This window comes from Streptomyces sp. NPDC048291 (genome assembly GCF_043201715.1).
GTDB lineage: Bacteria > Actinomycetota > Actinomycetes > Streptomycetales > Streptomycetaceae > Streptomyces.
Window position 1 is genome coordinate 1 of record NZ_JBICZC010000002.1, and the last position, 57073, is coordinate 57073.

47 protein-coding genes, 3 tRNA genes and 2 pseudogenes (1 of these 52 cut by a window edge) are annotated in these 57073 nt (G+C 72.3%); 29 read left to right on the plus strand and 23 right to left on the minus strand.

Features of this window, described 5'->3' with window-relative positions; translation table 11 throughout:
* Positions 1 to 417 (plus strand): annotated as a pseudogene (locus tag ACGF5O_RS04320) (transcriptional regulator); the annotation flags it as partial.
* Between the two features lie 153 nt (positions 418 to 570).
* Here the strand turns inward: ACGF5O_RS04320 and ACGF5O_RS04325 are convergent.
* Positions 571 to 1044 carry a hypothetical protein gene (locus tag ACGF5O_RS04325; RefSeq protein ID WP_393808414.1) on the minus strand — a complete coding sequence of 158 codons (474 nt, stop codon included), beginning with the start codon at positions 1042 to 1044 and terminating at the stop codon, positions 571 to 573.
* A 20-nt stretch (positions 1045 to 1064) separates the two neighbouring features.
* Between ACGF5O_RS04325 and ACGF5O_RS04330 the strand changes: the two genes are divergently transcribed.
* From ACGF5O_RS04330 to ACGF5O_RS04340, 3 genes and pseudogenes are all read left to right on the plus strand, one after another.
* The gene (locus ACGF5O_RS04330; protein WP_393808415.1) at positions 1065 to 1472 is read left to right on the plus strand and encodes a glycine-rich domain-containing protein; all 408 of its coding nucleotides are present in this window, start codon (positions 1065 to 1067) and stop codon (positions 1470 to 1472) included.
* Positions 1473 to 1610: 138 nt separating this feature from the next.
* A pseudogene (locus ACGF5O_RS04335) lies at positions 1611 to 1778 on the plus strand (SAM-dependent methyltransferase); the annotation flags it as partial.
* 41 nt (positions 1779 to 1819) lie between these two features.
* Positions 1820 to 2218, plus strand: a complete 399-nt coding sequence (locus ACGF5O_RS04340; protein ID WP_393808994.1) for a methyltransferase domain-containing protein — start codon at positions 1820 to 1822, stop codon at positions 2216 to 2218.
* 188 nt (positions 2219 to 2406) lie between these two features.
* On the opposite strand, the gene ACGF5O_RS04345 is transcribed toward ACGF5O_RS04340, so the two are convergent.
* From ACGF5O_RS04345 to ACGF5O_RS04355, 3 genes are all read right to left on the minus strand, one after another.
* A tRNA-Ile gene (locus tag ACGF5O_RS04345) sits at positions 2407 to 2480 on the minus strand.
* A 178-nt stretch (positions 2481 to 2658) separates the two neighbouring features.
* Positions 2659 to 2731: transfer RNA gene (locus tag ACGF5O_RS04350), tRNA-Asn, on the minus strand.
* A gap of 5 nt (positions 2732 to 2736) precedes the next feature.
* Positions 2737 to 2809, minus strand: a tRNA-Asn gene (locus ACGF5O_RS04355).
* Between the two features lie 134 nt (positions 2810 to 2943).
* Between ACGF5O_RS04355 and ACGF5O_RS04360 the strand changes: the two genes are divergently transcribed.
* The 4 genes from ACGF5O_RS04360 to ACGF5O_RS04375 all read left to right on the plus strand — a co-directional run bounded on the left by ACGF5O_RS04360 (position 2944) and on the right by ACGF5O_RS04375 (position 8678).
* Positions 2944 to 3249 (plus strand): YtxH domain-containing protein, encoded by a 306-nt coding sequence (locus ACGF5O_RS04360; RefSeq protein WP_393808416.1) that lies wholly within the window; start codon positions 2944 to 2946, stop codon positions 3247 to 3249.
* 158 nt (positions 3250 to 3407) lie between these two features.
* Entirely contained in the window at positions 3408 to 4862 is a 1455-nt protein-coding gene (locus tag ACGF5O_RS04365) for an FGGY family carbohydrate kinase (RefSeq protein ID WP_393808417.1), read from the plus strand.
* A gap of 154 nt (positions 4863 to 5016) precedes the next feature.
* A complete protein-coding gene (locus tag ACGF5O_RS04370; protein WP_393808418.1) occupies positions 5017 to 6750 on the plus strand; it encodes an ABC transporter ATP-binding protein in 1734 nt (577 codons plus the stop codon).
* On the plus strand, positions 6750 to 8678 hold the full coding sequence (locus tag ACGF5O_RS04375) for an ABC transporter ATP-binding protein (RefSeq protein ID WP_393808419.1): 1929 nt from the start codon (positions 6750 to 6752) through the stop codon (positions 8676 to 8678). The genes ACGF5O_RS04370 and ACGF5O_RS04375 overlap by 1 nt, the downstream gene beginning before the upstream one ends.
* A gap of 164 nt (positions 8679 to 8842) precedes the next feature.
* On the opposite strand, the gene ACGF5O_RS04380 is transcribed toward ACGF5O_RS04375, so the two are convergent.
* From ACGF5O_RS04380 to ACGF5O_RS04400, 5 genes are all read right to left on the minus strand, one after another.
* Positions 8843 to 10150, minus strand: coding sequence for an RNA polymerase sigma factor (locus tag ACGF5O_RS04380; RefSeq protein ID WP_393808420.1), 1308 nt, complete (start codon positions 10148 to 10150; stop codon positions 8843 to 8845).
* A gap of 103 nt (positions 10151 to 10253) precedes the next feature.
* Complete coding sequence (gene dnaG, locus ACGF5O_RS04385) at positions 10254 to 12167, minus strand: DNA primase (RefSeq protein ID WP_393808421.1); 1914 nt, start codon at positions 12165 to 12167, stop codon at positions 10254 to 10256.
* A gap of 125 nt (positions 12168 to 12292) precedes the next feature.
* Positions 12293 to 13555 carry an NAD(P)/FAD-dependent oxidoreductase gene (locus ACGF5O_RS04390; RefSeq protein WP_393808422.1) on the minus strand — a complete coding sequence of 421 codons (1263 nt, stop codon included), beginning with the start codon at positions 13553 to 13555 and terminating at the stop codon, positions 12293 to 12295.
* 158 nt (positions 13556 to 13713) lie between these two features.
* Complete coding sequence (locus ACGF5O_RS04395) at positions 13714 to 14988, minus strand: deoxyguanosinetriphosphate triphosphohydrolase (protein ID WP_393808423.1); 1275 nt, start codon at positions 14986 to 14988, stop codon at positions 13714 to 13716.
* A gap of 210 nt (positions 14989 to 15198) precedes the next feature.
* Entirely contained in the window at positions 15199 to 15933 is a 735-nt protein-coding gene (locus ACGF5O_RS04400) for a sirohydrochlorin chelatase (protein WP_393808424.1), read from the minus strand.
* Positions 15934 to 16134: 201 nt separating this feature from the next.
* Here ACGF5O_RS04400 and ACGF5O_RS04405 point away from each other — a divergent pair, with 201 nt between their 5' ends.
* Entirely contained in the window at positions 16135 to 16815 is a 681-nt protein-coding gene (locus tag ACGF5O_RS04405) for a vancomycin high temperature exclusion protein (protein ID WP_393808425.1), read from the plus strand.
* A 31-nt stretch (positions 16816 to 16846) separates the two neighbouring features.
* Here the strand turns inward: ACGF5O_RS04405 and ACGF5O_RS04410 are convergent, their stop codons facing one another.
* Together ACGF5O_RS04410 and ACGF5O_RS04415 are read right to left on the minus strand one after the other, a co-directional pair.
* Positions 16847 to 18163, minus strand: coding sequence for an AMP-binding protein (locus tag ACGF5O_RS04410; protein WP_393808426.1), 1317 nt, complete (start codon positions 18161 to 18163; stop codon positions 16847 to 16849).
* Positions 18164 to 18622: 459 nt separating this feature from the next.
* On the minus strand, positions 18623 to 19057 hold the full coding sequence (locus ACGF5O_RS04415; protein ID WP_393808427.1) for a gamma-glutamylcyclotransferase family protein: 435 nt from the start codon (positions 19055 to 19057) through the stop codon (positions 18623 to 18625).
* A 138-nt stretch (positions 19058 to 19195) separates the two neighbouring features.
* Between ACGF5O_RS04415 and ACGF5O_RS04420 the strand changes: the two genes are divergently transcribed.
* The 8 genes from ACGF5O_RS04420 (at position 19196) to ACGF5O_RS04455 (ending at position 28033) form a co-directional block, all read left to right on the plus strand.
* Positions 19196 to 20839, plus strand: coding sequence for a M4 family metallopeptidase (locus ACGF5O_RS04420; RefSeq protein WP_393808428.1), 1644 nt, complete (start codon positions 19196 to 19198; stop codon positions 20837 to 20839).
* A gap of 253 nt (positions 20840 to 21092) precedes the next feature.
* Positions 21093 to 21782, plus strand: a complete 690-nt coding sequence (locus ACGF5O_RS04425) for a YceI family protein (RefSeq protein WP_393808429.1) — start codon at positions 21093 to 21095, stop codon at positions 21780 to 21782.
* A 348-nt stretch (positions 21783 to 22130) separates the two neighbouring features.
* Entirely contained in the window at positions 22131 to 22655 is a 525-nt protein-coding gene (locus tag ACGF5O_RS04430; protein ID WP_393808430.1) for a hypothetical protein, read from the plus strand.
* Positions 22656 to 22773: 118 nt separating this feature from the next.
* Positions 22774 to 23397: a class F sortase gene (locus ACGF5O_RS04435; protein WP_393808431.1), complete on the plus strand. Its 624-nt coding sequence runs from the start codon at positions 22774 to 22776 to the stop codon at positions 23395 to 23397.
* Between the two features lie 403 nt (positions 23398 to 23800).
* Entirely contained in the window at positions 23801 to 24067 is a 267-nt protein-coding gene (locus ACGF5O_RS04440; protein WP_393808432.1) for a hypothetical protein, read from the plus strand.
* Positions 24067 to 26694: a nitrite reductase large subunit NirB gene (gene nirB, locus ACGF5O_RS04445; protein WP_393808433.1), complete on the plus strand. Its 2628-nt coding sequence runs from the start codon at positions 24067 to 24069 to the stop codon at positions 26692 to 26694. The genes ACGF5O_RS04440 and nirB overlap by 1 nt, the downstream gene beginning before the upstream one ends.
* Positions 26691 to 27041 carry a nitrite reductase small subunit NirD gene (gene nirD, locus ACGF5O_RS04450; RefSeq protein WP_393808434.1) on the plus strand — a complete coding sequence of 117 codons (351 nt, stop codon included), beginning with the start codon at positions 26691 to 26693 and terminating at the stop codon, positions 27039 to 27041. Before nirB ends, nirD begins: the two co-directional genes overlap by 4 nt.
* 59 nt (positions 27042 to 27100) lie before the next feature.
* A complete protein-coding gene (locus tag ACGF5O_RS04455; protein ID WP_393808435.1) occupies positions 27101 to 28033 on the plus strand; it encodes an aminoglycoside phosphotransferase family protein in 933 nt (310 codons plus the stop codon).
* Between the two features lie 33 nt (positions 28034 to 28066).
* Here the strand turns inward: ACGF5O_RS04455 and ACGF5O_RS04460 are convergent, their stop codons facing one another.
* Both ACGF5O_RS04460 and ACGF5O_RS04465 read right to left on the minus strand, forming a co-directional pair.
* Positions 28067 to 28621, minus strand: coding sequence for a YciI family protein (locus tag ACGF5O_RS04460; RefSeq protein ID WP_393808436.1), 555 nt, complete (start codon positions 28619 to 28621; stop codon positions 28067 to 28069).
* 72 nt (positions 28622 to 28693) lie between these two features.
* Positions 28694 to 29278, minus strand: a complete 585-nt coding sequence (locus ACGF5O_RS04465) for a TetR/AcrR family transcriptional regulator (RefSeq protein WP_393808437.1) — start codon at positions 29276 to 29278, stop codon at positions 28694 to 28696.
* A gap of 165 nt (positions 29279 to 29443) precedes the next feature.
* Here ACGF5O_RS04465 and ACGF5O_RS04470 point away from each other — a divergent pair, with 165 nt between their 5' ends.
* Positions 29444 to 30400 (plus strand): SDR family NAD(P)-dependent oxidoreductase, encoded by a 957-nt coding sequence (locus ACGF5O_RS04470; protein WP_393808438.1) that lies wholly within the window; start codon positions 29444 to 29446, stop codon positions 30398 to 30400.
* Between the two features lie 50 nt (positions 30401 to 30450).
* Here the strand turns inward: ACGF5O_RS04470 and ACGF5O_RS04475 are convergent, their stop codons facing one another.
* Both ACGF5O_RS04475 and ACGF5O_RS04480 read right to left on the minus strand, forming a co-directional pair.
* Positions 30451 to 31017, minus strand: coding sequence for a TetR/AcrR family transcriptional regulator (locus tag ACGF5O_RS04475; RefSeq protein WP_393808439.1), 567 nt, complete (start codon positions 31015 to 31017; stop codon positions 30451 to 30453).
* An 81-nt stretch (positions 31018 to 31098) separates the two neighbouring features.
* Complete coding sequence (locus tag ACGF5O_RS04480) at positions 31099 to 32262, minus strand: lactate 2-monooxygenase (protein WP_393808440.1); 1164 nt, start codon at positions 32260 to 32262, stop codon at positions 31099 to 31101.
* A gap of 62 nt (positions 32263 to 32324) precedes the next feature.
* Here ACGF5O_RS04480 and ACGF5O_RS04485 point away from each other — a divergent pair, with 62 nt between their 5' ends.
* The 3 genes from ACGF5O_RS04485 to ACGF5O_RS04495 all read left to right on the plus strand — a co-directional run bounded on the left by ACGF5O_RS04485 (position 32325) and on the right by ACGF5O_RS04495 (position 34771).
* Positions 32325 to 33458: an Lrp/AsnC family transcriptional regulator gene (locus ACGF5O_RS04485; RefSeq protein ID WP_393808441.1), complete on the plus strand. Its 1134-nt coding sequence runs from the start codon at positions 32325 to 32327 to the stop codon at positions 33456 to 33458.
* Between the two features lie 79 nt (positions 33459 to 33537).
* Positions 33538 to 34299 carry a rhomboid family intramembrane serine protease gene (locus ACGF5O_RS04490; RefSeq protein ID WP_393808442.1) on the plus strand — a complete coding sequence of 254 codons (762 nt, stop codon included), beginning with the start codon at positions 33538 to 33540 and terminating at the stop codon, positions 34297 to 34299.
* Between the two features lie 28 nt (positions 34300 to 34327).
* Positions 34328 to 34771, plus strand: coding sequence for a nuclear transport factor 2 family protein (locus ACGF5O_RS04495; protein ID WP_393808443.1), 444 nt, complete (start codon positions 34328 to 34330; stop codon positions 34769 to 34771).
* 178 nt (positions 34772 to 34949) lie between these two features.
* Here ACGF5O_RS04495 and ppdK read toward each other — a convergent pair whose 3' ends face one another.
* Positions 34950 to 37670, minus strand: coding sequence for a pyruvate, phosphate dikinase (gene ppdK / locus ACGF5O_RS04500; protein WP_393808444.1), 2721 nt, complete (start codon positions 37668 to 37670; stop codon positions 34950 to 34952).
* Positions 37671 to 38090: 420 nt separating this feature from the next.
* On the minus strand, positions 38091 to 39311 hold the full coding sequence (locus tag ACGF5O_RS04505) for an ROK family protein (protein WP_393808445.1): 1221 nt from the start codon (positions 39309 to 39311) through the stop codon (positions 38091 to 38093).
* Positions 39312 to 39431: 120 nt separating this feature from the next.
* Here ACGF5O_RS04505 and ACGF5O_RS04510 point away from each other — a divergent pair, with 120 nt between their 5' ends.
* From ACGF5O_RS04510 to ACGF5O_RS04520, 3 genes are all read left to right on the plus strand, one after another.
* Positions 39432 to 40898 (plus strand): hypothetical protein, encoded by a 1467-nt coding sequence (locus ACGF5O_RS04510; RefSeq protein ID WP_393808446.1) that lies wholly within the window; start codon positions 39432 to 39434, stop codon positions 40896 to 40898.
* Between the two features lie 64 nt (positions 40899 to 40962).
* Positions 40963 to 42900, plus strand: coding sequence for a glycogen debranching N-terminal domain-containing protein (locus ACGF5O_RS04515; RefSeq protein WP_393808447.1), 1938 nt, complete (start codon positions 40963 to 40965; stop codon positions 42898 to 42900).
* A gap of 1047 nt (positions 42901 to 43947) precedes the next feature.
* On the plus strand, positions 43948 to 45519 hold the full coding sequence (locus ACGF5O_RS04520; RefSeq protein ID WP_393808959.1) for a sulfatase-like hydrolase/transferase: 1572 nt from the start codon (positions 43948 to 43950) through the stop codon (positions 45517 to 45519).
* 198 nt (positions 45520 to 45717) lie between these two features.
* Here ACGF5O_RS04520 and dusB read toward each other — a convergent pair whose 3' ends face one another.
* Positions 45718 to 46860, minus strand: coding sequence for a tRNA dihydrouridine synthase DusB (gene dusB / locus ACGF5O_RS04525; protein WP_393808448.1), 1143 nt, complete (start codon positions 46858 to 46860; stop codon positions 45718 to 45720).
* A gap of 98 nt (positions 46861 to 46958) precedes the next feature.
* Between dusB and ACGF5O_RS04530 the strand changes: the two genes are divergently transcribed.
* Complete coding sequence (locus ACGF5O_RS04530; RefSeq protein ID WP_393808449.1) at positions 46959 to 48410, plus strand: MFS transporter; 1452 nt, start codon at positions 46959 to 46961, stop codon at positions 48408 to 48410.
* A 45-nt stretch (positions 48411 to 48455) separates the two neighbouring features.
* Here the strand turns inward: ACGF5O_RS04530 and ACGF5O_RS04535 are convergent, their stop codons facing one another.
* Both ACGF5O_RS04535 and ACGF5O_RS04540 read right to left on the minus strand, forming a co-directional pair.
* Positions 48456 to 48860 (minus strand): SCO4225 family membrane protein, encoded by a 405-nt coding sequence (locus ACGF5O_RS04535; protein WP_393808450.1) that lies wholly within the window; start codon positions 48858 to 48860, stop codon positions 48456 to 48458.
* A 71-nt stretch (positions 48861 to 48931) separates the two neighbouring features.
* The gene (locus ACGF5O_RS04540; RefSeq protein ID WP_393808451.1) at positions 48932 to 49846 is read right to left on the minus strand and encodes a helix-turn-helix transcriptional regulator; all 915 of its coding nucleotides are present in this window, start codon (positions 49844 to 49846) and stop codon (positions 48932 to 48934) included.
* Between the two features lie 100 nt (positions 49847 to 49946).
* On the opposite strand from ACGF5O_RS04540, the gene ACGF5O_RS04545 reads away from it, so the two are divergent.
* On the plus strand, positions 49947 to 51374 hold the full coding sequence (locus ACGF5O_RS04545) for an MFS transporter (RefSeq protein ID WP_393808452.1): 1428 nt from the start codon (positions 49947 to 49949) through the stop codon (positions 51372 to 51374).
* A gap of 93 nt (positions 51375 to 51467) precedes the next feature.
* On the opposite strand, the gene ACGF5O_RS04550 is transcribed toward ACGF5O_RS04545, so the two are convergent.
* Positions 51468 to 53723, minus strand: a complete 2256-nt coding sequence (locus ACGF5O_RS04550) for a SpoIIE family protein phosphatase (RefSeq protein WP_393808453.1) — start codon at positions 53721 to 53723, stop codon at positions 51468 to 51470.
* Positions 53724 to 54054: 331 nt separating this feature from the next.
* On the opposite strand from ACGF5O_RS04550, the gene ACGF5O_RS04555 reads away from it, so the two are divergent.
* The 3 genes from ACGF5O_RS04555 (at position 54055) to ACGF5O_RS04565 (ending at position 56197) form a co-directional block, all read left to right on the plus strand.
* On the plus strand, positions 54055 to 54273 hold the full coding sequence (locus ACGF5O_RS04555; RefSeq protein ID WP_393808454.1) for a hypothetical protein: 219 nt from the start codon (positions 54055 to 54057) through the stop codon (positions 54271 to 54273).
* Positions 54274 to 54402: 129 nt separating this feature from the next.
* Positions 54403 to 55551, plus strand: coding sequence for a serine hydrolase domain-containing protein (locus ACGF5O_RS04560; RefSeq protein WP_393808455.1), 1149 nt, complete (start codon positions 54403 to 54405; stop codon positions 55549 to 55551).
* A 187-nt stretch (positions 55552 to 55738) separates the two neighbouring features.
* The gene (locus tag ACGF5O_RS04565; RefSeq protein WP_393808456.1) at positions 55739 to 56197 is read left to right on the plus strand and encodes a hypothetical protein; all 459 of its coding nucleotides are present in this window, start codon (positions 55739 to 55741) and stop codon (positions 56195 to 56197) included.
* Here ACGF5O_RS04565 and ACGF5O_RS04570 read toward each other — a convergent pair.
* Together ACGF5O_RS04570 and ACGF5O_RS04575 are read right to left on the minus strand one after the other, a co-directional pair.
* Positions 56184 to 56816: a TetR family transcriptional regulator gene (locus ACGF5O_RS04570; protein WP_393808457.1), complete on the minus strand. Its 633-nt coding sequence runs from the start codon at positions 56814 to 56816 to the stop codon at positions 56184 to 56186. The two genes, ACGF5O_RS04565 and ACGF5O_RS04570, sit on opposite strands and share 14 nt — an antisense overlap.
* Positions 56817 to 56842: 26 nt before the next feature.
* Positions 56843 to 57073, minus strand: partial view of an aldo/keto reductase gene (locus ACGF5O_RS04575; protein WP_393808458.1) — the 3' end only. The gene runs 780 nt beyond the window's last position; 231 of the gene's 1011 nt are visible here — the last part of the coding sequence; its start codon lies beyond the right edge, outside the window — the gene reads right to left on this strand; its stop codon occupies positions 56843 to 56845.

Sequence of the window (57073 nt, forward strand, 5' to 3'; positions counted from 1 at the left end):
GAGAAGAAGCGCAACTTCGTACGGCTGGTCTTCTGCGAACCGGCCGTCAGAGCGCTGTACCCGGACTGGGAGTGGGTGGCGCAGATGACCCTGGCACAGCTGCGCATGGAAGCCGCCCGCGATCCGAAGGATCCGCGGCTGGCCGAACTGGTGGGCGAGCTGTCGCTCCAGGACCCCGACTTCCGGCGCTGGTGGGGCGCCCACCGCGTCGCCGTCCAGGGATCGGGCACGAAGACGCTGAACCATCCGGTTGTCGGCCCGCTCACCCTCGACTGGTCCTTCCTCACCTCCACCGACGACCCCGACCAGCAGCTCATCACCCTGACCGCCGAGCCCGGCACCCCCAGCCACGACCGCCTGCGCATCCTCGCCTCGTGGGCCGCACAAGCCGCCGACCACCCGATCGCGGACCGTTAGAGGGCGGTTCGTGGGCTGATGCCTTTTTCCGGCCGAGGCCGGAGGCAGGCATGAGGACGGATTCGAGGGCCTGACAGATGCCTCGCGCCCTCGGCGGACCGGGGGTGGACGGCGGATCGGATTCCGGGACCAGCCGCACCGGGTCCGGTGCACCTACTTCGCGTCTGGGGCCAGCAGCCGCCGGATGCGCTCGTACTCGGCCGCCATCTCCGGTGTGGCGAGGAAGTCGTCGAGATCCGCGGACACCTCGTGGTCGATGTCCTCGATGGAACGGATGGCGAGTTCGTAGAGCTCGCCGCGCCGGTTCTGCTCCAGGTAGCTCTTCCAGTGCGCCAACGCGCTGATGGCGGTCAGGACTCCGGGGTCCAGATCGTCTTCGACCAGGATGCCGTCGTAGATCCTCGCAAGCGCATCGTGCAGCTCGGCGGCGCTGATCGTCAGGACGTTCGCGCAGGCGGTGGTCAGTGCGGCCCGGGCGTCCTCCGTGAGTTCGTCCTCGGCCGCACCGCGCAGCAGCTCCGGCCGCACCAGACGGCTGACCGTCTCCTCGCCGAAGGCACGAACGCCGGCCTCGGTGGCCCCGACGACCAGCCGGAGAACTTCCGCCTCAAGCTCGCTGTAATCCACGCCCGCAGCTTATGCGGGGTGTGATCGAGACCTGGACCGAGGGCCGACGGGATGAGCCCGAGATCAGCTCGGAGACCGCCCGCCGCATCGTCGGCCGGGCCGCGGCGTTCGTCGCCGCGTCCGGCCGGCAGCCCGGCCAGTCCCTGGCCCCCAGCAAGCCGGTCGACTACGGCTGGCACGCCTTCATCCTTCACACCGTCGACTACGCCGAGTTCTGCGATCAGGTCGCCGGCCGGTTCGTCCACCACGTCCCGACCGCCGACGACTACCAGGCGCCCGGAGAAGCACAGTCCGCCCGGGAGCGGACGGTCGCCGCCATCACCGCGGCCGGGTACACCGTCGACCCGGACCTGTGGCCGGACATGGCGGACTGCACACAGTGCCACGACGGTTGCACCGACAGCCCCAACAGCGGCGGGAAGCGCTGACCCAGCACCACCGATCGTGCAAGACTCCAGCCGCCCGGTGTCACAGCCGGGCGGCTGGCCCTGTGAGCGGAGCATCACGTGACAGAGACGGCGATCGCTTGGGACACCTACTCGCGGCAGCGGCCCGGGCGGCGGCCGGTGAACGCGCGCGGCGAGACCACCTGGTTCAACTGGACCCAGTATCAGGACCACGGCCCGGGCGCCGAGTTGCTGGAGGTTCCGGACGGCGGCCGCGTACTGGATCTCGGCTGCGGCAAGGGCGGCAACGCGGCGTACCTGGCCGGCCTCGGCGCGCGGGCCGTGGGGGTGGATGTCTCGCCCCGCCAGCTGGCCGCCGCACGGGAACGGTGGGGGCGACGCCCGGGCTGGAGCTGCACCAGGCGGAGGCCGTCGCCTTCCTGGGCCAGGACCGGGAGGGCTTCGACTCGGTGTACTCGGTGTACGGCGCCGCTTGGTTCACGGACCCCGCCCGGCTGCTGCCCGCCGTCCGTGAGCGGCTGCGGCCCGGCGGCCGGCTCGTGTTCTCGCAGCGGCCCGCGGTCGAGGGCTGCTACGGCTGCCAGGCGTCGTACATCCCGCGCGGCGACGACGAGGACCCGCTCGTCGTGAAGCGCTGGGACTACGAGGCGGACGGCTGGGAGCGCCTGCTCCGCGGGTACGGCTTCACGGGCGTCGACGCGCGCGTACTCGCCGCTCCACCGGGGAACCGGACCATCGGGACCCTCATCGTCCAGGCCCGCGCCTGAGGCGTCCCTGCGACCTTGCGCCCCGGCCGGAAGCCGACCCGGCCGGGGCTTCTTCCTGTCTTGATCGTTCTGCTTTCGGGCCGGCAGCGGGCCAGCTAGCGATCTTCAGGGGCGACGAAACCCCCTCCACCGGAAGGGGGCTGACGCCCTGCCGCAGGTGAAATCGTTTCTTCCCTGCGGAGGTGGAGTGGGGCGGGTGGGACTCGAACCCACGGCCGACGGATTATGAGTCCGCTGCTCTAACCGGCTGAGCTACCGCCCCATAGCGGCGTGTCGCGTACAAGTGTGCGCGCCGTCTGCCGCAGCATAGCCGCTCATACGATCTCCTGCCTCGGCTGGTCGGCTTCTGCGGACAGTCACGACCTTCAGGACATCGGTGCAGGCCCAGCGGTTCCCGCGGGCATGAAAAAGGACCCCGCAAGGGGCCCTCGTTCAGCATGCTCCCCCGACTGGACTCGAACCAGTAACCTGCCGGTTAACAGCCGGCTGCTCTGCCAATTGAGCTACGGAGGACCGAGCTCCCCCGACTGGACTCGAACCAGTAACCTGCCGGTTAACAGCCGGCTGCTCTGCCAATTGAGCTACGGAGGAATGCCTCGTTGCATCGAACGTACCTACCTGGGTATTCGCCAGGGGGCGCTCGCTCGCTGCGACACATACATTAGCGCAAGCAGGGGGGTGCTCCGCCAATCGGTACTCCCCCACGTCGGAAGGGTGGCACCGCCATGCGCTACAAGCTCACGTTCGTCGTCGGGCTCGCTCTCGGTTACGTGCTCGGCACGCGGGCCGGACGAGAGCGCTACGAGCAGCTGAAGAAGTCCGCCCGCCAGGTCGCCCAGAACCCGGCCGTCCGCAACACCGCGGAGACCGCCGCCCAGCAGGGCCGCGTCTACGCCGGCAAGGCGTTCCACTCGGTGAGCGAGAAGGTCGGCGACCGCATGCCCGACTCGGTGGCAGCCCGGGTCCGCTCCCTCCGTGAACGCAACACCAACGGAGCAGCCTCGGACGACTGGGGCACCGGCAACAACTGACAGCCCCTTCCGGCGCCGGGCAGCCCGTCCCACCTGGGGGCGCGGGGAACTGCGCGAGCGGCCCCCACCCGCCCGCACCCGCCGTACGACACAGGGCACCCACCCCAGAAGGCGCCCGTCGGCCGAACCACAGCGGAGCGTGCGGCAGAATTTCGGTCATGGGGATAGTCGCCGGGTTGGACAGCTCACCGGATTTCACTCGCATCGTGGTCTGCGACACGGACACGGGTGCGGTGCTCCGCCAGGGATACGCACCGCACCCGGTCGACACGCCGGACGGCGGGGCACGCCCCAGCGACGTCGACCCGCAGGCCTGGCTGCTCTCCCTCGGCGAGGCCGCCGGCGGCGGGCTCCTGGAGGGCGTGCAGGCCATCGGCGTGTCGGCGCAGCAGAACGCGCTGATCCCGCTGGACGCCCAGGGCAACACCGTCCGTCCCGCGATGGTCGGCGGCGACAAGCGGTCCCAGGTCGCGGCCGCCGACCTCATCGACGCGCTGGGCGGGCGGGAGGCCTGGGCGCAGGCGGTGGGGTGCGTGCCGCAGGCCGCGCAGCCCGTCACCAAGCTGCGCTGGCTGGCCAAGAGCGAACCGGAGAACGCCCGCCGGACCGCCGTACTGCTGCAGGCCCACGACTGGCTGGTGTGGCAGCTGCTCGGCCGGCCGGTGCGGCGGACCACCGACCGCGGTGGGGCCTCCGGGACCGGTTACTGGTCGGCGGCCACCGGCGGCTACCGGCCCGACCTCGTCGAACTCGCCCTGGGCCATCAGGCGATGCTGCCCGACGTGATCGGGCCCTCCGACGCGGCCGGCACCACCCCGGAGGGGCTGCTGATCTCCGCGGGGACCGGCGAGACCATGGCCGCCGCGTTCGGGCTGGGGCTCGGGTTCGGGGACGCCGTGGTGTCGCTCGGCGCCTCGGGGTCGGTGATGGCGGTGCACACCGAGGCGCTCGCCGACACCTCCGGGATGATCACCTCGCTCGCCGACGCCACCGGCATGCACCTGCCGGTCGTCACCACGCTCAACGCCGTACGGGCCCTGCGCGGCACCGCCGAGCTGCTCGGGCTCGCCGATCTGGAGGCCCTCTCCGACCTGGCGATGAAGTCCACGCCCGGGTCGCACGGGCTGGTCATGCTGCCGTACCTGGAGGGCGAGCGGACACCGAACCTGCCGCACACCGCCGGCACGCTGGCCGGGCTGCGCCGGGAGTCGATGAGGGCCGAGCATCTCGCGCGCGCCGCCTTCGAGGGCATGCTGTGCGGGCTCGCCGACGCGCTGGACGTGCTGCGCAACCGGGGTGTCGAGGTGCGGCGGATCTTCCTGCTCGGCGGGGCCGCCGAGCTGCCGGCCGTCCAGGCGGCGGCGCCGATGCTGTTCGGCGCGCAGGTCGTCGTACCGCAGCCGGCGGACTACGCGGCGATCGGGGCGGCCCGGCAGGCGGCCTGGGCGCTCGGGGTCTCGCAGGGGACGCTGGACCCGCGCACGCCGCCCGTGTGGCAGGGCGCGGCGGCACAGGTGCTGGAGCCCGGGGACGAGCTGGCCGTCGGGCAGGCGGTGCGGCAGCAGTTCGTGTCGGTGCGGGAGCAGACCCATCCCGGGGCGTTCCGGTCGTAAACCCCGCGAAGCGCACGGCCGCGCGCGTCCGCTGTCGGGTTAATCGGTTGAGGTAACGCGGGTGGAGTGTCGGACGATAGGGGCCTAGGGCAAACACCCCGCCCTTCGGGCAGACGACCCCGCCCACCCCACCGCCGACTCCGAGAGACGTAGCGTGCTCATACGACTTCTGCGGACCTATCTCAGGCCCTACAGGAAACCCATCTCGATCCTGGTGCTGCTGCAGTTCCTGCAGACCTGCGCCACTCTCTACCTGCCCACGCTCAACGCGCACATCATCGACAACGGCGTCGTGAAGGGTGACACGGATTACATCCTGTCCTTCGGCGCCCTGATGATCGGCATCTCGCTCGCTCAGGTGGTGTGCAACGTCGGTGCCGTCTACTACGGCGCCAGGACCGCGTCCGCGCTCGGCCGGGACGTGCGGGCCGCCGTCTTCGACCGGGTGCAGTCCTTCTCCGCACGTGAGGTGGGTCACTTCGGGGCGCCCTCGCTCATCACCCGTACGACCAACGACGTACAGCAGGTCCAGATGCTGGTCCTGATGGCGTTCACCCTGATGGCGTCGGCGCCCATCATGTGTGTCGGCGGCATCGTGCTCGCCCTCGGCCTGGACGTTCCGCTGTCCGGGGTGCTGGTCGCCGTCGTACCCGTGCTGGGGATCAGCGTGACGCTGATCGTGCGGCGGCTGCGGCCGCTGTTCCGGGCCATGCAGGTGCGGCTCGACACGGTGAACCGGGTGCTGCGCGAGCAGATCACCGGCAACCGGGTGATCCGCGCGTTCGTCCGCGACGAGTACGAGCAGGGCCGGTTCGGGAAGTCCAACGCCGACCTGACCGAGATGCAGCTGGCCACCGGCAACATGCTGGCGCTGATGTTCCCGATCGTCATGACGACGGTGAACGTCTCGTCCATCGCGGTGGTGTGGTTCGGTGCCCACCGGATCGACAGCGGGCAGATGGCGATCGGTGACCTGACCGCGTTCCTCGCCTATCTCATGCAGATCGTGATGTCCGTGATGATGGCCACCTTCATGTTCATGATGGTGCCGCGCGCGGAGGTCTGCGCCGAGCGCATCGAGGAGGTCCTGGACACCGAGTCCAGCGTCGTCCCGCCACTCGCCCCGGTCACCGAGCTGCGCCGGCACGGCCATCTGGAGATCAGGGCCGCCGGGTTCCGCTATCCGGGTGCCGAGGAGCCGGTGCTGAAGGCCGTCGACCTGGTGGCCAGGCCCGGCGAGGTGACCGCCGTGATCGGCTCCACCGGCAGCGGCAAGTCCACTCTGCTCGGGCTGGTGGCGCGCCTCTTCGACGCCACCGACGGCCAGGTCCTCGTGGACGGCGAGGACGTCTCGGGCCTCGACCCGAAGCTGCTCGCGCAGACGGTCGGCATGGTCCCGCAGAAGCCGTACCTGTTCGCCGGCACCGTCGCGACCAACCTGCGCTACGGCAACCCGGCCGCCACCGACGAGGACCTGTGGCACGCGCTGGAGGTGGCGCAGGCCAAGGGCTTCGTCGAGAAGCTGGAGGGCGGGCTGAACGCGCCCATCGCCCAGGGCGGTACGAACGTCTCCGGCGGCCAGCGCCAGCGCCTCGCCATCGCCCGTACGCTCGTGCAGCGCCCGGAGATCTACCTCTTCGACGACTCCTTCTCCGCCCTCGACTACGCGACCGACGCCGCCCTGCGCGCCGCGCTCGCCCAGGAGACGGCCGAGGCGACCGTCGTCATCGTCGCCCAGCGGGTGGCGACCATCCGCGACGCCGACCGGATCGTCGTCCTCGACGAGGGACGCGTCGTCGGCACCGGCCGCCACCACGAACTCATGGCCGGCAACGAGACCTACCGGGAGATCGTGCTCTCCCAGCTGACGGAAGCGGAGGCTGCCTGATGGCCGGGCCCATGGGACGCATGATGGCCGGGGGCGGTCCCGACCAGCGGTCGATGGACTTCAAGAACTCGGGCAAACGGCTCCTCGCCCGGTTCAAACCCGAACAGCTCACGATCTACCTGCTGCTGTTCTGCGTGGTCGCGAGCGTCACCCTCAACGTGATCGGCCCCAAGATCCTCGGTAAGGCCACCGACCTGGTCTTCGCCGGCGTCATCGGCAAGCGGATGCCCGCCGGGACCACCAAGGAGCAGGTCCTGCAGGGCATGCACGACCGCGGCCAGGACACGGTCGCCGACATGCTCAGGTCCACCGACTTCACCCCGGGCAAGGGCATCGACTTCGGCCAGGTCGGCGACGTCCTGCTCTTCGCGCTCTGCACCTACGTCGTCGCCGGCCTGCTGATGGCGGTGGCGACCCGGCTCGTCAACCGGTCCGTGAACCGCACGATGTACCGGCTGCGCGAGGACGTCCAGACGAAGCTCTCCCGGCTGCCGCTCTCCTACTTCGACAAGCGACAGCGCGGCGAGGTGCTCTCCCGCGCCACCAACGACATCGACAACATCGGCCAGACGCTCCAGCAGTCGATGGGCCAGCTCATCAACTCGCTGCTCACCATCATCGGCGTGCTCGCGGTGATGTTCTGGGTGTCCTGGATCCTGGCGCTGGTGGCCCTGGTCACCGTGCCGCTGTCCTTCCTGGTCGCGACCCGCATCGGCAAGCGCTCGCAGCCGCACTTCGTGCAGCAGTGGCGCTCGACGGGCAAGCTGAACGCCCACGTCGAGGAGATGTACACCGGGCACACCCTGGTGAAGGTGTTCGGCCGCCAGGAGGAGTCGGCGCAGCAGTTCGCCGAGCAGAACGAGGCGCTGTACGAGGCCGGGTTCAAGGCGCAGTTCAACAGCGGTGTGATGCAGCCGCTGATGATGTTCGTGTCGAACCTGAACTACGTGCTGGTGGCCGTGGTCGGCGGTCTGCGGGTCGCGTCGGGCGCGCTCTCCATCGGTGACGTCCAGGCCTTCATCCAGTACTCCCGGCAGTTCTCGATGCCGCTGACCCAGGTCGCCTCCATGGCCAACCTGGTGCAGTCCGGTGTCGCCTCCGCCGAGCGGATCTTCGAACTCCTCGACGCGGAGGAGCAGGAGGCCGACCCGGTCCCCGGCGAGCGCCCCGCCGAACTGCGCGGCCGGGTCGCCCTGGAGCACGTCTCCTTCCGCTACGACCCGGAGAAGCCGCTCATCGAGGACCTCTCCCTCACGGTGGAACCGGGCCACACGGTGGCCATCGTGGGCCCGACCGGCGCCGGCAAGACGACGCTCGTGAACCTGCTGATGCGGTTCTACGACGTCTCCGGCGGCCGGATCACCCTCGACGGCGTCGACATCAGCCACATGTCCCGGGACGAACTCCGCTCCGGGATCGGCATGGTGCTCCAGGACACCTGGCTGTTCGGCGGCACGATCGCGGAGAACATCGCGTACGGCGCCTCGCGCGAGGTCACCCCCGGCGAGATCGAGGAGGCGGCCCGGGCGGCCCACGCGGACCGGTTCGTCCGTACGCTCCCCGACGGCTACGACACGGTCATCGACGACGAGGGCACGGGCGTCAGCGCCGGTGAGAAGCAGCTCATCACCATCGCGCGCGCCTTCCTGTCCGACCCGACGATCCTCGTCCTCGACGAGGCGACGTCGTCCGTCGACACCCGTACGGAAGTCCTGATCCAGAAGGCGATGGCCAAACTGGCGCACGGCAGGACGTCGTTCGTGATCGCGCACCGGCTGTCGACGATCCGGGACGCGGACACCATCCTCGTGATGGAGAACGGCTCGATCGTGGAGCAGGGCGCGCACGCGGAGCTGCTGGCGGCGGACGGGGCGTATGCGCGGCTGTACAAGGCGCAGTTCGCGCAGGCGGTGGCCGAGGTGGACTGAGTCCGGCGCCGGCCGCTGGGGGCTGGGCACGGGTGGGGACGCTCACCGGCGCTTGCCGGGTGCCGCCGCGCCCACCCGTGCCGCCCTGCGGCACGCCTGCCCGCAGCCAAGCTTGAGGGGCGCGGGGAACTGCGCGGCCAGCCCCCACGCACCCGCGCCCGGCGTCAGTCCAGGTAACCCCGGAGCTGATCCGCGAAAGCGTGGTCCCGCAGCTTGTTGAGCGTCTTGGACTCGATCTGCCGGATCCGCTCCCGCGTCACGCCGAAGATCCGCCCTATCTCCTCCAGCGTCCGAGGCCGCCCGTCGGCCAGCCCGTACCGGAGTTGGACGACCTTCCGCTCCCGCTCCCCGAGCGTCGACAGCACCGCCTCCAGGTGCTCCCGCAGCAGCAGGAACGCCGCCGACTCGACCGGGCTCGCCGCGTCGCCGTCCTCGATGAGGTCGCCGAGCGCGACGTCGTCCTCCTCGCCCACCGGGGCGTGCAGGGACACCGGTTCCTGGGCGAGGCGGAGCACCTCGCCCACCCGCTCCGGCGCCAGGTCCAGGTGCGCGGCGACCTCGTCGGGCGTCGGCTCGTAGCCCCGCTCCTGGAGCATCCGGCGCTGGACGCGGACGACCCGGTTGATCAGCTCCACCACGTGCACGGGGACGCGGATGGTGCGGGCCTGGTCGGCCAGGGCGCGGGACATGGCCTGGCGGATCCACCAGGTGGCGTACGTCGAGAACTTGTAGCCGCGGGCGTAGTCGAACTTCTCGACGGCCCGGATCAGGCCGAGGTTGCCCTCCTGCACCAGGTCGAGCATGGTCAGGCCGCGGCCGACGTACCGTTTCGCGACCGACACCACCAGCCGCAGGTTCGCCTCGATGAGGCGGCGCTTGGCCATGCGGCCCATGACGACCAGCCGGTCCAGGTCCAGCGCCAGCTCGCCTTCGAGGTCGGGGGTGCTGCCCAGCTTCTCCTCGGCGAACAGGCCTGCCTCGACGCGACGGGCGAGTTCGACCTCCTCGGCGGCGGTGAGCAGCGGGATGCGGCCGATCTCGCGCAGGTACTGGCGGAACAGGTCGGAGGAGGGTCCGCCGGTGTCGGCGCGGGCGGCGGCCCGCGGCTCGGCGGGCTCGGGCTCGGGCTCCGGCTCGGTGTCGGGGGCGTCGGCCGCGAGCTCCTCCGGGGGCGGGCCTTCCGCCTCGGTCTCGGGGTGCAGCGCGGCGCGGCTCTGCGGCGGCACGCCGGCATGGCCGCCGGTATCGGCGTCCGGCTCGTCCGTCAGCGTGCTGCTGCTGTCCGTCTGGGTCAGGGTCTGGGTCTGCACGGGGGCGACCTCCAGGATGATCGCTGCCAGGGGGTACGGCAGCGGTACTTCGGGGGCGGAGACGACGGCCTCGCCGCTGTCCGTCCCGTACGCGATGAGTGGAACGGCGGGGGTGTGGGACCCGTCCGGGACGGGCCGGCCGCGCTCCGAGGACTCAGGCACCGCCCCCAGTGTGGGGTAAGACACATCGCCGCCACGAGGGGCGTGCGGTGACTTTTTGCGTCCGGTCCGTGACCGCGCGGTTATCCCGTCGGCCCGCCGGGACTCAGAGGGCGGCCGGACCCTGCTCGCGCAGCGCCTGCCCGTACTGCTGGAGGACCCACAACTCGTTCTGCACGGAGGAGAGTTGGGCCGGGTCGCCGCCGCTGCCGAGGCGGGTGAGGGTGATCTGGATCTCGTGGATACGGCGGTCGACGGCCCTGCGGCGGACGGTCACGAGTTGCTCGCCCGCGTAGTTCTCGTCGACGGTGCGGCGCATGATCGCCTCGACGGCGAGCTCGGTGACCATCGACCGGACCCCGTCGTCGGCGGCGGCCTCGCGGACGCGCACCAGGTACTCCTGCGGGTCCTGGGTGCCGTACTCGGCGCCGCCCGCCTCCATGATGGTCCGGCGCACGGCCGCGTAGGGCTCGGCGGTGAACTCGTCGATGCCGTACGCGTCGAAGGCCGGGGAGACCAGCTCGGGGCGCTGGAGGGCGAGCTTCAGCAGCTCGCGTTCGGTGGCGAAGACGGCGTTGCGGAGGTTGAGGGCGGGCCCGGAGACGGCGGGTCGGCCCGCACCGGTGTCGTACGACGACTGCTGCGGACCGCGCGCCTGGGCGGAGGTCCGGCCGCCGCCGCCCTTCTCGCGGGCCCAACGGGCCAGCTGGGCCACCCGCTTCACCACGAACTGGGTGTCGAGGATGCCGAGCATGCCGGCGAGCTGGACGGCGACCTCGTGCTGGGCGCCGCTGTTCTTGATCCGGGCGACGATCGGCGCCGCCTCGTCGAGCGCGGCCGCGCGGCCCGCCGGGGTGTCCAGGTCGTAGCGGGCGACGATCTGGCGGAGCGCGAACTCGAAGAGCGGGGTGCGGGGCTCGGTCAGGTCGGCGACCGCCTCGTCGCCCTTGGCCAGGCGCAGCTCGCAGGGGTCCATGCCGTCGGGGGCGATGGCGATGTACGTCTCGGCGGCGAACTTCTGGTCGTCCTCGAAGGCGCGCAGGGCCGCCTTCTGCCCGGCCGCGTCACCGTCGAAGGTGAAGATCACGCGGGCCGATCCGTTGTCCATGAGCAGGCGGCGCAGGATCTTGATGTGCTCGCCGCCGAAGGCGGTGCCGCAGGTGGCGATCGCGGTCGTCACCCCGGCCAGGTGGCAGGCCATGACGTCCGTGTAGCCCTCGACCACGACCGCCCGGCTGGCCTTCGCGATGTGCTGCTTGGCGAGGTCGATGCCGTACAGGACCTGGGACTTCTTGTAGATCGCGGTCTCGGGCGTGTTGAGGTACTTGGGCCCGTTGTCCGCCTCGTAGAGCTTGCGGGCGCCGAAGCCGACGACCTCGCCGCCGATGTCCCGGATCGGCCACATGAGCCTGCCCCGGAAGCGGTCGATGGGACCGCGCCGCCCCTCCTGGGACAGCCCGGACGTCAGCAGCTCCTTGTCGGTGAAGCCCTGGCCGCGCAGGTAGCGGGTGAGGTGGTCCCAGCCCTGCGGGCTGTAGCCGACGCCGAAGTGCACGGCGGCGGCCTGGTCGAAGCCGCGCTCGGCGAGGAAGACCCGGCCGGTCTCGGCCTCGGGGCTGGTGGCGAGCTGCTCCGCGTACCAGACGGCGGCGATCTTGTGCGCCTCGACCAGGCGGATGCGCTCACCGCGCTGGTGGGACGGGTTGTACCCGCCCTCCTCGTAGCGCAGGGTGATGCCGGCCTGGGCGGCCAGCCGCTCCACCGCCTCCGAGAAGGAGAGGTGGTCCACCTTCATCACGAAGGTGAGGGTGTCGCCGCCCTCCTGGCAGCCGAAGCAGTGGAAGAGTCCCTTGCTCGGGCTGACCTGGAAGGACGGCGACTTCTCGTCGTGGAACGGGCACAGGCCCTTCAGGTTCCCGCCGCCCGCGTTGCGCAGCTGGAGGTACTCGGACACAACGGCGTCGATCGGGACCGCGTCCCGTACCGCCTTCACATCCTCGTCATTGATCCGTCCAGCCACGGGTGAATTCTACGGGGGCGCTGTGACAACTGCGGCGCGCCGGGGCGCCCCTTCAGGGGTGCGGGGAACTGCGCGACCAGCCACACTCGGCCCGCACCCGCGCACGCGCCGACGGCCGCAGACGCCTAGGCGAGCGATTCCAACGGCACATGCGGGTCGGCCAGCGCGTCGAGATCCACCGGCCCCGCGGACCGGATCAGCTTCTGGATCGGCTCTGTGACATCCCACACGTTCACGTTCATCCCGGCCAGCACCCGCCCCTCCTTCACCCAGAACGCGATGAACTCCCGCTTCCCCGCGTCCCCGCGGATCACCACCTGGTCGTACGACCCGGGCGGCGCCCACCCGCTGTACTCCATGCCCAGGTCGTACTGGTCGGTGAAGAAGTACGGCACCCGGTCGTACACGGCGTCCTGCCCGAGCATCGACCGCGCCGCCGCCGGGCCGCCGTTCAGCGCGTTGGCCCAGTGCTCCACGCGGAGCCTCGTGTCGAACAGGGCGTGCGGGAACGCGGCCACGTCGCCGGCCGCGTAGATGTCCGGGTCGGACGTCCGCAGCCGCTCGTCGACGACGATGCCCCCGCCCCGCGCCCGGTCGGCCAGCTCCAGGCCGGCCGCCTCGGCCAGCCCGACCCGCGGCGCCGCGCCGATCGCCGCGAGGACGTCGTGCGCCGGGTGCTCCTCGCCGTCGTCGGTGCGCGCGGCCAGCACCATGCCGTCCTGGCCGACGATCTCGGTGAGCCGCACCCCGAACCGGAACCGGACGCCGTGCTCCTCGTGCAGCTGGGCGAAGACGTTGCCCAGTTCGGGCCCGAGCACGCTGTGCAGCGGGGTCTGCCCGTGCTCGATGACGGTGACCTCGGCGCCATAGGTCCGGGCCGCCGCCGCGACCTCCAGGCCGATCCAGCCGGCGCCGGCGATGACGAGGTGCCCGTTGTCCCGGCCGAGCGCGGCGAGGACGCCCTTGAGGCGCTCGGCGTGCGCGAGGCGGCGCAGGTGGTGGACGCCGGCCAGGTCGGTGCCGGGGATGTCGAGGCGGCGCGGCTCCGCCCCGGTGGCGAGCAGCAGCTTGTCGTAGCGGACCAGCGTGCCGTCGTCGCCGAACCGGACGGTCTTGGCGGCGCGGTCGATGCGGTCCACGGTCTGGCCGAGGTGCAGTTCGATGTCGTGCTGCGCGTACCAGGCGGGCTCGTGCACGAAGACGCTGTCGCGTTCCGCCTTGCCGAGCAGGTAGCCCTTGGAGAGCGGCGGCCGCTCGTACGGGTGGTCGCGCTCGTCGCAGATCAGTATCACCCGGCCGCTGAAGCCCTCGGCTCGGAGCGTCTCGGCCGCCTTCGCACCGGCGAGTCCGCCTCCGACGATGACGAAAGTCTGGTCCGCGTCGACCACTTGATGCCTCCTCGTAAGGGTGCCGCCACATATGCCGCCCACATGCGCCGCACTGTGAGCCTCCCGCACGCAGCGTGATGCGGGAAGAGGGAGTGACCCCCGCTGACGCGATCTTGCCCCGATCAGGCCAGCGGGAGTCGCGGAGAGTCACAAAGTGTTCACATACGTCCCGTCAGTCGCGCGTGCAGCGACCGCGCGGAGGCGTCGGTGAGCGACGCGATCTGATCGACGATCACCCGCTTGCGGGCGTGGTCGTCGCCGGCCGCGTCGAACAGGGCCCGGAACTGCGGGTCGAGTCCGTCGGGTGCGCGGGCGGTGAGCGCCTCGGCGAGTTCCGCGACGACGACCCGCTGGTCGGCCCGGAGCCGCTCCTGCTCGGCGCGCTGCATGACGTACCGGTGGGCGATCGCCTTGAGCACCGCGCACTCCATTCTGGCCGCCCGCGGTACGACGAGTTCCGCGCCGTACCGGGTGAGCCGGCCGCCGCCGTACGCCTCGCGGGTGGCGGCCTCGGCGGCCAGGCAGAACCGGCCGATGAGCTGGCTGGTGGCGTCCTTGAGGCGGGCCTGGGCGACCGCGCTGCCGTCGTAGCCGTGCGGCCACCACTCCTCGTCCTGGAGCCGGTCGAGGGCGGCGGCGAGCTCGGCGGGGTCGGTGGACGCGGGCACGTACAGGCCGACGGCGACGGCGAACACCTCCTGCCGCTCCGGCTCCGCGTGCAGGCAGTTGGGGTCGATGTGGCCGGCGTGCAGGCCGTCCTCGACGTCGTGCACGGAGTAGGCGACATCGTCCGACCAGTCCATGACCTGGGCCTCGAAGCAGGTACGGGTGCCGGGGGCCTCCTTGCGGACCCAGTCGAAGACCGGCCGGTCGTCCTCGTACACACCGAACTTGGGGGACGCCGGGGCGGTGGGGTGCGCGCCGCGCGGCCACGGGTACTTGGTGGCCGCGTCCAGGGCGGCCCGGGTGAGGTTGAGGCCGACGGAGCCCTCGGGGGTGAACCGCTTGGGCTCGATGCGGGTGAGCAGCCGCAGGGACTGGGCGTTGCCCTCGAAGCCGCCGCAGTCGTCCGCGAACTCGTTCAGCGCCTGTTCGCCGTTGTGGCCGAAGGGCGGGTGGCCGAGGTCGTGGGAGAGGCAGGCGGCCTCCACGAGGTCGGGGTCGCAGCCGAGGGCCGCGCCGAGTTCGCGGCCGACCTGGGCGCATTCGAGGGAGTGGGTGAGGCGGGTGCGGGGGCTGGCGTCCCACGCCTGGGCGGAGGTGCCGGGGGTGACGACCTGGGTCTTGCCGGCGAGCCTCCTGAGGGCGGCGGAGTGCAGGATGCGGGCGCGGTCGCGCTGGAAGGCGGTGCGGCCGGGGCGTTTGTCGGGTTCGGGGGCCCAGCGGTCGGCTGACGCCGGGTCGTAGGCCGACGGGGGTGCGGGGACTGCCATGGTTCGACAGTACGGGGCGGTAGTGACAAATGGGTGTTTGGTGCGCCTACTGATCTGCCGGGTTGGGTGGCGTTTGCGGGTGCGGGTGCGTGGGGGCTTGTCGCGCAGTTCCCCGCGCCCCTTTCAGGTCCGCCCGGTGGACCCACCTTTTTTGGGGGCGCGGGGAACTGCGCGATCAGCCACAACGCACCCGCAGCCGCGAACGCACCCCTAGGCGGCCGCGGTCACCGGCGTTCCCAGTGCCCGCTCGTAGCGGTGGAGGATCAGCTCCGCCATCGCGTCGTGGGCGCCCAGGGGCGCCGACGCGAGCCACGGGGCGTGGGCCGCGCACTCGGTGGCGAAGCGGCCGGGGGCCGTGAAGTAGGAGGCGAGAGCGATGTGCCGGCGGCCCCTCGCCCGCAGGGCGGAGATCGCCTCCGGGACCGTCGGGGCCGCCGCCGAGGCGTAGGCGGGGAGGACCGGGACGCCGAGGCGGGCGGCGAGGAGGTCGGCCATGCGGTCGGTGTCGGCCGCGGAGTCGGGGTCGCGCGAGCCCGCCGCCGCCAGGACCACGGCGCTCGCCGGCCGCGGACGCCAGCCCGCCTCCAGCAGGCGGGTGTGCAGGGTGCCGGCCAGCAGGGGGTGCGGGCCCAGCGGGGCGGCGACGCGGGTCCGGGCGCCGGCGGCGGCCGCCATTTCCGGGATGTCCCGCTTGACGTGGTGGCCGCGGCCGAGGAGGAGCGGGACGAGTACGGCCTCGGCCTCCCCGAGGCCGGCGAGGGTGTCCGGCAGCAGCGGCTCGTTGAGCTCGATGTGACCGAGGTGCACGGGCAGGCCCGGGCGCAGCGCGCGCACCCGGTCCATGAGCGCCCGCACGGTGCTGAGCGCGCGCGGGTCGCGGCTGCCGTGGGCCACCAGGACCAGGGCGGGCGGACCGGGGCGCGGGGAGAGGTCGGTCACCGTCATGCGAAGATCCTCGCCGGGCGAGGTTGCACGCCCGTTGCCTGACCGTCACGAGTCTTTTCCGGCACTTCACGCCGCGCACCCGCACGCTGTGAGCGAACCGGAACCCCCCGCGCTGCGTCCTCCATGGTCGAAGCCCGCAGGAAGAACCCGCAGGAGAACCTGCAAGAAGAACCCGCAGGAAGAACGAGGGGGAACGCGCGTATGAGGATCCGCCGACCGCGGCTGCCGCGGACCCGCACCGGCCGGCGGCGCCTGGTGCAGGGCGTGATGGCCGCGTGCGTGCTCGCGCTGCTGCCCGCCACCTGGCTGTACGTCTCGACGGCCGACCGGCTGCGCACGCCGGCGGACGTGCCGCGCGCCGACGTCGCGGTCGTCTTCGGCGCGGGCCTGTGGGACGGCGAACCCTCGCCCTACCTCGCCAACCGCCTGAACGCGGCGGCGACCCTGTACAAGGAGGGCCGCATCAAGGTCGTCCTCGTCACCGGCGACAACAGCCGCAAGGACTACGACGAGCCGGACGCCATGCGCACCTACCTGACCGCGCACGGCGTCCCCGGCAGACGCATCGTCAGCGACTACGCCGGCTTCGACACCTGGGACTCCTGCGTCCGCGCGAAGAAGATCTTCGGCGTGGACCGGGCCGTCCTGATCAGCCAGGGGTTCCACATCCGGCGCGCGGTGGCGCTGTGCGAGGCCGCGGGAGTGGCGTCGTACGGGGTCGGGGTCGACGCCAAGCACGACGTGACCTGGTACTACGGCGGGACGCGGGAGGTCTTCGCGGCGGGGAAGGCCGCCCTCGACGTGCTGTTCGAGCCGAACCCCCGGTTCCTGGGGAAGAAGGAACCGGGAGTGGCCGAGGCCCTGGCCGCGGCGCCGCACTAGGACAGGCCCTGGGAGCGCGGCGCCGTGGTCCTCATCGGGTGACCGTCACCGTGGCCGCCGCGCGTTCCCCGGCGAGCCGCAGCAGGGGCCGTTCGCCGGGCGGAACGGGCCGGTCGGCGGGGCGGCCGAGGTGTTCGAGGTCGCCGTCGGGGGTCCAGCGGCCGAGGCCGCGGGTGCGGAACATGGCGCGGCCCGCGCCGAGGAACGGGTCGGGGGCGTACCGCTGGGCGTTCAGGGTCTCCTCGCCGAGGTAGCCGGCCGGGACCGGGTCGCCGCCGGCCCACACCTCGCCGGTCTCCCCGATGGGCAGCGCACGGCGGTCGGCGCCGAGGACGTACACCGTGCCGTTGGGCAGGGGCCGTCCGGTGGCCGGGGTGCGGCGGCCCATGGTGGTGACCAGGGTCGCCTCGGCCGGGCCGCGGCAGTGGAAGAGGGCGGTCCGGCGCGACCAGCGGTCGGCGAGCGGGCGCGGGCAGGGTTCCCCGGTGACGGCGACCGCGCGCAGGTGCGGGCAGTCGGCGGGGTCGATGCCGGACAGCACGGCGGGGGTCGCGATCAGGACGGTCGCGGTGCGGGCGGTGGCGTCGGTGCCGGTGTCCGTGCCGGTGTCCGTGCCGCGGACGGCCAGGGTGGCGCCGCGGGTGAGGCAGCCGAGGATCTCCCAGGCGGCAGGGCCGGAGGCGATGCCGAGGAGCTGGGCGACCCGGTCGCCGGGGCGGATGCCGAGGCCGCCGGGTTCGGTGAGCAGCAGGTTGGTGATGTTGCGGTGGGTGAGCTTCACACCGTGGCGGCGGCCGGCGGTCCCGGGGACGAAGAGGACGCAGCAGCCGTCGTCGGGGTGTGGCGGCAGCAGCGGCAGGGGTCCTGGATCGTACGGCGCCGGGTCGTCGAGGGCGATCAGCCGGTGGCCGCCGGGGAGGGGGAGCGGGACGCGCGGGACGTGTTCCTTCTGGGTGAGGATCACCCGGGTGCGGGCGGTGCGGACGACGTCGGCGAGCTGGGCCGGGGGCGTGCGGCCGATGTCCTGGGGGACGTAGGCGGCGCCCGCCTTGAGGACGGCGAACAGGCCGACCAGCATCGGGATGGAGCGCCGGGCGAACAGGCCGACGTGGTCACCGGGCCGGACGCCCTCGCGGACCAGCCGGGCGGCCAGGGCACCGGCGTAGCGGTCGAGTTCACCGTAGGTGAGGGTCGCGCCGTGGTGCTCGGCGGCGACGGCGTGGGGGGTGACGATGGCGTGCCGCTCGATGGCCCGGTGGACGAGCGGTTCGTGGACGGGTACGTCGGCGCCGCGGCCGTACTGCCAGAAGAGGTGCTGGTCGCGGGGGGTGAGGTGACGCAGAGGCATGGCTCGGAGACCTCCTGGCTGGCTCTTTCGAGTGGGGGGAGGCCGAGTCCGGGAGCGGCGGGGGCCCGGTCAGGGCGGGGTGGGGCGCCGTGCGGGGCTTGCGCGGGTACTGCGGGGCTGGGGCTGTGGGGCTGCGGTGGCAGACGACGACTGTAGTCGGGCCCCTTGAAGACTCAACGGGGCGGGACCGGCCAACAGGGGTGGGGAATGAGCCACGTGCGGGGGTGCCGTGCCGCGCGGGCAACGGAAGCGACGCCGGACCAGGCGCCGATCAGCCCCGCTCGGCCCGCTCGGGCCCGGCGGCACCGGCCGCCGACCGGCCATCGGTTCTCACGATGGCTGGGATACCGCGGGGAGTTGACCGGGCGCCGAGCTCTCCGGCACCCCCTCGGTCAGCCTCTCCGGCACCCCTCGACCGGCCCCTCCCGCACCCCTCGGCCGGCTTCTCCGGCGCCCCGGTCAGCCGTGGCCCAGCCAGTCGCCGTCGTCGATGCGCCGCCCGTCGGCACGCAGCTTCCCGGCGACGACGGGCCCGGCGACGTACACCCAGGCCCGGACCTCGGCCCCGTCCCGCAGCCGTACGACGTCCCGCGCGACGCGCACGTAGAGGCTCGCCGGGTCCTCCGGCACGCACTCCTCCAACGCGTCGAGTTCCAGGAGGAGTCGGTCGTACGCCTCGGGGCGCGCGGTGACGAGTTCGCCGCGCACCGCCGCGGGGCCGGGCTCCTCGACGGCGTAGGGGTAGCCGGGCCCGTCGTAGAGCACCGCGCCGTCGAGGCGGCCGGGTTCCTCGGTCTCCGTCCGCCCCCGCAGATACGCGTCGTGGTTGACCTCGCCGGGGCGGAGCGTGCCGTAGACGAAGAACGGGAGGTGGCGGGGGGCGCGGATGGTCACAGGAAGGATTCTGCACCCCCTCCACCTCCACACACATCTCCATGGAGGCGCTATGGACATGACATGTCATGGCCTCTTAAATCTCTGTCGTCATCAGCGCCACCCCCACGCCTTCGAGGCGCACCTCCAAGGAGACCGATGAGCCGGACACGGAACACCCGAGCCTCCCGTCTCGCCACGGCCGGCGTCGCCGCCACCACCGCGACCCTGCTGGCCGCCGCACTCTCCCCCGCCGCCCACGCCGACACGAGACCGACCAGGGCCACCGCGATCGCGAACGCGGCACAGGCACTCGTCCAGCAGGCCACCGCCCTGGGCCTCACGTCCGCCGAGGGCACCTCGGTCCGTGACGTGATCGTGGACAGGAACGGCACCCAGCACGTCCGCTACGACCGCACGTACCACCACCTCCCGGTCCTGGGCGGCGACTTCGTCGTCCACCTCAAGTCGGACGGCGCGTACCGCAGCGCCGACCGGGCGACCCGGAGCCGGATATCCCTGGCGTCGACCGTCCCGAGCGTCTCGGCCCCGAAGGCCGCCGACCTCGCGGTGAACGCGCTGCGGGCGGCGAACCTCGGCGACGCGCTGAAGCAGGTGCAGGCCAAGCCGCAGCTGATCGTCGACGCCCTGCACGGCGCCCCGAAGCTGGCCTGGCGCACCAACGCCGTCGGCAAGGACTCGCTCGGCAACCCGGTCGCCCGCACGGTGCTGACGGACGCCCGCACCGGGGCCCAGATCGACGCCTGGGACAGCATCGAGACGGCGACCGGCGACGGCAAGTCGCTGTACAGCGGCACGGTCCCGCTGGAGACGACGCAGTCCGGCTCGACGTACAACCTGACGGACCCGACGCGCGGCAACACGTACACGGGCGACGCGGCGAACAAGACCGACCTGTGCATCTTCGGCATCTGCATCAGCCGGGCGCCGTCGACGGTGTTCACGGACGCCGACAACCACTGGGGCACGGGCGCCACTTCGGACCGCTCCTCGGCCGCGGTCGACGCCCAGTACGGCACCAACGAGACCTGGGACTACTACAAGAACGTCCACGGCCGCAACGGCATCGCGGGCGACGGCAAGGGCTCGTACAACCGCGTCCACTACGGCAACAGCTACAACAACGCCTTCTGGGACGACAGTTGCTTCTGCATGACGTACGGCGACGGTGACGGGACGACCTTCGGCCCGCTGGTGGCGCTGGACGTGGCGGGCCACGAGATGACGCACGGCGTCACCAGCAAGACGGCCGCGCTGACGTACTCCGGCGAGTCCGGCGGCCTGAACGAGGCGACCTCCGACATCCTCGGCACGCTGGTGGAGTGGTACGCGGGGAACGCGTCGGACCCCGGGGACTACCTGATCGGCGAGAAGATCGTCCGCTCCGGCTTCGGGAAGGCGGCGCTGCGGTTCATGGACCAGCCGTCGAAGGACGGGAGTTCGGCGGACTACTGGAGCTCGTCGGTGGGCAATCTGGACGTCCACTACTCCTCCGGCGTCGCCAACCACTTCGCGTACCTGCTCGCGGAGGGCAGCGGCGCGAAGACCATCAACGGCGTGAGCTACAACTCCCCGACGTACAACGGCTCGACGGTGACGGGGATCGGCCGCGACAAGCTGGGCGCGATCTGGTACCGCGCGCTGACGGTCTACATGACGTCCTCGACGAACTACGCGGGCGCCCGCACCGCGACCCTGAACGCGGCGAAGGACCTCTACGGCAACGGCAGCGCGGAGTACAACGCGGTGGCGGCGGCATGGAGCGCGGTGAACGTGAACTGAGCCACGGCACACGGAGGTGAGGCGGGCCGCCCCGGCGAACGAACCGGGGCGGCCGTCACATACACCCCAGACAACGGGGAATAGCGCAATTCAAGGAAACCGGGAAACGTGGAACCCGGAGAATGCAGAGCACTTCCTGAGTGGATCTCATGATGGCGATGTGCAGTTTCGGTGACGGTATACGTAATTCCCGAACTCCATTGTCCTGACGGCCACTTGCGGCAATTCCCCGAGTCGACTAACTAGATAAATCATGAACTTGTTCAGCCGCCCCCACACGTCCCGCCGCACCCCCACGGTCCCCTCACGCCCGCCGGCGGCGCCGGCCTCCCCCACCTCGGCCCCCGTCCTCCTGGACCCCGCCCTCGCCGCCCTCACCGGCGAATGGGTCATCGACCCGGCGCACAGCAGAATCGGTTTCTCGGTCCGGCACGCCATGGTGACGACGGTCCGCGGGGCCTTCACCGAGTACAAGAGCCGCCTCTACTTCGACGGCCGCGACCCGTCCCGTTCCCAGGCCGAGATCATCCTGTCCACGGCGAGCGTCGACACGGGCGTGGAACAGCGGGACGCCCACCTGGCGGGCCGCGACTTCCTCGCCTCCGCGACCTATCCGCGGATGCGTTTCCAGAGCACGGCGGTCCGCCTGAAAGCCCCGGACGTCTACGTCATGACCGGCGACCTGTCCATCAAGGAGACGACCCGCCCGGTGGACCTGGAACTCACCTACATCGGCAACGTCACGGATCCCTTCGGCTACCAGCGCGTCGGCTTCGACGGCACCACCACCATCAACCGCATGGACTGGGGCCTTGCCTACAACTCCCGCCTGGCGGAGGGCGGGGCGATGGTGAGCGAGACGGTACGGCTGCAGTTCGACATCGCGGCGATCCGGACGGTGCCGGAGGGCGTACAGGGGATGCGGGGCGCGCCGTCTCCTTGACGGACGGGTCGCCGGTCGGCACATCGCCGTCCCCGGACATCGCCGTCAGTGGGCATCGCCGTCCCCGGGCATCGTCGCCCTCGGACATCGCCGTCCCCGGACATCGCCGGGCCGCCGCTTTCGGGGTCACCCGTTCACTCCCTCCACCCCCCACCATTCGTGTGTTCTTCATACCGGTGCCCGCGCAACCCCCTTGACCTGCCGGAATCCCCCCGCGAAGGACTCCTCGCCCCGTCTCCGTGACACCCGTTCATCCCAAAACTGACGGTTCCTCAGGGAGCGGGGCCGGGCGCTTGGCTTTTACCTCGGTAGAGCAAGGGAGTGGACGACCTCGACCGAGGGAGCACCATGCGACGCACCGCCCGTCTGGTGACCGGGACCGCGCTGGCCGTGGCCACGGCCGGACTCGCCGTCGCGCCGGCGTACGGCGGCGCCACCGGCAGCCTCGACGTGTACCCGTCGACCGCGGCGGCAGGCGGTCAGGTCACCGTGAACACGGCGGCCTGCGGCGAGAAGGGAACAGCGGTCGGGGACGCCAGTTCGGTCGGCGCCGGCACGTTCACCCTTGCGCCGAGCACGCACGAGGGCGAGGCGATCGGGCAGTTCCAGGTGCCGCCGAGCGCGCAACCGGGGACGTACGAGATCGTCGCGAAGTGCGCCGAGGGGACCCGGCAGGTGACCGGGGACCTGGTGGTGGCACTGGCGCCGGCCGCGGGGCAGCAGGTGCAGCCCCACGGCAGTGTGAAGACGGGGGTCGGTGGTGCCTTCGGCTCCGACCCCGCACAGACCGCGGCAGGCGTGGCGGCTCTGGCCGTCGCCGCCGCGGGCGGTACCTGGCTCCTGCATCGCCGGGCGAGAGGCGATGTGATCTGACGGACACCCTCCGCTGTCCGTCCGCCGGTACCGCACATCCCACCCCCTCCGGGTCCGACGCCCCTCGCGGCCCGGAGGGGGAGGGGGTCACGTTCGTCCCTCAGGGAGAGGGGTTCGCATGCGCAGGATCGGGGACACCGCGATAGCCGCCGTGACGGTCATGGCCCTCGGCTCCGGCGTATGGCTGCTCGGCCCCGGCCTCGGACCGCAGGACGCGCCGCCGCAGCCGTCCGCCGCCGAGGGCCGCCCCGATCCCGGCGAGGAACGCCTCGGAGCCCCCGCGCTGCCGCCCTCCCCGCCCACCCGCATCCGCATCCCCGCCATCCGCGTGAACGCCCCCCTCATGGGCCTCGCCCTCACCCCCACCGGCAGCCTCGACGTCCCGCCCGCCGGGCAGAAGAACCTCGCAGGCTGGTACGAGGCCGGCACCACCCCCGGCGAGACCGGCACCGCGATCGTCGCCGGGCACGTCGACAACACCGAGGGCCCCGCCGTCTTCTACGACCTCGGCGCCCTCAGACGCGGCGCGACCATCGAGCTGGACCGGAAGGACAAGAGCGTCGCCGTGTTCAGCGTCGACGCGGTGGAGGTCTACCAGGCCCGCGACTTCCCCGACGAGAAGGTGTACGGCGCCGCGAACCGTCCCGAGCTCCGGGTCATCACCTGCGGCGGCGGCTACTCGCGCACGACCGGCTACCAGGGGAACGTCGTCGTCTTCGCCCACCTGACCGGCAGCCGCTGACCGACAGCCGCTGACCGGTCTCGGTCGTGGTCCGCGGTGCGCGGTGCGCCGTCAGCCCTCGGCCGTCCGCGGTCCGCCGTCCGCCCTCCCCCGGTCCGCCGTCCACCGTGCGCCGTCCGCAGTGCGCCGTCCGCAGAATCCACGGTCCGCGGAACAGGACGACGTACACAACCGCTCCCCGCGTAACCGGCCCCGCCGCCATCTCCGCCCTCGTCCTGGCAGCACCCCCGCCCACCTGCGGCGCAGGCCGACCGCCGCTGCCGTGTTTCCCCCGCCTCACAGTTCCCACCGCTCCTCCCCCCGGACCCCTCACACCCATCCCCCGCCACCGAAGAGGGCAGCGTTCCTCCTGGGAAACAGCGGTGATGCGGCCGGGTAACGTCGGCGCCGCAGGCTCCTAGGTATGACCTCGAATTCGCGTGTGGTGGTGATCGGCGCCGGCCGCCGTCCCGTCGGGCGGCCCGGCACCCCCGCGACGGGCGAGGCACCCGAGACGCCCGGGGCATCCGTCGGCGGCCAGGAGCAGCGCCCGTGCGGCCGGCCGCCGCTCGCCGGGGTGACCGCCCGCCCGACGCTCCCCCTGCGCTCCCCGTTCCCCCTGCGCTCCCCGTTCCCCCTGTTCTCCCTGTTCTCCCTGTTCTCCCTGTTCTCCAACGACGGAGGCTCCTGATGACCGCCACCCCCGGGGCCACCCCCACGATCGTGCTCGTCGGTCACGGCATGGTCGGTCAGCGCTTCCTGGAGGCGCTCGCCGAGCGCGGCCTGACCGCCACGCACCGGGTGGTCGTGCTGTGCGAGGAGCCGCGTCCCGCCTACGACCGCGTCGCCCTCACCTCGTACTTCTCGGGCCGGACCCCCGACGAACTCTCCGTGACCGACATGGAGTTCATCGACGCGCACGGCATCGAACTGCACGTGGGCGACCCGGCGGAGACGATCGACCGTGCGACGCGGACGGTGACGGCGAGGTCCGGCATGGCCGTCGGGTACGACACGCTCGTACTCGCCACCGGCTCCTACCCGTTCGTGCCTCCGGTCCCCCACAAGGACGCGACGGGCTGCTTCGTGTACCGCACGATCGAGGACCTGCTCGCGATCGAGGAGTACGCGCGGTCGGGGGCGACCGTGGGCGCGGTGGTCGGCGGCGGGCTGCTCGGGCTGGAGGCGGCCGGGGCGCTGAAGGGGCTCGGACTCACCTCCCACATCGTGGAGTTCGCGCCGCGGCTGATGCCGGTGCAGGTGGACGAGGGCGGTGGCGCGGCCCTGCTGCGCACCATCGAGGAGATGGGCCTGACGGTCCACACGGGCGTCGGCACGCAGGAGATCGTGGTCGACCCGGCGGGCGCCGTGACGGGGATGAGGCTGTCCGACGGTTCCGAACTCGCCACCGACCTGGTGGTGTTCAGCGCCGGTGTCCGGCCGCGGGACCAACTCGCCCGGGACTGCGGGCTGACGGTCGGCGAGCGCGGCGGCATCACGGTCGACGAGCAGTGCCGTACCGTCTCCGACCCGCATGTGTTCGCGATCGGCGAGTGCGCGCTGGCGGCGGACGGGCGGGTCTACGGGCTGGTGGCACCGGGCTACGAACAGGCCGAGACCGCGGCGGCGGCCCTCGCCGCCGACGAGGCCGAGGAGCTGACGTTCACCGGTGCCGACCTGTCCACGAAGCTGAAGCTGCTCGGCGTGGACGTGGCGTCCTTCGGTGACGCGCACGGCACGGCCGAGGACTGCCTGGACGTCGTGTACTCCGACTCCCGTTCGGGCCTGTACAAGAAGCTGGTCATCGGCCGGGACGGAACCCTGCTCGGCGGCATCCTGGTCGGCGACGCGGACGCGTACGGCACCCTGAAGGCCTTCACCGGTTCGGTGCCGCCGGTCCCGCCCGAGTCGCTGGTGCTGCCGGCCGGCGCCGGCGAGTCCGTCCAGCTCGGGCCGGCCGCGCTGCCCGACGACGCGGTCATCTGCTCCTGCAACAACGTCCGCAAGGGCACGATCCGCGGCGCGGTCGCGGAGCACGGCTGCAGCACGGTGCCCGAGGTGAAGAAGTGCACCAAGGCCGGTACGACGTGCGGCAGTTGCGTCAAGGTCCTGGGCCAGCTGGTCACCGCCGAGCTGGAGGCGTCCGGCGTCGAGGTCGACAAGGGCCTGTGCGGCTGCTTCGCGCAGACCCGCGAGGAGCTGTACGAGATCGTCCTGGCGCTGCGCGTCGGCACCTACCGGGACCTGCTCGACCGGTACGGCCGGGAGGGCGCCCGGGGCGGCGACGGCTGCGAGGTCTGCAAGCCGGCCGTGGCGTCGATCATCGCGTCCCTCGCCCCGACGGTCGGCGCGAGCGGTTACGTCCTGGACGGCGAGCAGGCGGCGCTCCAGGACAGCAACGACCACTTCCTCGCCAACCTCCAGAAGAACGGCTCCTATTCGGTCGTCCCGCGCATCCCCGGCGGCGAGATCACCCCGGAGGGCCTGATCACGATCGGGGAGATCGCCCGCGACTTCGGCCTCTACACGAAGATCACCGGCGGTCAGCGCATCGACATGTTCGGTGCGCGCGTCGAGCAACTCCCGCTGATCTGGACGCGGTTGGTGGACGCCGGTTTCGAGTCGGGCCACGCGTACGGAAAGGCGCTGCGAACCGTCAAGTCCTGCGTGGGGTCGACCTGGTGCCGGTACGGCGTCCAGGACTCGGTCCGGATGGCGATCGACCTGGAACTGCGCTACCGGGGGCTCAGGTCCCCGCACAAGCTGAAGTCGGCGGTCTCCGGCTGCGCCCGCGAGTGCGCGGAGGCCCAGTCGAAGGACTTCGGCGTCATCGCCACCGCGGCAGGCTGGAACCTGTACGTCGGCGGCAACGGCGGCGCCACCCCGCGCCACGCGGACCTGCTCGCCCAGGACCTCTCCGACGCCGAACTGGTCCGGCTGATCGACCGTTTCCTGATGTTCTACATCCGTACGGCCGACCGCCTGGAGCGCACGTCGACCTGGCTGGAGCGGATCCCGGGCGGCCTGGACCACGTCCGTGACGTGGTGGTCGAGGACTCGCTGGGCATCTGCGCGGAGCTGGAGTCCCTGATGGCGGCGCACGTGTCCGCCTACGCCGACGAGTGGGCGACCACCATCGGCGACCCGGAGAGGCTCGCCCGGTTCGTCTCGTTCGTGAACGCCCCCGACACCCCCGACCCGGTCGTCGGCTTCGTGCCCGAGCGGGACCAGATGAAGCCCGACCTGCCGCTGCTGTCCATCGGCCTGCGCCGCCCGGACGGCACGGCGACCGTTCTGGAAGGAAGCGCCCAGCGATGACCCTGGCCCCCGAGACCACCGACCTGAAGGTCCAACTCCGGCTGGCGGAAAGCTGGTTCACGGTCTGCGACCTGAGCCTGCTCACGCCCGGCCGGGGCGTGGCCGTACTCCTACCCGACGGCCGCCAGGCCGCCGTCTTCCGCGACCGCGCCGACCGGCTCTACGCCATCGACAACCGCGACCCGTTCGGCGGCGCGGCGGTCCTCTCCCGCGGCCTGACCGGCACCCACCAGGGCCGCCCGTTCGTGGCCTCCCCGCTCCTCAAGCAGCGCTTCGACCTGGAGACCGGCGCGTGCCTGGACGACGAGACGGTACGGGTGACGGCGTACGGGGTACGCGCCGCGTAGGCGGTCCCGGCGCGCTCGTGGCGCCCCGCCGTACGCCCTGCGCCGCGTAGGGTGCCAGGATGATCGGCATTCCAGAGGCGCTGGTGCGGGGCACGATCGACCGCGAGGGTGACCGCGGGGCGGCGTGGATCGCCGAACTCCCGGCGACGGTGGAGGACTTGCTGCGGCACTGGGACTGCGTGCCCGACGGCGAGGTGACGCACGGCGGGGTGGGGGTGATCGTCCCGGTCCGCCTGCGGTCCTCCGGCCGCCGCTGCGTCGTCAAGGTGTCCTTCCCCCACCCCGGCAACGTCCACGAGCCGGACGCGTTCGAGGCCTGGGCGGGCCGGGGCGCGGTCCGCCTGCACCGGCGCGACGACGCCCGCTTCGCCCTCCTCCTGGAGCGGGCCCACGTGTCGACGCTGGCGGCGCTGGAGTCCGACGACGAGACGGTGATGACGATCGCGGGCCGCCTGAACCACCGCCTGGCCGTCCCGGCGCCTGCGGGCCTGCCCCGGCTCCGGGACCAGGCGGACACGTGGGCGGCGGAGCTGCGCGAGAACGCCGCCGACCTGTCCCACACCCTGCCGCCCCGCGCGCTGGACGCGGCCGTCGCCACCGTTCACGAACTGGGCCGGACCCAGCCGGACATCCTCGTCCACGGCGACCTGCACGCACGCAACATCCTGCGGGCCGACCGGGAACCGTGGCTCGCGGTCGACCCGAAGGGCTACGTGGGAGACCCGGCGTACGACGGCGGCACCCTCCTCAAGTCCCGTGCCCTGAGCCTCATGCACACCGCCGACCTCCCGAGGATCGCCCACCGTCTCCTGGACGTCTTCGCCGAGGCGGCGGAGCTGGACCGCGAACGCGTCCGCCGCTGGGCCCAGTTGCACGCCGTCCAGGCGGCGTTCTGGGGCCGCAGGCACGGCTTCCGCATCGCCCGGTCCGGGCCCCGGCTCGACCATGTCACCCGGTTCGCGGACCGGCTGGCGGAGTGCCTGGTGGTCTAGCCGGAGAGGGCCGTCCCGCGGCGCGTCTTCCCGTCACCGCCGCCCGCCGAACTCCCAGTCGTGCACCTCGACATCGGCGTACCGCACCGGCGCCAGCACCCCGAGTGCCTCGTCCCGGTCCGCGGCCCGGACCAGCGCCGCCGTGCCGATCCAGGTGGTGCCGTCGTCGGACAGCAGCGGGCCGAACGCGATCAGGTCGTCGGGGTCGGCGCCGGGTGACAGGCCGCCGGAGTCGTCGGAGACCGGCCCCAGACCGAGCACCAGGTAGCGGTTGCCGCCGGTCCGGCCGCCGGGGAACTCCCACATGGTCCGCCCCAGCAGGTTGCGCCACCGCCGCAGCAGCACGTCCCGGTACACGCCGGCCTGGTGGTTGGGCTCGTCGAAGGCGAACGCCCGGGCGGCGGCGGGGTCCGGCAGATCGACGACGTGCACGCTCCCGCTCGGCACCGCACCGTCCGCCCCGAACGTCGGCCCCCGGGCGATCAACTCGGCCGCGTAGCGGTCCATGTAGCCCCAGTGGTCCTCGACCAGCTGCGAACGCAATGCCGCGGACCCGGCCCGGTCACGGTGGTAACAGAAGAACTCCATGCCCGCGGAGCCTTCCGCAGAACGGCCCGGCCCCTCAACACGGTTTCCCGGCCCGGCCCGAGGCAGGCGCCGTCACCCCGCCACGACCCCGCGCAACAGCAGGTCGACGAGCCGGAGGGCCAGTTCGCGCTGTCCCTCGTGCGCCGCCATCAGGCTGATCCCCCCGAGCGCCATCAGCACATCACGCGCGTCCACCCCCGGCCGCGCCACCGGCGCTCCCTCCGCCGTGTTCAGCAGGCGGGCGATCGCGTCGACCAAGAGCGTCCGGGTGTGCAGCTTCTCGCTCTCGTCGGTCAGGATCACCCGCAACGCGTCGGCCATCCCCTGCTTCGCCGCCATGAAGTCGATGAAGCGCTCCATCCAGGTCCGCAGCGCCTCCGCCGCCGGCAGCGCGGCCGCCAGTTCGTCCGCCGCCTCGCACAGACGTTGCACCTCGTGCCGGTAGACCGCCTCGATGAGCAGCTCCTTCGACGGGAACCGGCGATAGAGGGTGCCGACGCCGACGCCCGCCCGGCCGGCGATGTCCTTGACCGAGGCGCCCGCCCCCTCCCGGGCGAACGTCGCTGCCGCCGCCTCCAGCAGCCGGTCCTCGTTGCGCTGCGCGTCCGCGCGCAACGGCCTGCGGGACGTCGCCGCGCCCCCGTCGGTGCCGGTCAACCCAGACCCCTCCTCGTCACCACCACTTGCAACCGGAACCGGTTCCGCTTACCGTCGGAGCGTGAACCGGAACCGGTTCCGGATACGAGGGTACGACGGCCCCTGCCCCCACGCCACCGGCCGCGCCCGCGCCAGCCCCGTCCCACCACCCGCCTGGAGAACCTCATGTCCCGCCCCCTCTTCACCACCCCCTTCGGAGCCCTGAGCACCGCCGCCGAGGTGCTCTCCGGCGTCGGCCTCAGCGGCAGGCGCGCCGTCGTCACCGGCGGCGCCTCCGGCATCGGACGCGAGACCGCCCGGGTCCTCGGTGCCGCCGGCGCCGAGGTCACCATCGGCGTCCGCGACCTGGCGGCAGGCATCCGGGCCGCCGAGGAGATCGCCCCGGCGAGCGGACCGGGCAGCGTACGCGCCGCCCTCCTCGACCTCGCCGACCAGCGCTCCGTCCGCGCCTTCACCGACGCCTGGCAGGGCCCGCTGCACATCCTCGTCCTCAACGCCGGCGTCATGGCCACGCCGCTACAGCGGACACGGGAGGGCTGGGAGATGCAGTTCGCCACCAACCACCTCGGCCACTTCGCCCTCGCCACCGGCCTGCACGGCGCCCTCACCTCGGCCCACGGCGCGCGCGTCGTCACGGTCAGCTCGGTCGGCCACGTCAACGGCGACGTCGACTTCGACGACCTCGGCTTCGAGCGGCGCCCCTACGACCCGTGGGCGGCCTACAGCCAGTCCAAGACGGCGAACGTCCTGTTCACCGTCGAGGCGGCCCGCCGCTGGGCCCCGGACCTGATCACCGTCAACGCCCTCAACCCCGGCCGTATCACCAGCACCCGACTCGGCCGCCACATCGGGGACATCTCCAACAGCCCGGCCTCGTTCGACGCCACCAGCACCGACGTGTCCTGGAAGAGCATCGAGCAAGGCGCCGCCACATCGGTGCTGCTCGCCGCCTCCCCCCTGGTCGAGGGCGTGACCGGCCGGTACTTCGAGGACTGCGACGAGGCCGGCCCCCAACGGCCCGGCGTCCGCCGGGGGGTGGCCGCCCACGCCCTGGACCCCGACCACGCGGCCCTCCTGTGGCAGCTCTCCACCGACCTGCTCGCCACTCCGGCCGGCGCGTGAAACCCCTCCGGGTCACCGGCACGCTGCGCACAGCCGAGAGGCGTCAGGTCTCACGGCCGCAACGCCACCGCGACCGCCACGCCCAGCCTGCGCACGAACTCCGGGCGGTCGGCGACGCGGTGTTTCCAGCCCTCTGCGGCCGCCTGCAGGACCTCGGCGATCTGGCGCGGTGTGACGGTGCCGGGTGCCGTGCGGCCGGAGTCGGTGATCGCCTTCGCGAGCGTGTCGAGGAAAGCGTCCCGGTAGTCGTCGTACAGGTCGTGGAGCTGCGCGGTCCCGTGCTCCAGGAGGTCGTCGACGCCCTCGTTGAGGTGCGTGCCGACGTACCGGCCGAGGTTCGCGTCGAGCGCGGCCACCAGGCGGGCGTCCAGGTCCGCGCCGGGTGCGGACAGCGCCGTACGGACGTCCGCCAGCGCCCGGTCCAGCTCCTGCCGCACGGTCTCGCGGAACAGCTCCTCCTTGCCCGAGAAGAGGAAGTACAGGCCGGGGCGGGAGATGTCGGCGGCCCGCGCCACGGCGTCCATCGACGTCTTGCGGTAGCCGAAGGTGGCGAAGACGGTCAGCGCCGCCGCGAGCACCTGCTCGCGGCGTTGGGTGTCCCCTCGGGTCACGGCCATGGGCACACCATACCGACTGGGCGTGATGTGCATTTTCTGGCTACTTTGTCCAGCTGACCAGGTGCTCAGGTGCTCAGGTGCTCAGCCGGTGACGCGCCGCAGTGCCTCCGGTGTGAGGTCGGCGAGGGTCGGGTAGCCGTCGACGGCCATGATCAGGTCGGCCTCGGCGAGCAGCGCCCGCAGGATGTGGACGAGGCCGTCCTCACCGCCGTTGGCGAGGCCGTACGCGTAGGGACGGCCGACTCCGACGGCGGTGGCGCCCAGTGCGACCGCCTTGACGATGTCGGCGCCGGTCCGTACCCCCGAGTCGAACAGGACGGGCAGGCCGTCGGCGGCCTCGACCACCTCAGGCAGCGCGTCGAGGGCGGGCAGGCCGCCGTTGGCCTGACGGCCGCCGTGGTTGGAGCAGTAGACGCCGTCCACGCCGGCGTCCCTGGCCCGGCGGACGTCCTCGGGGTGGCAGAGGCCCTTGAGGATGAGCGGCAGGTCGGTGATCGACCGCAGCCAGGGCAGGTCGTTCCAGGTGAGCGGGTTGCCGAAGATCCCCGCCCAGAGCGCGACGGCGGCCTGCGGGTCGTCCTCCGGGTCCTTGCCGAGGCGGGCCCGGAAGACCGGGTCGCTGGTGTAGTTGGCCAGGCAGTTCCCGCGCAGCTGCGGGAAGTTGCTGACGCTCAGGTCGCGGGGCCGCCAGCCGGTGATCCAGGTGTCCAGGGTGACCACGATCCCCTTGAACCCGGCCTGCTCGGCCCGGTGCACCAGACTCTCGGCCAGCTCCCGGTCGGTGGGCGTGTAGAGCTGGAAGAAGCCGGGGGTGTCGCCGAACCCGGCGGCCACCTCCTCCAGCGGGTCGACGGTCAGCGTCGAGGCGACCATCGGTACGCCGGTACGGGCGGCGGCCCGGGCCACGGCGAGGTCGCCGTGACCGTCCTGCGCGCACAGCCCGATCACCCCGACCGGGGCCATGAACAGCGGCGAGGGCAGCCGCAGCCCGAACAGGTCGACGGACAGGTCCCGCTCCGTGGCCCCCACCAGCATGCGCGGCACCAGTCCCCAGCCCTCGAACGCACCGACATTGGCCCGCTGCGTCCGCTCGTCACCGGCGCCGCCCGCGACGTACGAGCGCACGGAGGGAGGCAGCGCGGCCAGGGCCAACGGCTCCAGATCGGCGTACGACATCGGGAACCGCGGCACCACTCCGCGCAGCCCGTCGAGGTAGATCTCGTTCTGGTAGTCGGCGAACGCCATGTCCCGGCCCTTCTTCACGACTGCGCCCGCGGAGTGCGGGCCCTGAAGTCCACAATGGGAGAGTGGCGCACAACGGCTCCGAACCGCAGGATTCCGGCTCACCCGGCGAGCAGACGCAGGATGCTGCCGCAGCAGCAGCAGCTGCCCCTGCGACCGCGCCGGCGCTGCTGAGCGAGGACGAGCTGGCGCTGATCAACGCGCTGCAGCTGAGCCCGCGCGCCTCCTGGACCGAGCTCGGCCGCGCCCTGGGCGTCGACCCGGTCACGGTGGCCCGCCGTTTCCACCGCCTCTCCGCGCAGGGCACGGCCTGGGTCGGCTTCTCCCCCGGCCCGCGCCTGCTGGAGCAGATCTGCGTGGCGTACGTCGTGATCGACTGCGCCCCGGGAACCACGGCCCGGGTCGCCGGGTCCCTGAGCGCCCACCCCCACATGGTGACGATCGAGCGGACGTCCTCCGGCCACGACATCCTCGCCACGGTCGCCACCCGCGACCTGCCCGCCCTGTCCCGCTACACCCTCGACCTGCTGCCCCAACTGCCGGGCATCACCGCCGTACGGTCCCGGATCGTCACCCACATGTTCACGGAGGGCGGCCACTGGCGCATCGCCGCCCTGGCCCCGGCCCAGCGCGCCCGGCTGACGGCCCGGGCCCCCGCACCCGCCGCCGTCCCCTCCGCGCAACGGACCACCCACCGGGAGCTCACCTCCTTCGACCGCGCCCTCGCCACCCGCCTCGCCCACGACGGCCGCGCGCCCTACCAGGCCCTGGCGCGGGACCTCGGCGTCAGCCTCTCCACCGCCAAACGCCGTGTCGAGGCCCTCATCCGCCGTGGCCTGCTCCGCTTCCGCTGCGACTTCGCCCGCCCCCTCGGCGGCTGGCCGGTCGCCGTCACCTTCTGGGCCAGGGTGCCGCCCGCCGACCTCCCCGGCATCGGCCAGTCCCTCATCCGGCTCCCCGAGACCCGCAACTGCGCCGCCGTCAGCGGCCCGCAGAACCTCGTCCTCCAGGCCAGCCTGCACTCGGTCAGCGACATCCTCCGCCTGGAGACCCACCTGGCGACGGCCCACCCGGCCCTCGACATCGCGGACCGGGTCATCACCCTGCGCCAGGACAAACTCCTCGGCCGCCTCCTGGACGCGCACGGCCGCTCCGTCGGCGTCGTACCGGCGGACCTGTGGGCGGAACCGGCCCTGTAACCGGGCTGCCGTACAGTGCACCGTGGTGGGGACGCGACAGCGTGTCGAGCTGTCCGAGCGGTTCGAGGGGGAACCTGCCATGGGTAAGCCGAAGAAGGACCGCCCCGTACCGGCACCGGCACCGGCACCGGCACCGGCACCGGCACCGATGAGCCCCGAGCAGATGATCGCGGAGGCGCGGAAGGCGTTCTTCGTGATGTTCGGTCTGCTCGCGGTCGTCTGGCTGGTCCAACTGGCCAACTACTCCGAACACTACGCCCTCTCCCGCGACTACGCGGTGGTCTCCGGCGACGTCGGCACCCTGCCCGACATCCTGGTCGCGCCGCTGCTGCACTGGAGTTGGGCGCACATCGAGAGCAACTCCGGCCCGCTGTTCGTCTTCGGCTTCCTCGCGGCGTACCGCGGAGTGGTCCGGTTCCTCGGCCTCACCCTCCTGATCGCGCTGAGCAGCGGCCTGGTCGTCTGGTTCTTCGAGCACGGCGACGTCGCGACGGTCGGCGCCAGCGGCCTGATCTTCGGGTACTTCGGCTACGTCGTCGTACGCGGCCTCTTCGACCGGCACCTCATCGACACGCTGGTCGGGATCGTCATGGGCGCGTCCTTCGCCTACCTCCTCACCGTCGCCGTACCCGGCACCCCCGGCGTCAGCTGGCTCGGCCACCTCGGCGGCCTGCTCGGCGGCCTCCTCGGCGCCTGGCTCTTCCGCGACCGCCGCGCACCACGCCCCACCACCGGCGCCATCGCCCCGAGAACCCCGGCCACCGGCAACACCCCACACCCCGGCCCCGGTTCCCCACGCTCCGACCTGTACAAGGAACTCGACGACCTCGGGCTGCTCTGACCGCCCGCACCTTCCTTACGGAGGTCTTGTGTCCCTGCGGCCGCGCGACGTCTTTCTCCGGCTCGTCCACGGAGTCGCCGACGGGAACTTCGATGAGTTGCCAGAGCTGTACGGTGAGGTCACCGACGTCCGGCATCCGATGGCGACGCCGAAGTCCGAGCCGTTGTCGAGCCGGCGTGCGCTCCAGGAGCACTTCACGGTACCGCCGGAAGACCGGGCGTCCCTGCCGAAGAGACAGGTCGTCGATGTCGTCGTCCACGCGACCGCGGACCCCGAAGTGATCGTCGCGGAGTTCGCCTACGAGTTCACACGGCCGGACGGCTCCACGAGCAAGGTGCCCTGCGTCTTCGTGATGCGGGTCCGGAACGGCCGGATCATCGAGTCGCGTGACTACATCGACCCGATCCGTACGTACACGGCACGCGGAGACCTTGACCTTCTCATCGCGTCGTTGCGGGGCGACGCCTCCTGAAGCGCGCCGTCGACTTCGACGACGAAGCTCCCGGGCCGCTCTCCTGGCCACACGCGAAGGGGCGGCACCCCCGCACAGGGTGCCGCCCCTCTTTTTGCGTGCCGGGGCCGCCGGCCATCGGTCTTGAGGGTCGGGGACGGACGGCGGGCCCGGGGTTCGGGGAAGGTCTACGAAGGGGTCAGCGGTGGTCGCTTCCCGTCGACTGGGTTGCCGCGCGGCCTGCCTCCAGGCGGGCCACCGGGATGCGGAACGGGCTGCAGGAGACGTAGTCCAGGCCCACCTCGTGGAAGAAGTGGACGGACTCCGGGTCGCCGCCGTGTTCGCCGCAGACGCCGAGTTTGAGGTCGGGGCGGGTGGCGCGGCCGGCCTTCGCCGCGGCGGCGACCAGGGAGCCGACGCCGTCGCGGTCGATCGTCTCGAAGGGGGAGACGCCGAAGATGCCCTTCTCCAGGTAGGCGGTGAAGAAGGAGGCCTCGACGTCGTCGCGGCTGAAGCCCCACACCGTCTGGGTCAGGTCGTTGGTGCCGAAGGAGAAGAACTCCGCCGCCTCGGCGATCTGGCCGGCCGTCAGGGCGGCCCGCGGGAGTTCGATCATCGTGCCGATGGAGAGCTTGAGGCTGGTGCCGGTCGCCGCCTCGACCTCCGCGATGACCTGGTCGGCCTCCTCCCGGACGATCTCCAGCTCCTGGACCGTGCCGACCAGCGGGATCATGATCTCGGCGCGCGGGTCGCCCTTGGCGTTCTTGCGTTCCGCCGCGGCCTCGGCGATCGCGCGGACCTGCATGGTGAACAGGCCGGGGATGACCAGGCCGAGGCGTACGCCGCGCAGGCCGAGCATCGGGTTCTGCTCGTGCAGGCGGTGGACCGCCTGGAGGAGGCGGAGTTCGTTCTCGTGCGGCTCCTGGCGGGACTCGGCCAGGGCCACGCGGACCGAGAGCTCCGTGATGTCGGGGAGGAACTCGTGCAGCGGCGGGTCGAGCAGGCGGACCGTCACAGGGAGGCCGTCCATCGCCGAGAAGAGTTCGACGAAATCCTTCTTCTGGAGGGGGAGCAGGGCCCGCAGGGACTCCTCGCGGTCCTCCTGGGTGTCCGCCAGGATCAGGCGTTCCACCAGTTCGCGGCGGTCGCCGAGGAACATGTGCTCGGTGCGGCACAGACCGATGCCCTGGGCGCCGAAGCGGCGGGCGCGCAGCGCGTCCTCGGCGTTGTCGGCGTTGGCGCGCACCCGCAGCCGGCGCTTGCGGTCGGCGAAGGCCATGATGCGGTGGACCGCCTCGACCAGTTCGTCGGCGTCCTGGGCGCCCGCGTGCATCCGGCCCTCGAAGTACTCGACGACCGGGGAGGGTACGACGGGTACCTCGCCCAGGTAGACCTTGCCGGAGGAGCCGTCGATGGAGATGACGTCGCCCTCCTCGACCACGTGGCCGCCGGGGACGGTCATGCGGCGGCGCTTGGTGTCGACTTCCAGTTCCTCCGCGCCGCAGACGCAGGTCTTGCCCATGCCCCGCGCGACGACGGCCGCGTGGGAGGTCTTGCCGCCCCGGGAGGTGAGGATGCCCTCCGCGGCGATCATGCCGTCCAGGTCGTCGGGGTTGGTCTCGCGGCGGACCAGGATGACCTTCTCGCCCGAGCGGGACCACTTGACGGCGGTGTAGGAGTCGAAGACCGCCTTGCCCACCGCGGCGCCGGGCGAGGCGGCGATGCCGCGGCCGACCTGCTCGGTCTTCGCCTGCTCGTCGAAGCGGGGGAACATCAGCTGGGCGAGCTGGGCGCCGGTGACGCGCTGGAGGGCTTCGGTCTCGTCGATCAGGCCCTGGTCGACCAGCTGGGTCGCGATACGGAAGGCGGCGCCCGCGGTGCGCTTGCCGACGCGGGTCTGGAGCATCCACAGCTGACCGCGCTCGATCGTGAACTCGATGTCGCAGAGGTCCTTGTAGTGGTTCTCCAGCGTCTCCATGATCTGCATCAGCTGGTCGTACGACTTCTTGTCGATGTTCTCCAGCTCGGCCAGCGGGACCGTGTTGCGGATGCCCGCGACCACGTCCTCGCCCTGGGCGTTCTGGAGGTAGTCGCCGTAGACGCCCTGGTGGCCGGAGGCGGGGTCGCGGGTGAAGGCGACGCCGGTGCCGGAGTCCGGGCCGAGGTTGCCGAAGACCATCGAGCAGACGTTGACGGCCGTGCCGAGGTCGCCGGGGATGCGCTCCTGGCGGCGGTAGAGCTTGGCGCGGTCGGTGTTCCAGGAGTCGAAGACCGCGCGGATCGCGAGGTCCATCTGCTCGCGCGGGTCCTGCGGGAAGTCCCGGCCGGCCTCGGTCTTGACGATCTTCTTGAACCGGGTGACCAGCTTCTTGAGGTCGGCCGCCTCCAGCTCCGTGTCGACGGTGACCTGCTTGGCCTCCTTCGCCGCGTCCAGCGCCTCCTCGAAGAGCTCGCCGTCGACGCCGAGGACCGTCTTGCCGAACATCTGGATGAGGCGGCGGTAGGAGTCCCACGCGAAGCGGTCGTCGCCGGCCTGCTTGGCGAGGCCCTGCACGGACTTGTCGGAGAGGCCGATGTTCAGGACCGTGTCCATCATGCCGGGCATGGAGAACTTGGCGCCGGAGCGGACCGAGACCAGGAGCGGGTTGTCGGCCTGGCCGAGCTTCTTGCCCATCCGCTCTTCGAGGGCTTCGAGGTGCGCACTCACCTCGTCACGGAGTGCCGCCGGTTCCTCGCCGCTGTCGAGGTAGACCTTGCAGGCGTCGGTCGTGATGGTGAAGCCGGGGGGAACGGGGAGCCCCAGGTTGGTCATCTCGGCGAGGTTCGCGCCCTTGCCGCCCAAGAGGTCCTTGAGGTCTTTGTTTCCCTCGGTGAAGTCGTAAACGAACTTCACGCCGTGGGGTTCTTTGTTTTCCGACACGGGTCTCGACTCCCTCGAGGACTCGGTGGCTGCCCTGACGGGCAGGAACATACCCAGATCGAAGGCGCCTGGGTACGTCTACTTGCGTGTCATGCGCCCGTAACCAGTCGTCCGCCACCGGATCGAAAGTCAAAGCTTGGCAAGCGAAGACCGGCTCGTGTTTTCACTTCTTGAACACAAGACCGCTCAGCACCGCACCTTTCCGCTCACTTGAGCGGCTATACCGCACACCTGATTTCGATCGATGAACGATCAAAGGGTGGCACCCAGTGCCACCCCTTGGAGAAGTGCAGTCGCCCATGATCCGCTCATCTGAGCGCAACCCTTATCAAGGGTGGCGAGAATCACGCTGCCACAGACCGCCGGAGTTCACCATGCGGACGCGGGGACGGACACCACAACCCACCGGAAACGCCCCGGTCACACGCCCAGCGCCAGCAACCGCTCCTCGACCCGCTCCGGCGCGTACAGGTGCTCCACGACCAGGGCGCCGGCCCCTATCAGACCGGCCCGCTCCCCCAGCCGGGACGTCACGACGTCCAGATGAGCGGTGGAGCGGGGCAGGGCCCGCTGGTAGAGCAGCTCGCGGACGCCGGTGAGGAACGGGGTGCCCGCCAGGTCGCCCGCGATCATCAGGACGCCCGGGTTGAGGAGGGTCACGACCGTCGCCAGCACGTCCCCGACCAGGCGGCCGGCCTCCCGGGCCAGTGCGGCCGCCTCCGGGTGGCCCGAGGCGAGCAGGTCGCGCACGTCCGAGCCGGAGGCGGCCGGGATCCCCGCCTCCGCCAGCCGCCGGGCCACGGCACCGCCGCTGGCGACGGCGGCGAGACAGCCGTACGAACCGCACCGGCACTGGGCCTCCGCGCCCACCCTGATGTGGCCGATGTCCCCGGCGCCGCCGTCGACGCCCCGGAAGATGGAGCCGTCCACCACGACCCCGGCGCCGATACCCGTCGAGACCTTGACGAGGACGAACGCCGAGCAGTCCGGGTATCCGGTGCGCTGCTCCCCGTACGCCATCAGGTTCGCGTCGTTGTCGACCAGGACCGGCACGGCCGGCGCGCCGGTCTGTTGCGTGAACGCCCTGGCCAGGCGGCCCCTTATGTCGTAGCCGTCCCAGCCGGGCATGATCGGCGGCTGGACGACCCGGCCGGTCTCGGTGTCGACGGGGCCCGGTACCGCGAGGCCGATCCCGCACACCTCCGTCGCGCGGTGGCCGGCCTTCTCCAGCAACTCGGCGAACCAGCCGCCGAGTTCGGCCAGTACGGCCTCGGGGCCGTCCTGGATGACCGGGGTGCCGGAGTGCTCGGCGAGGATCTCGCCGGTGAGCGTGAGCACGGCGGCGCGGGCGTGCCGGGTGTCCAGGTCGGCGGCGAGGACGACCGCGTGGGAGTCGTCGAACTCGAGGGTGATGGAGGGGCGTCCGCCCAGCGGGGAGTCGACCGGGCCGCCGGCGCCCTCGCGCAGCCAGCCGGCCCGGAACAGCCGGTCCAGGCGGTGGCCGACGGTCGCGCGGGAGAGCCCGGTGGCCTGCTGGAGCGCGCCGCGCGTCACGGCCCGCCCGTTGCGCACGAGTTCGAGCAGATCTCCGGCGCTCGCCTGTCCGCCGCCCTTGCCGGTCCTGCCGGGACGTCCGGTCATGCGCACCCCCTTGTGTTTCTCAAGCTTGCATTACATATTGAGTTTTGCGTGTTAAATAGACGTAACCCTACGGTAGCCACTGCCAAACCCGGCCGGCCGGACGTCTTCGGGGAGTCCCGAGTGGATCGCACTGCCCAGCTCACCAGCCATGCGCTCGATCGCGGTATTGCATACGATCCGCCGCCCGCCCGCGCCGCCACCAGCGCCGGCGCACGACGGTCGCTGCACGTCAGGGCCGCACAGGTGCTCGACGAGAACTGGACCGGCGGTTCGACCGTGCCCTCCCGGAGCCTGTATCCGCACCAGTGGTCGTGGGACTCGGCGTTCATCGCGATCGGCCTCAGGCACCTCTCGCCGCTGCGCGCGCAGACGGAGCTGGAGACACTGCTGGCCGCCCAGTGGGGCGACGGGCGGATCCCGCACATCGTGTTCAACCCCTCCGTGCCCCTCGACGCGTACTTCCCGAGCCCCGACTTCTGGCGCTCCTCGACCGCGGGGCGCGCTGCGGGCGCCCCGCGCACCGTACAGACCTCCGGGATCGTGCAGCCACCGGTGCACGCGCTGGCGGCCTGGCTGGTGCACCTCGCCGATCCGGGCCTGTCGCGGGCGCGCGGCTTCCTGGCCGGCGTCTACCCGCGCCTGGCCGCCTGGCACCGCTACCTGCTGCACCGGCGCGACCTGGGCGGGGGCGGGCTGGCCTCGGTCGTGCACCCCTGGGAACAGGGTATGGACAACAGCCCCTGCTGGGACGCCCCGCTGGCCCGGGTCGCGCCCGCCCCGGCCCGCTCCTTCCGCCGCGCCGACCTGGACCACGGCGCCGCCGAGGACCGGCCGACGGACCTGGACTACGGGCGGTACGTGCGGCTGGCGGCCGACTACCGGGACGCCGGATACACCGACCGGACCAGGGACTTCGCCGTCGAGGACCCCGCGTTCAACGCGCTGCTCATCGCCTCCGAGCACGCCCTCGCCCGCATCGCGCGGGAGCTGGGCGCGCCCGGCACGGCCCGGCACGCGCGCGCGGAGCGGCTGACGGCGGCGCTGGTGGACCGGCTGTGGGACCCGGAGAAGGAGATCTTCCTCTGCCGGGACCTGCGGGGCGGCGAGGGCGGCTCACTCGTCCCCGAGCGCGGGGTCTCCGGGCTGGTCCCGCTGCTGCTGCCCGGCCTGCCGCGGGAGGTCGTCGCCGCGCTCGTGCGCACGCTGGAGGGCCCGCACTTCGGCACCGGGTCCGGCCTTGTGCCCAGTTACGACCTGCTCGGCGAGGCCTTCGACCCGCACCGCTACTGGCGCGGGCCCGCCTGGTTCAACACCGGCTGGCTGCTGGAGCGGGGGCTGCGCGAGCACGGCGAGCGGGAGCGGGCGGACGCGCTCGCCGAGGCGGTCGTACGGACCGCCGACGCGAGCGGGTTCGCCGAGTACGTCGACCCGTACACCGGCGAGGCGTGCGGCGCGACCGGGTTCAGCTGGACCGCGGCGCTCGCGCTGGACCTGCACCACCGGCGGCACGCGGCCCCGCATGACACACCGCACGACACACCGCGTGAAGAGCCACATAACGAACGTCAAAATCTGCACAAGAGCTGACAAAACGGGGTGTCCTCGGCGGACACCGCACGTTCGACCAGAGGAACGAAGGAGGGGACCGGGGATGACGGACCGGCATCATCTGCTCGTGCACGGCACGACGTTCGCGGCCGTGGACGACCGCGGCGACATCAGCGGCGTGCGGGGCGGCGGCTCCCCGGACGGGTTATTCGTACGGGACGCCCGGCACCTCAGCCGCTGGCAGCTGACGGTCGACGGGGCGCTGCCCGAGGTGCTCACGCCGGTCGCCGACGGGGACGGCACGCGCTGTGTCCTGGTCCCGCGCGGGGGCCGCCAGGAACCGCCGGCGCACACGCTCTTCCGGGAACAGGCCGTCGGCGACGGCTCGTTCGTCGAGTCCCTGCGGGTCACCAGCAACCGTCCGGTGCCGACCACGATCCGGCTCGCGATCACCGCCGACGCCGACTTCACCGACCAGTTCGAACTCCGCGCCGACCACCGCACCTACACCAAGGCCGGCGCCGTCCGCTCCCGTCAGGTCCTCGACGACGGGCTGGAGTTCGGCTACCGCCGCGGCGAGTGGCGGTCCTGTACGGCGATCACCGCCGAGCCGGCCCCGGACGGTGTGGAGGAGACCGGCACCGGCGCCCGGCGGATGGTGTGGACGCTGGAGCTGGAGCCGCACGGCACCACCGAGCTGCTGGTCCGGGTGATCGCACGCCCGCACGGCGACCGGCGGGCGCTGCGGGTGCCCCGTGACCCGGCCGCGCTGAACGAACAACTCCTGGCGCTGGAGGGCGAGTTCGTGGAGGGCGTGGCCTTCCCGACGGGCTGGCCTGAGCTGGCGGCGGCCTGCGCCCGCGGCCTCTCCGACCTCGCCGCGCTCCAGGTGCCGGCCACCGGACCGGACGGCGAGGAGCTCAGGGTCCCGGCGGCCGGGGCCCCCTGGTTCCTCACCCTGCTCGGCCGCGACGCCCTCCTCACCTCGCTCTTCGCCCTCCCCTACCGGCCCCGGCTGGCCGCCGCCACGCTGCCGGCCCTCGCCGCCACCCAGGCCACCGAGACCGGCGCGCACTCCGTGGCGCAGCCCGGGAAGATCGTCCACGAGGTACGGCACGGGGAGCTGGCCCACTTCGGGCAGGTGCCGTACGGGCGTTACTACGGCTCGGTCGACGCGACACCGCTGTTCCTGATCCTGCTCGGCGCGTACGTGGAGCAGACCGGGGACGTCGGTATGGCCCGGCGGCTCGAACGCCACGCGCGCGCCGCCGTCGGCTGGATGCTCGACCACGGCGGTCTGACCTCGCGCGGCTACCTGGTCTACCGCGCGGACAAGGGCGGCCTCGCCAACCAGAACTGGAAGGACTCCCCCGGCGCCATCTGTTCCGCCGACGGCAGCCGGCCGATGGGAACCGTGATGGCGGCGGGGGCCCAGGGGTACGCGTACGACGCGCTGCGCCGGACGGCGTGGCTGGCGCGGACGGTGTGGGCCGACGAGACGTACGCGGCGCTGCTCGAACAGGCGGCCGGTGATCTGCGGGACCGGTTCCAGCAGGACTTCTGGATGCGGGACGCGTCCTTCCCCGCGCTCGCCCTCGACGGGGAGGGCCGGCAGGTCGACGCGCTCGCCTCGGACGCCGGGCATCTGCTCTGGTCCGGGCTGCTGGACAAGGAGTACGGGGAGGTGGTCGGGCGGCGGCTGCTGGAGCCGGACTTCTTCTCCGGGTGGGGGGTGCGGACGCTGGCCGCGGGGCAGGCGGCGTACCACCCGCTGTCGTACCACCGCGGGTCGGTGTGGCCGCACGACAACGCGCTGATCGCGCTGGGGCTGGCGCGGTACGGGCTGCACGACGAGGCGCGGGCCGTGGCCCACGGGCTGGTGGACGCGGCGACGGCGGGCGGGCACCGGTTGCCGGAGGTGCTGGCCGGGTACGGGCGGGATTCGCACCCGGAGCCGGTGCCGTATCCGCATGCGTGCGTGCGGGAGTCCCGGTCGGCGGCGGCTCCGTTGGCGTTGCTCACGGCGGTGGGCGGGGCGTAGGAGGGGGGCGTGGGTCGGGTGCGGGTGCGGGTCCGGGTGCGTGGGGGCTGGTCGCGCCCACGCGGCGGAGCCGCAATTCAACGCAGCCCCGCGCCCCTTACGGGGCGCTGCCGGATGCTGTGTTTGCCCGGTGTTTGCCGAATGGCCTGAACACGGACCTAAAGAGGGCCGTACGGAAATGTGGCGGGTTCGGCCTCCGAGCGTTGGCCCGCATCCGTTTCACGGGTCTCGCACGGAAGGACCTCCGGGTTGTCTCAGCACACGAGCATTCGCCAGCCATCGGACACGCCGTCCGGGGCGTCCGAACGCGAAGCCCCGCCGGAGGAGTCCCAGGCAGTGAAGTCCGAGCGGGAAGCGGCCTCCGAGGCGCCCGGGACTCCCAAGCCCGAGCCCGCCGCCGAGGCCATGTCGACCTCCGGGGACGAGTCGAGCGACGCCGCGTCCGAAGCCGAGACCACGTCTGAGGCCGACCCCGAGTCCATAGCCGCCGCCAGGACAGAAGCCGGATCCGAAGCAGAAGCCGAAGCTGAAGCTGAAGCTGAAGCTGAAACCGCGAACAAATCCGAGGGCGAACCCGAGGGCGGCGCAACCGGCGAGACCGACGCCGCTTCCGAGGCCGACTCCGAGTCCATAGCCGCCGCCAAGACCAAAGCCGGATCCGAAGCAGAAGCCGAGGGCGAACCCGAGGGCGACGCCACCGGCGAGACCGCCGACGCCGCTTCCGAGGCCGACTCCGGATCCGAGGCCGAGGCCGCCGTCGAGACCAGGCCCGAGGGCGAAGCTGAAGCCGCCTCCGGTCCCGGAACCGGCTCCGAGGACGAGAGCGGTCCCGAGGTCGTCGCTGAAGTCGAGCCGGAGCCCGGATCCGCCGACGTGCCCGGAAGCTCCGCCGAACCGGCCACCGACGCCCCCCGCCCGCGGCGGCGCGGCTGGGCCGCCTGGAGCGGGCGGGTTCAGGGGTGGCGGGAGGCGCATCCCGGGGCTGCCTCGGCCCTGTCGATCGGTGTGTCCGTGCTCTGTGCGGCGCTCGTGATCGGAGCGCTGGTGATGCCGAACACCGTGGTCGAGCTGGGGCCCGCGAAGTTCGTGCGGCTGCCGTCCGAGGGAATCATCGCGGCGGCCGTCGCGCTGGCCCTGCCCCGGCGGCCCCGGATCGTGCTGGCCGCCGTGTTCGGTGTGGTGCTGGGCGCGCTGACCCTGGTCAACGCCCTCGACATGGGGTTCAAGCAGTACCTGGGCCGGAGCTTCAACGCCATCCTGGACTGGAGCCTGCTCGGCGACGCGGAGTCGTACCTGGAGGACACGCTGGGCCGGACGGCCACCCTCGCGGTCAGCGTCGGTGCCGTCGTCCTCGTGCTGCTGATCTTCGTGCTGCTCGCGCTGGCGACGGTGCGGCTGAGCAACCTGCTCGCCCGGCACCCCGGTCGGGCCACCCGCGGCACGCTGATCGCCGGTGTCGTCTGGATCACCTGCTCCTCCTTCGGCGTCCAGCTCGCCGGCGGTGTGCCGCTCGCGGCCGACAGCACCGCGACCACGCTGGAGATCAAGGCCCGTCAGGTGAAGGACACCCTGCACGACGAGGCGGAGTTCCGGAAGGTCGCGAAGGTGGACGCCTTCGGGAACACCCCGCCCGACCAGCTGCTGACCAGCCTGCGCGGCAAGGACGTGGTCTTCACGTTCATCGAGAGCTACGGCCGCAGCGCCATCGAGGACCCGATCGAGGCACCCGGCGTCGACAGCACCCTCGCCGTGCGGACCGCGGCCCTCGCCAAGGCCGGCTTCCACGCGAAGAGCGGCTGGCTGACGTCGGCGACGTACGGCGGCAGCAGCTGGCTCGGGCACTCCACGACCATGTCGGGGCTGTGGGTGAGCAACCAGCAGCGCTACCGGACCGTGATGGCGAGCGACCACCTGAGCATCACCAAGGCGTTCAAGAAGACCGGTGACTTCGACACGGTCGGCGTGATGCCGGGTATCCAGAAGGGCTGGCCGGAGCAGAGCTACTACGGCCTCGACAAGGTCTACAACGCCTTCCAGCTCGGCTACAAGGGGCCGAAGTTCAGCTGGTCGACGATGCCCGACCAGTACGCGCTGCAGCAGTTCCAGGACCGGGTGCACAGCAAGAAGCCGGCCGACGGCAAGTCCCGGATGTCGTTCGTGATCCTGACCTCCAGCCACCAGCCGTGGGCGCCGATCCCGAAGATGGTGCCGTGGGACCAGCTGGGCGACGGTTCGATCTTCGACGCGATCCAGAAGGCCGGCAACAAGGCGTCCGACGTCATCGCCGACACCACCAAGTCCCGCCAGGAGTACGGCAAGTCGGTCCAGTACTCGGTGACCGCGCTCACCGAGTGGCTGGAGCGCTACGGCAACGACGACACGGTGCTCGTCTTCCTCGGCGACCACCAGCCGATCGCCCGGGTCAGCGGCAACCATGCCAGCCGTGACGTGCCGATCTCGATCGTCGCCAAGGACCCGAAGGTGCTTGACGCGATCGACTCCTGGAACTGGACGGACGGGCTGCGCCCTGCGCACGACGCGCCGGTGTGGAAGATGAGCGCGTTCCGCGACAAGTTCCTGACGGCGTACGGGTCGACTCCGCACCCGAAGACCAACTGAGCGTCCGCCGGAAGTACCGCGATGGCGTCGTCGTTCGGCCGCGGCGCCGTCGCGGCTCGTCGCGCAGTTCCCCGCGCCCCTTGAGGGGCGCGCTCAGCCGCCGGAAGTGTCCGGTCCCGTAGACGGAAGTACGAGTCGTTCGGCCGCGGCGCCATCGTGGCTCGTCGCGCAGTTCCCCGCGCCCCTTGAGGGGCGCGCTCAGCCGCCGGAGGTGTCCAGTTCTGCTTCCTCGGTGATGCCTGCGCAGTCGTAGGGGTCCTTCAGCCAGCCGTCCGGGAGGACCACGCGGTTGTTGCCGGAGGTGCGGCCGCGGGGGCCGTCGGCGCCGGTGGGCCAGGGCTGGTCGAGGTCGAGTTCGTCGAGGCCGGCGCGGAGGTCGGCCAGCGAGGACGTGATGGCGAGCTTCTTGCGCATCTCGCTGCCGACCGCGAAGCCCTTGAGGTACCAGGCGACGTGCTTGCGGAAGTCGACGACGCCCTTGGACTCGTCGCCGAGCCACTCGCCGAGCAGGGTCGCGTGCCGGACCATGATGTCGGCGACCTCGCGGAGGACCGGCTTGAGGACATCCTGCGGGCGGCTCTCGAAGGCGGCGACCAGGTCCGCGAAGAGCCACGGCCGGCCCAGGCAGCCGCGGCCGACGACCACGCCGTCGCAGCCGGTCTCCCGGACCATCCTGAGCGCGTCCTCGGCCGACCAGATGTCGCCGTTGCCGAGGACGGGGATCTCCGGGACGTGCTCCTTCAGGCGGGCGATGGCCTCCCAGTCGGCGGTGCCGCCGTAGTGCTGGGCGGCGGTGCGGCCGTGCAGCGCGATGGAGGTGACGCCCTCCTCGACGGCGATCCGGCCGGCGTCGAGGTAGGTGATGTGGTCGTCGTCGATGCCCTTGCGCATCTTCATGGTGACCGGCAGGTCTCCGGCGCCGGAGACGGCCTCGCGGAGGATGGCGCGCAGCAGGTTCCGCTTGAAGGGGAGGGCGGAGCCGCCGCCCTTCCTGGTGACCTTCGGGACCGGGCAGCCGAAGTTCAGGTCGATGTGGTCGGCCAGGCCCTCCTCCGCGATCATGCGGACGGCCTTGCCGACGGTGGCCGGGTCGACGCCGTACAGCTGGATGGAGCGGGGCTGCTCGCTCGCGTCGAAGCGGATCAGCTGCATGGTCTTCTCGTTGCGCTCGACCAGCGCCCGGGTCGTGATCATCTCGCTGACGAAGAGCCCCTTGCCCCCGCTGAACTCCCTGCACAGGGTGCGGAAGGGCGCGTTGGTGATCCCCGCCATGGGGGCGAGGACGACCGGCGGCCTGACGGTGTGCGGGCCGATCTGGAGGGGCGACGTGGGCTCGGGCATTCCCCCATTGTCCCGTACCCGGCACGGTGCTCGGCCGGCACGATCATGTATCACTCATTAGTTAGACGCACTATCGAAATGGGCGTACGATGGTACCCATGCCCGAGCTCAGCCACCGCCGCCGCATGCTCGTCCTCGCGATCTGCTGTATGAGCCTGCTCATCGTCAGTCTCGACACGACCGCGCTCAATGTCGGCCTGCCGTCCATGCAGCGCGAACTGCACGCCTCGACGGCGGGCCTGCAGTGGACGATCGACGCGTACACCCTGGTCCTCGCCTCGCTGCTGATGCTCGCCGGTTCCACGGGCGACCGGGTCGGCCGCAAGAAGGTCTTCATGACCGGCCTGGTCGTCTTCTCGATCGGCTCGCTGCTCTGCTCCCTGGCGCCGAACCTGGACTCGCTGATCGCGTTCCGCATGGTCCAGGCGGTGGGCGGCTCGATGCTCAACCCGGTCGCCATGTCGATCATCACCAACACCTTCACCGACCCGCGCGAGCGGGCCCGGGCGATCGGCGTGTGGGGTGCGGTGGTCGGCATATCCATGGCCGCCGGACCGCTGGTCGGCGGCCTGCTCGTGGAGTCGGTCGGCTGGCGGGCGATCTTCTGGGTCAACCTCCCGGTGGGCCTGGCGGCCGTCCTGCTGACGCTCCGCTTCGTACCGGAGTCCCGCGCGCCGAAGGCCCGCCGCCCCGACCCGGTCGGCCAGGTACTGGTCATCGCCCTGTTCGGCTCGCTGACGTACGCGATCATCGAGGCGCCGACGGCGGGCGCGGGCACCGTGCTGCCCTTCGCCGCGGTGGCCGTCGTCGCCCTGGCCGGACTCCTCTGGTTCGAGCCGCGCCGCGAGGAGCCCCTGATCGACCTGCGCTTCTTCCGCTCGGCGCCGTTCAGCGGCGCGACGGTGATCGCGATCAGCGCGTTCGCGTCCCTGGGCGGCTTCCTGTTCCTGTCCACGCTGTACCTGCAGAACGTGCGCGGCCTGGACGCCCTGCACGCGGGCCTGTGGATGCTGCCGATGGCGGTCCCGATGTTCCTGTGCGCCCCGCTCGCCGGCCGCCTGGTCGGCAGCCGGGGTCCGCGGCTGCCGCTGGTGATCGCCGGCGTCGCGATGACCGCGAGCGCGGTCCTGTTCGCCGCGTTCGAGGCGGAGACCTCGGACACCGCCCTCTTCCTCGGCTACGTCCTGTTCGGCATCGGCTTCGGCTTCGTGAACGCCCCCATCACCAACACGGCGGTCTCCGGCATGCCGAGGTCCCAGGCGGGCGTGGCCGCCGCCGTCGCCTCCACCAGCCGCCAGCTGGGCCAGACCCTGGGCGTCGCGGTGATCGGCGCGGTGCTGGCCTCCGGGATCGGCTCGTCGTCGTACGCCGACCGGTTCGTGGACGCCGCCCGCCCCGGCTGGTGGATCCTGGCCGGCTGCGGCCTCGCGGTCCTGCTCCTGGGCGCCGTGACGAACGGCGGCTGGGCCCGCGCCACGGCGGAGCGGGCCGCGGAGCGGCTGGCGGCACCGGAGATCCGCGCGGCCGTGGGGAGCGCGGAGCGCGTCTGAGCGGTCCGCGCTCCCGCCCGCGTACGGCGCGGTCGGCAGGAGCGGTCAGCAGGAGTGGACCGAGCGGCGGTGCCGGGCGAGGACGGCCTGCCGCAGGGCGCCCAGGACCAGGGACTGCAGCAGCGCCGAGACGACGACCGTGCCGACGAAGAACCAGTTCGGGGTGTCCGGGCGCCAGGCCGTCCTGCCGAGCGCCGAGAGCAGCGGGTAGACCGGGAACGTGACCAGGGGCGGCCAGAGCCAGGCGTAGTCGGAGCCGTGGTCGTCCGCGCCGGCGGAGTCGACGGCGGCCTTGGCGATGACGACGGCGACCAGGACCAGGTAGGCCACCGAGAGTCGGTTGGTGAGCATGAGCCGGACAACGGTGCGGGCCGGGCCGGTTTCCATCGTCTTCTCCCCCGTGGCCGGTCGTCGGTACGTCGCTTCCTCGTTCCCTCTCTCCTCCTGCATCGTCGGGGGAGGACGGCGCCCGGGTCCTGAGTACGCGTACTCAGTTGTTCGAACGAATTCCCGTGACCAGGTCAGGAGTTCGGCGTTGCCGCGTCCGCCCGCGCCAGTTCGTGCAGCCGGTCCAGGCGCTCCCGGCTCCCGTCGTCGACCGGGACGTAGGTGACCATCCGCGCCCCGGACGCCGGGTTCAGGAACAGGTCCGTGTGTTCCAGGGTGAGGAGGCCGACGTACGGGTTGAGGAAGTGCTTGGTCCTGGAGCGCAGCTCCACCACCTCGTAGCGCTCCCAGTTCTCGCGGAACTCCGCGGACTCCGCGGCCAGCCGCTTGACCAGCATCTTCCAGGCCGGCTCGGCGAGATGGCCGGCCATGGACGCGCGGAGCTTCGCGGCCATGAGACGGCGGGTCTCCTCCAGGTGCACGATGGAGCGGTGCCACTCCGGGTGGGTGTACACGAGGATCATGCAGTTGCGGTCCTCGGGCGGGACCGCGTCGAGGTCGCACAGCAGCCGGGCGTAGGTGCGGTTGTAGGCGAGGATGTCGTAGCGGCTGTTCTGGACGCAGGCCGGGAGGGGTTCCAGGGCCCGGAGCATCTCCTGCAGCGCCGGGGTGACGCCCGTGCAGCTCGCGGCCGGGGTCGGGTCGACGGCTTCGGCCAGCCGGAAGAGGTGGGCGCGCTCGGTGCCGTCGAGCCGCAGGGTGCGCGCGAGGGCGTCCAGGACCTGGACGGAGACCTGGATGTCCCGGGCCTGTTCCAGCCAGGTGTACCAGGTGACGCCGACCGCGGAGAGCTGCGCGACCTCCTCGCGGCGCAGGCCGGGCGTACGGCGGCGGGTGCCGCGCGGCAGGCCCACCTCCTCCGGGGTGATCCGCTCCCGGCGGCTGCGCAGGAACGCGGCCAGCTCGTGCCGCCGGATGTCCGCGCCCCGGCCCGGGGCGGGGGCCGCGCTCTGCCGGAGGCCCGTCGTCTCCTGCGCCGTCGTCGTCATGGCTCCAGCCTGCCCTGTCGCCGATCCTGTTGCCAGGTACTTCTACTACCAGGACAAGGAGACTCTGGTACCAGTCTCCGGGAGCCCGCAGGCTCGCCCCATGACCGAAACCGCCACCACCGCGACCGTACGGTCCCCGTCCGCGCCACCGGCGCTCGGCGGCCCCGGGCTGTTCACCGTCCTGCTGGCCGCCGCACTCCCCCTCGTCGACTTCTTCATCGTCAACGTCGCCCTGCCCACCATCGGCGCCGACCTGCACGCCGGCGAGGCGCTCCTGGAACTCGTCGTCGCCGGGTACGGCGTCGCCTACGCCGTACTGCTGGTGCTCGGCGGCCGGCTCGGCGACCTGTTCGGGCGCCGCCGGCTCTTCCTCGGCGGCATGGCCGCGTTCGGCCTGACCTCGCTGGCCTGCGGACTCGCACCCAGCGCCTGGACGCTGGTGGCCGCCCGGGTCGCCCAGGGCGCCGCGTCCGCCGCGATGCTCCCGCAGGTCCTCGCCACCATCCAGGCCGCCACCGCCGGCGGCCGGCGCGCCCGGGCCATGAGCCTGTACGGCGCCACCGCCGGGCTCTCCATGGTGGCCGGGCAGATCCTCGGCGGGGTGCTGGTCGCCGCCGACATCGCGGGCACCGGCTGGCGCTCGGTGTTCCTCGTCAACGTGCCGGTCGTGCTCGTCGGGCTGGTGCTCGGCGCCCGGTTCGTGCCGGAGACCAGGTCGCAGAAGCCGGAACCCGTCGACGGACCCGGCACCGTGCTCCTCGCGGCCTCCCTCCTCGCCCTGCTCGCGCCGCTCACCGAGGGCCGGGCGGCCGGCTGGCCGCTGTGGACCTGGCTGTCGCTGGCCGCGTTCCCGGGCGTGGCCGTCGCCTTCTACGCCGTGGAACGCCGCGCCGACCGGGCGGGCCGTACGCCGCTGGTCCCGCCGAGCCTGTTCGAACTCGCCTCGCTGCGCAGGGGCCTGGTGCTGATGCTGCCGTTCTCCATCGGCTTCAGCGGGTTCATGTTCGTGATCGCCGTGGCCCTGCAGAGCGGGGAGCACCTGGGCCCGGTCGCGGCGGGCATGTCGCTCGCCCCGATGGCGGTCGTCTTCCTGTTCGTCTCGCTCGCCGGGCCGCGGCTGATCGCCCGGTACGGCAGCCGGGTGGTGACCGCCGGGTCGGTGATCCAGATGGCCGGCATCGTCCTCATCGTGCTCGCCGTCCGGCGGGACTGGCCGCACCTGGACTTCACCGGGCTGCTGCCCGGGGTCGCGGTCGCCGGCGCCGGCCAGGCCCTGCAACTGCCCAACGTGCTGCGCCTCGTGATGTCGGAGATACCGCCGGCGCGGGCCGGGGTCGGCAGCGGCGTGATGGTCACCACCCAGCAGTCCGCACTCGCCCTCGGCGTGGCCACCCTGGGCACCCTCTTCCTCTCCCTGGTCCCCCACGAGGGCACCCGCGACGCCCTGGTCACCACCCTCCTGGTGCAACTGGGCCTCGCGGTGGTCACCGGTCTGCTCAGCCTGCGGTTGCCTCGGACGGTGGGCTGATCAGCGCCCCATGGGGGCGCGGGGAACTGCGCGACCAGCCACGACGGCGCCGCGGTCGCCGGACGGCGTATCGCGGCACCCCCTGCGGCGCACTCAGCCGGCGGGCCCGCCGAGTTCGAACCACACGATCTTGCCGGTACCCAACCGCGTCGTCCCCCACCGCCGGGCCAGCCGGTGCACCAGGTACAGCCCCCGCCCGTGCTCGTCCGTCGCCTTGGCCTGCCGCAGCCGCGGCAACTGCGGCACGTCGTCGCCGACCTCGCACCGCAGCACGTCGGTCCGCAGCAGCCGAAGGCTGATCGGCCGGGAGGCGTGCCGCACCGCGTTGGTGACGATCTCGCTGACCAGCAGCTCGGCGGTGTCGGTGAGGTCCTCTAGGCCCCAGCCGGCCAGGGCCTGCCGGGTGAGCCGGCGGGCCCGGCCGGGCGCGCCGACCTCCGGTTCCAGGGTCCAGTACGCCACGTCGCTCGGCGCGATGCCGTCGAAGCGGGCGGCGAGCAGCGCGATGTCGTCGTCCCGGTCGCCCGGGCCGAGCATGTCGAGCACCTCGTCGCACAGCGCCTCGAGGGGCGGCGGCCGGTCGGGGCCGGTCAACTGGGCGGTGGCGGCGATCCGTTCGCGCAGCTGCTCGATGCCGGTCCACACGTCGCGCAGCCGGGACTCCACCAGGCCGTCGGTGTAGAGGAGCAGGGTGGCCCCGGTGGGGGCGTCCAGCTCGACCGCCTCGAAGTCGATGCCGCCGACGCCGATCGGGGCGCCCGGCGGCACCGTGAGGACCTCCGTCTTGCCGCCCGGGTGCAGCAGGATGGGCGGCGGGTGGCCGGCGTTGGCGACGGTGATGCGGTGCGAGACGGGGTCGTAGACGACGTACAGGCAGGTGGCCATGCGGTCGGTGCCGAGCCGCTGGGCCTGTTCGTCGAGGTGGTGCAGGACCTCCTGCGGGGGCAGGTCGAGGCCGGCCAGGGTCAGCGCGGTCGTCCGCAACTGGCCCATGACGGCCGCCGAGGTCATGGAATGGCCCATGACGTCGCCGACGACCAGCGCCACCCGGCTGCCGGGCAGCGGGATCGCGTCGTACCAGTCGCCGCCGACCCGTGCCGTCTCGGCGGCCGGCAGGTAGCGGGAGGCGAGCCGGACGCCGGTGGGCCGGGGCAGCGTCTGCGGGAGCATGGCGCGCTGCAGCCGGTCGGCGATGAACGCCTCCCTGCTGTACAGGACGGCCTTGTCGACGCCGAGCGCGGTGTGGGTGGCCAGTTGGGCGGCGACCAGCAGGTCGGCGGGCTCGAACGCCGGGCGCTCGGGGCGGCGCAGGAAGACGACGGCACCGGTGACCCGGCGTCTGCCGCGCAGCGGGGCGAGGATCGCGTGCGAGCCGATCCAGTCGTTCAGCGCGCTGTCGGCGCCGACGAGTTCGCCCAGCGCGGCGCGGGTCGGCGGGGTGTCGGCGAACACCGGCCGGACCCCGCGCAGCACCTCGGCGAGGGCGCCGCCGGGCACCACCTCGCTCCAGTCGGAGGCGTCCAGGTCGTCCTGCTCGTCGTTCACCGTCTCCGCGGGCCAGACCAGATCCTCGGCGCCGGGGCCCTTGAGCCGGTCGGTGCGGCGCAGCCGCAGCACGGCCGGGCCGTTGGGGCGTTCGTCGCCGACGGGCAGCGGGTCGCGCAGGTAGACGAGGGCCGCGTCGGAGTACGTCGGTACGGCGGCCCGGCACAGGCCGAGCACGATCTCGTCGGTGTCGAAGCCGCGGGCGATCCGCCGGGTGGCGGCGCCGACGTAGCGCAGGCGGTCCTCGTCCGGGGCCTTCGGCGCGGCGGGCGGCGCGGCGGCGAGGGCGTCCTCGCGGACGCCGAGCGCGGTCTGCGCGGAGAGCGCGTCGGCCAGGGCGATGTCGTCGTCCACGAAGTCCTCCCGGTCCGGGCGCCGCAGGAACACCGCCACGCCCACGACGGCGTCGGGGGCGCGCAGCGGGGCGAGCAGGACCCGGTTCCCCTGGGGCAGCCGGGTTGCCGTGCCCAGGAGTTCGCGGAGTGCCTCGTCCACGTCGTCCGGGCCGCGGCCACGTGCCCTGCCGCAGCGCAGCAGCGCGGCGAGCGCGCCGTCGGGCGCCACCGGTCTCGACGGCGGGGGCGATCCGCCCATGGCGCCGCCGAGTTCGGCCGGCACTGCGTCCAACTCCAGGCGCTGCGGCTCCGAACCGTCCGGCGGGTGTTCGCCGAGGTACACGAACAGCCCGTCCGCCAGGTCCGGGACCGTCACCCGGTACAGCTCGCGGACGGCCTGGGCCGCGCCCTCGGCGCGCGCGATCCGGCGGCCGGCAACGGCCAGGAAACGTTGAGGATCCGGCAGCATCGCCTCTCCGTGCCGGTGGCCGCTTCACAAGGTCGCTTTCATCTTGAGCCAGGGTCAATTCCCTGTCCAGGGTTTCCGTCGGTAGACCAAGTCCGGTTCTTGATCCGGAGGTTGGGACCGGGACGTTTCGGATGCCACTCCCGGGCCCCTCCTGACCTCGGCCTGGTCCCCCGCGGCGGTGCCTCGTCCGCTGTGTGAACTCCGGGGACGTCCTCGACAAAACCCGGTGAAGAAATCCCCGTTGATGTTGGTCTTGCTGCACACTCCTTGCCGTCGGCCCGCCGTCGACACGTGCCGGACAGCAGACCGGGCACAGACTCCGGAGGCGTCAATGTCGCAGATCGACGAGAGCAAGGTCAGCCGCTGGGACCAGCACGGCCGGGAACACGTGGTCCGGGTGCAGCGCACGGGGGTGCAGCGCACGATCAAATGCGACACCTGCGGCTGGAAGAAGGGCGCGCAGTTCCTGCCCTGGCTGAAGGCGCAGGAGCACCTGGCCGAGGCCCACCAGGCCACCGTGGACCCGGCGGGCACCCAGCCCTCGCGATGACCTTCCGCGGGCGGGCGATTCGGCCCCGCGCGATGACCTTCCGCGGGCGGGCGATTCGGACCGCACGATGACTTTCCGCGTGCCCGGAAGTCGTACCAGCCGACACCGCGCCCACCGGAAGGACGACCGATGACCCTCTCCCCGCTGCACGCCACCCTGCGCCACCACGTCGAGGCCGGGACCGTCCCCGGAGCCGTGGGCCTCGTGGCCCGCGGCGGCGACGTCGAGGTGGTGGCCGTCGGGCACACCGACGTCGAGGGGTCCGCGCCGATGGCCCGGGACTCGGTCTTCCGCATCGCGTCGGTCACCAAGCCGGTCACCGCCGCCGCGGTGCTGATGCTGGTGGACGAGGGCCGGATCGGGCTCGGCGACCCGGTGGCCGACTGGCTGCCGGAGCTGGCGAAGCCGACGGTGGTCCGCACGCCCACGGGTCCCGTCGACGACGTGGTGCCCGCGGACCGCCCGGTCACCGTCGAGGACCTGCTGAGCTTCCGCGCCGGCTGGGGCCTCGCCGCCGACTTCTCGCTGCCCGCCGTGCGGGCCCTGACCGCGGTCCAGGACCACGGCCTGCCCTTCCGGGACTGGCCGGACCCGGACACCTGGCTGGGCCTGCTCGCCCGGGTGCCGATGCTGCACCAGCCGGGCGAGGCCTGGCTGTACGGCACCTCGTCCGCCCTCCAGGGCATCCTGGTCGCCCGGGTGTCGGGGGGTACCCTGCCCGATTTCCTGGCGGAGCGGATCTTCGAGCCGCTGGGCATGCGGGACACGGCGTTCGAGGTGCCCGCGCCGAAACGGCACCGCTTCACCTCGTCCTACGCCCCCGCCGCGGACGGCACCCTGCGGCTGACGGACACCCCGGACGGCGCGTACAGCAGCCTGCCGCGTTTCCCGTCGGGCGGCGGCGGGCTCGTCTCCACGGCCGACGACTGGCTGGCGTTCGGCCGCATGCTGCTGAACGCGGGCGCAGCCCCGGACGGCCGCCGTCTGCTGACCGCCACCTCGGTCAGCCGGATGACCACCAACCACCTGACGGCGGCCCAGCGCGAGCACGCCGCGCTCTTCCTGGAGGGCCAGGGCTGGGGGTACGGAGGCTCGGTCGACGTCGCCCCCACGGACCCCTGGTCGGTGCCCGGCCGGTACGGCTGGGTCGGCGGCACCGGCACCACCGCGCACGTCGTCCCGGCCACCGGCACGGTCACGGTCCTGTTGACACAGACGGCCATGACGGGTCCGGCGTCGACCTCGTTGATGCGGGACTTCTGGCGGGTCACCGCCTAGTCCGCGCGTTACGCCGTTCGAGTGAGGCTCCGGGTGGGAATCGCGAGGTCAGAGCACCCGTCGCCACCTGCGGTCTTTACCGAATCAAAGGGCGGTGCGGACCGCTTCCGGGGCCGCTCGGGTCGCCGCCCGGCGCGACCCGGCCAAGCCTTGAGAGGTCCCCCCGTCCCTCGACAGGAGTACTTCCATGCACACCACCCAGCGCCAGATCTCCCGGGCCCTCGCCGCCGGTGCGCTCTCCGTGGCCCTGCTGTCGGCCGGTTCCGCCGGGGCCTTCGCCTCCGGGGCCAAGCCGACCCCGTCGCCCACCATGACCGGCATGCCGCACATGAGCTCCAAGCCGGAGCCGAAGCCGAGCCCGACCACCGCGGCCTCGATCTCGGTCAAGGCGGACAAGACCTCGGTCAAGCCCGGTGACCCGGTGACCTTCACCGGCCGCACCTCCGGCCTGAAGGTCGGCTGGCCGCTGGTGCTCCAGCACCAGAAGGACGGCAAGTGGATCCCGCTCAAGGCGAACGCGAAGGTCAGGAACGGCAGCTCCTACTCGCTGACCGGGAAGCTCAACAACCCGGGCACCGAGCACCTGCGGGTCGCGGCGGTCGGCAAGAAGGTCTACTCCCCGACCGTGACGGTCAACGTGAGCTGAGGCCGCGCAGCAGCAGCTCCACCAGCGACCCGAAGTCCGCCTCGGCCTCCGGCCGCACCCACTCCCGCGCGTAGCCCGGGTCGTGGAAGCGGCCGGTGGCCTGGAAGACGGTCCGGGCCGCGGCGGCGGGGTCGGGCACGGTGAAGACACCGGTCCCGGCCCCGTCCGCGATGATCGCGGTCAGCTGGCCGGTCAGGTCGGCGATGTGCTCGGTGACCGCCGGGCCGTTCTCGTCGACCAGCACCATGTAGGTGGCGAACAGCTCCGGGTCGGCGCCCGCCTTGCGGCGCTTCGCGTCGAACAGGGCCCGCAGCCAGTCGCCCAGCCGGACCGCCGGCTCCCGGTCGCCGGCCGCGATGCCGGACAGCTCAGCCGAGGTGCGGTCCAGCCACCGCTTCGTCACCGCTTCGCGCAGCGCCGCCTTGGTCCGGAAGTGCCGGTAGACACTGCCGTGGCTGACGCCGAGCGCGCGGGCCACGTCCACCACGGTGGCCTTGGCCGGGCCGTGCCGGCGCAGCACCTCCTCGGTCGCCTCGAGGATGCGCTCGGCGGTCAGGACCGGGGTCGGGGTCGGGGCCGGAGTCGGGGCCGGTGCCGGGGTCGGGGACGTCGCTGCCATGGCCTAGACGGTACCTGCCGCCGCGGTCAGTGCTCGGTGCCGAGATGGCTCATCTGCGCGGCCGGGTAGCGGGTGCCCGCCGCCGCGTCCGCCGGTACGGCCTCCTCGATCGCCGCCAGGTCGGCCGCGTCCAGGGTGACGTCCAGCGCGCCCAGGGACTCGGCGAGCCGCTCGCGGGTGCGGGCGCCGACGAGCGGCACGATGTCGTCGCCCCGGGAGAGCACCCACGCGATGGCGATCTGGGCGACGGTGACGCC

Coding starts and splice junctions, on each gene's coding strand:
- ACGF5O_RS04360 (WP_393808416.1), top strand. CDS start 2,944: ATGCGCTACAAGCTCACGTTCGTCGTCGGGCTCGCTCTCGGTTACGTG.
- ACGF5O_RS04365 (WP_393808417.1), top strand. CDS start 3,408: ATGGGGATAGTCGCCGGGTTGGACAGCTCACCGGATTTCACTCGCATC.
- ACGF5O_RS04375 (WP_393808419.1), top strand. CDS start 6,750: ATGGCCGGGCCCATGGGACGCATGATGGCCGGGGGCGGTCCCGACCAG.
- ACGF5O_RS04395 (WP_393808423.1), bottom strand. CDS start 14,988: ATGGCAGTCCCCGCACCCCCGTCGGCCTACGACCCGGCGTCAGCCGAC.
- ACGF5O_RS04400 (WP_393808424.1), bottom strand. CDS start 15,933: ATGACGGTGACCGACCTCTCCCCGCGCCCCGGTCCGCCCGCCCTGGTC.
- ACGF5O_RS04405 (WP_393808425.1), top strand. CDS start 16,135: ATGAGGATCCGCCGACCGCGGCTGCCGCGGACCCGCACCGGCCGGCGG.
- ACGF5O_RS04410 (WP_393808426.1), bottom strand. CDS start 18,163: ATGCCTCTGCGTCACCTCACCCCCCGCGACCAGCACCTCTTCTGGCAG.
- ACGF5O_RS04420 (WP_393808428.1), top strand. CDS start 19,196: ATGAGCCGGACACGGAACACCCGAGCCTCCCGTCTCGCCACGGCCGGC.
- ACGF5O_RS04425 (WP_393808429.1), top strand. CDS start 21,093: ATGAACTTGTTCAGCCGCCCCCACACGTCCCGCCGCACCCCCACGGTC.
- ACGF5O_RS04430 (WP_393808430.1), top strand. CDS start 22,131: ATGCGACGCACCGCCCGTCTGGTGACCGGGACCGCGCTGGCCGTGGCC.
- ACGF5O_RS04435 (WP_393808431.1), top strand. CDS start 22,774: ATGCGCAGGATCGGGGACACCGCGATAGCCGCCGTGACGGTCATGGCC.
- ACGF5O_RS04440 (WP_393808432.1), top strand. CDS start 23,801: ATGACCTCGAATTCGCGTGTGGTGGTGATCGGCGCCGGCCGCCGTCCC.
- nirB (WP_393808433.1), top strand. CDS start 24,067: ATGACCGCCACCCCCGGGGCCACCCCCACGATCGTGCTCGTCGGTCAC.
- nirD (WP_393808434.1), top strand. CDS start 26,691: ATGACCCTGGCCCCCGAGACCACCGACCTGAAGGTCCAACTCCGGCTG.
- ACGF5O_RS04455 (WP_393808435.1), top strand. CDS start 27,101: ATGATCGGCATTCCAGAGGCGCTGGTGCGGGGCACGATCGACCGCGAG.
- ACGF5O_RS04460 (WP_393808436.1), bottom strand. CDS start 28,621: ATGGAGTTCTTCTGTTACCACCGTGACCGGGCCGGGTCCGCGGCATTG.
- ACGF5O_RS04470 (WP_393808438.1), top strand. CDS start 29,444: ATGTCCCGCCCCCTCTTCACCACCCCCTTCGGAGCCCTGAGCACCGCC.
- ACGF5O_RS04475 (WP_393808439.1), bottom strand. CDS start 31,017: ATGGCCGTGACCCGAGGGGACACCCAACGCCGCGAGCAGGTGCTCGCG.
- ACGF5O_RS04480 (WP_393808440.1), bottom strand. CDS start 32,262: ATGGCGTTCGCCGACTACCAGAACGAGATCTACCTCGACGGGCTGCGC.
- ACGF5O_RS04490 (WP_393808442.1), top strand. CDS start 33,538: ATGGGTAAGCCGAAGAAGGACCGCCCCGTACCGGCACCGGCACCGGCA.
- ACGF5O_RS04505 (WP_393808445.1), bottom strand. CDS start 39,311: ATGACCGGACGTCCCGGCAGGACCGGCAAGGGCGGCGGACAGGCGAGC.
- ACGF5O_RS04515 (WP_393808447.1), top strand. CDS start 40,963: ATGACGGACCGGCATCATCTGCTCGTGCACGGCACGACGTTCGCGGCC.
- ACGF5O_RS04520 (WP_393808959.1), top strand. CDS start 43,948: ATGCCGAACACCGTGGTCGAGCTGGGGCCCGCGAAGTTCGTGCGGCTG.
- dusB (WP_393808448.1), bottom strand. CDS start 46,860: ATGCCCGAGCCCACGTCGCCCCTCCAGATCGGCCCGCACACCGTCAGG.
- ACGF5O_RS04530 (WP_393808449.1), top strand. CDS start 46,959: ATGCCCGAGCTCAGCCACCGCCGCCGCATGCTCGTCCTCGCGATCTGC.
- ACGF5O_RS04535 (WP_393808450.1), bottom strand. CDS start 48,860: ATGCAGGAGGAGAGAGGGAACGAGGAAGCGACGTACCGACGACCGGCC.
- ACGF5O_RS04540 (WP_393808451.1), bottom strand. CDS start 49,846: ATGACGACGACGGCGCAGGAGACGACGGGCCTCCGGCAGAGCGCGGCC.
- ACGF5O_RS04545 (WP_393808452.1), top strand. CDS start 49,947: ATGACCGAAACCGCCACCACCGCGACCGTACGGTCCCCGTCCGCGCCA.
- ACGF5O_RS04550 (WP_393808453.1), bottom strand. CDS start 53,723: ATGCTGCCGGATCCTCAACGTTTCCTGGCCGTTGCCGGCCGCCGGATC.
- ACGF5O_RS04555 (WP_393808454.1), top strand. CDS start 54,055: ATGTCGCAGATCGACGAGAGCAAGGTCAGCCGCTGGGACCAGCACGGC.
- ACGF5O_RS04560 (WP_393808455.1), top strand. CDS start 54,403: ATGACCCTCTCCCCGCTGCACGCCACCCTGCGCCACCACGTCGAGGCC.
- ACGF5O_RS04565 (WP_393808456.1), top strand. CDS start 55,739: ATGCACACCACCCAGCGCCAGATCTCCCGGGCCCTCGCCGCCGGTGCG.
- ACGF5O_RS04570 (WP_393808457.1), bottom strand. CDS start 56,816: ATGGCAGCGACGTCCCCGACCCCGGCACCGGCCCCGACTCCGGCCCCG.